This is a genomic window from Massilia sp. TWP1-3-3, assembly GCF_049897805.1.
In the GTDB taxonomy this organism is placed as follows: domain Bacteria; phylum Pseudomonadota; class Gammaproteobacteria; order Burkholderiales; family Burkholderiaceae_D; genus Telluria_A.
Window position 1 is genome coordinate 1 of record NZ_JAFCWX010000021.1, and the last position, 57,413, is coordinate 57,413.

48 protein-coding genes, 1 tRNA gene and 1 pseudogene (1 of these 50 running past the window's edge) are annotated in these 57,413 nt (G+C 62.3%); 25 read left to right on the top strand and 25 right to left on the bottom strand.

Translation table 11 applies throughout. The annotated features are described in order from the left end of the window. Positions 1–245: pseudogene (locus ACP7D4_RS18905) on the top strand (integrase core domain-containing protein); the annotation flags it as partial. 152 nt (positions 246–397) lie between these two features. Here the strand turns inward: ACP7D4_RS18905 and ACP7D4_RS18910 are convergent. The 5 genes from ACP7D4_RS18910 to pepN all read right to left on the bottom strand — a co-directional run bounded on the left by ACP7D4_RS18910 (position 398) and on the right by pepN (position 6,482). Further along, positions 398–1,291 carry a DUF3037 domain-containing protein gene (locus ACP7D4_RS18910; RefSeq protein WP_426210701.1) on the bottom strand — a complete coding sequence of 298 codons (894 nt, stop codon included), beginning with the start codon at positions 1,289–1,291 and terminating at the stop codon, positions 398–400. Then, entirely contained in the window at positions 1,288–2,022 is a 735-nt protein-coding gene (locus ACP7D4_RS18915) for a HipA family kinase (protein ID WP_426210702.1), read from the bottom strand. The genes ACP7D4_RS18910 and ACP7D4_RS18915 overlap by 4 nt, the downstream gene beginning before the upstream one ends. 590 nt (positions 2,023–2,612) lie before the next feature. Next, positions 2,613–2,688: transfer RNA gene (locus ACP7D4_RS18920), tRNA-Thr, on the bottom strand. An 84-nt stretch (positions 2,689–2,772) separates the two neighbouring features. Further along, positions 2,773–3,774: a class 1 fructose-bisphosphatase gene (locus tag ACP7D4_RS18925; protein WP_426102858.1), complete on the bottom strand. Its 1,002-nt coding sequence runs from the start codon at positions 3,772–3,774 to the stop codon at positions 2,773–2,775. Between the two features lie 62 nt (positions 3,775–3,836). Continuing rightward, positions 3,837–6,482, bottom strand: a complete 2,646-nt coding sequence (gene pepN, locus ACP7D4_RS18930; protein ID WP_426210704.1) for an aminopeptidase N — start codon at positions 6,480–6,482, stop codon at positions 3,837–3,839. Positions 6,483–6,663: 181 nt separating this feature from the next. Here pepN and ACP7D4_RS18935 point away from each other — a divergent pair, with 181 nt between their 5' ends. Beyond that, positions 6,664–7,314 (top strand): DUF4136 domain-containing protein, encoded by a 651-nt coding sequence (locus ACP7D4_RS18935; protein ID WP_426210706.1) that lies wholly within the window; start codon positions 6,664–6,666, stop codon positions 7,312–7,314. A 9-nt stretch (positions 7,315–7,323) separates the two neighbouring features. Here ACP7D4_RS18935 and ACP7D4_RS18940 read toward each other — a convergent pair whose 3' ends face one another. From ACP7D4_RS18940 to ACP7D4_RS18950, 3 genes are read right to left on the bottom strand one after another with little or no spacing between them, the layout of a single operon-like run. Further along, complete coding sequence (locus tag ACP7D4_RS18940) at positions 7,324–8,298, bottom strand: quinone oxidoreductase family protein (protein WP_426210707.1); 975 nt, start codon at positions 8,296–8,298, stop codon at positions 7,324–7,326. A gap of 2 nt (positions 8,299–8,300) precedes the next feature. Then, positions 8,301–8,693 carry a methylglyoxal synthase gene (locus tag ACP7D4_RS18945; protein WP_426102866.1) on the bottom strand — a complete coding sequence of 131 codons (393 nt, stop codon included), beginning with the start codon at positions 8,691–8,693 and terminating at the stop codon, positions 8,301–8,303. A 17-nt stretch (positions 8,694–8,710) separates the two neighbouring features. Continuing rightward, a complete protein-coding gene (locus ACP7D4_RS18950; protein WP_426102868.1) occupies positions 8,711–9,631 on the bottom strand; it encodes a DMT family transporter in 921 nt (306 codons plus the stop codon). Between the two features lie 110 nt (positions 9,632–9,741). Between ACP7D4_RS18950 and ACP7D4_RS18955 the strand changes: the two genes are divergently transcribed. The 6 genes from ACP7D4_RS18955 (at position 9,742) to ACP7D4_RS18980 (ending at position 13,566) form a co-directional block, all read left to right on the top strand. Beyond that, positions 9,742–10,467: a YebC/PmpR family DNA-binding transcriptional regulator gene (locus ACP7D4_RS18955; protein ID WP_426102870.1), complete on the top strand. Its 726-nt coding sequence runs from the start codon at positions 9,742–9,744 to the stop codon at positions 10,465–10,467. Between the two features lie 9 nt (positions 10,468–10,476). Next, the gene (gene purD / locus ACP7D4_RS18960; RefSeq protein ID WP_426210709.1) at positions 10,477–11,745 is read left to right on the top strand and encodes a phosphoribosylamine--glycine ligase; all 1,269 of its coding nucleotides are present in this window, start codon (positions 10,477–10,479) and stop codon (positions 11,743–11,745) included. Positions 11,746–11,754: 9 nt separating this feature from the next. Then, positions 11,755–11,937: a cyclic-phosphate processing receiver domain-containing protein gene (locus ACP7D4_RS18965; protein ID WP_426102874.1), complete on the top strand. Its 183-nt coding sequence runs from the start codon at positions 11,755–11,757 to the stop codon at positions 11,935–11,937. 325 nt (positions 11,938–12,262) lie between these two features. Next, complete coding sequence (locus ACP7D4_RS18970; protein ID WP_426210711.1) at positions 12,263–12,649, top strand: VOC family protein; 387 nt, start codon at positions 12,263–12,265, stop codon at positions 12,647–12,649. A 48-nt stretch (positions 12,650–12,697) separates the two neighbouring features. Beyond that, positions 12,698–13,204: a DUF2199 domain-containing protein gene (locus ACP7D4_RS18975; protein WP_426210713.1), complete on the top strand. Its 507-nt coding sequence runs from the start codon at positions 12,698–12,700 to the stop codon at positions 13,202–13,204. Then, positions 13,201–13,566 (top strand): hypothetical protein, encoded by a 366-nt coding sequence (locus ACP7D4_RS18980; RefSeq protein ID WP_426210714.1) that lies wholly within the window; start codon positions 13,201–13,203, stop codon positions 13,564–13,566. The genes ACP7D4_RS18975 and ACP7D4_RS18980 overlap by 4 nt, the downstream gene beginning before the upstream one ends. Before the next feature lie 76 nt (positions 13,567–13,642). On the opposite strand, the gene ACP7D4_RS18985 is transcribed toward ACP7D4_RS18980, so the two are convergent. After that, a complete protein-coding gene (locus ACP7D4_RS18985) occupies positions 13,643–15,826 on the bottom strand; it encodes a hypothetical protein (RefSeq protein WP_426210716.1) in 2,184 nt (727 codons plus the stop codon). A gap of 351 nt (positions 15,827–16,177) precedes the next feature. On the opposite strand from ACP7D4_RS18985, the gene ACP7D4_RS18990 reads away from it, so the two are divergent. The 9 genes from ACP7D4_RS18990 to ACP7D4_RS19030 all read left to right on the top strand — a co-directional run bounded on the left by ACP7D4_RS18990 (position 16,178) and on the right by ACP7D4_RS19030 (position 23,356). Then, entirely contained in the window at positions 16,178–16,456 is a 279-nt protein-coding gene (locus ACP7D4_RS18990) for a hypothetical protein (RefSeq protein ID WP_426102886.1), read from the top strand. Positions 16,457–16,621: 165 nt separating this feature from the next. After that, positions 16,622–17,533, top strand: a complete 912-nt coding sequence (gene hemF, locus ACP7D4_RS18995; RefSeq protein WP_426102888.1) for an oxygen-dependent coproporphyrinogen oxidase — start codon at positions 16,622–16,624, stop codon at positions 17,531–17,533. Beyond that, positions 17,530–18,180, top strand: coding sequence for a nicotinate-nucleotide adenylyltransferase (locus tag ACP7D4_RS19000; protein WP_426102890.1), 651 nt, complete (start codon positions 17,530–17,532; stop codon positions 18,178–18,180). The genes hemF and ACP7D4_RS19000 overlap by 4 nt, the downstream gene beginning before the upstream one ends. Beyond that, complete coding sequence (gene rsfS, locus ACP7D4_RS19005) at positions 18,180–18,884, top strand: ribosome silencing factor (protein WP_426102892.1); 705 nt, start codon at positions 18,180–18,182, stop codon at positions 18,882–18,884. The genes ACP7D4_RS19000 and rsfS overlap by 1 nt, the downstream gene beginning before the upstream one ends. Positions 18,885–18,890: 6 nt before the next feature. After that, complete coding sequence (rlmH, locus tag ACP7D4_RS19010; RefSeq protein WP_426102894.1) at positions 18,891–19,361, top strand: 23S rRNA (pseudouridine(1915)-N(3))-methyltransferase RlmH; 471 nt, start codon at positions 18,891–18,893, stop codon at positions 19,359–19,361. Positions 19,362–19,373: 12 nt separating this feature from the next. Next, positions 19,374–19,994, top strand: a complete 621-nt coding sequence (locus tag ACP7D4_RS19015; RefSeq protein WP_426210718.1) for a Maf family protein — start codon at positions 19,374–19,376, stop codon at positions 19,992–19,994. A 65-nt stretch (positions 19,995–20,059) separates the two neighbouring features. Next, positions 20,060–21,523 (top strand): ribonuclease G, encoded by a 1,464-nt coding sequence (gene rng, locus ACP7D4_RS19020; protein WP_426102898.1) that lies wholly within the window; start codon positions 20,060–20,062, stop codon positions 21,521–21,523. Positions 21,524–21,617: 94 nt separating this feature from the next. Then, positions 21,618–22,625: a tetratricopeptide repeat protein gene (locus ACP7D4_RS19025; RefSeq protein WP_426210720.1), complete on the top strand. Its 1,008-nt coding sequence runs from the start codon at positions 21,618–21,620 to the stop codon at positions 22,623–22,625. A 77-nt stretch (positions 22,626–22,702) separates the two neighbouring features. Continuing rightward, complete coding sequence (locus ACP7D4_RS19030; RefSeq protein ID WP_426210722.1) at positions 22,703–23,356, top strand: ribonuclease T2 family protein; 654 nt, start codon at positions 22,703–22,705, stop codon at positions 23,354–23,356. A 100-nt stretch (positions 23,357–23,456) separates the two neighbouring features. Here the strand turns inward: ACP7D4_RS19030 and ACP7D4_RS19035 are convergent, their stop codons facing one another. Next, the gene (locus ACP7D4_RS19035; RefSeq protein WP_426210724.1) at positions 23,457–23,858 is read right to left on the bottom strand and encodes a hypothetical protein; all 402 of its coding nucleotides are present in this window, start codon (positions 23,856–23,858) and stop codon (positions 23,457–23,459) included. 202 nt (positions 23,859–24,060) lie between these two features. Here ACP7D4_RS19035 and ACP7D4_RS19040 point away from each other — a divergent pair, with 202 nt between their 5' ends. Next, positions 24,061–25,824, top strand: coding sequence for a rhamnogalacturonan lyase B N-terminal domain-containing protein (locus ACP7D4_RS19040; RefSeq protein ID WP_426210725.1), 1,764 nt, complete (start codon positions 24,061–24,063; stop codon positions 25,822–25,824). Positions 25,825–25,840: 16 nt separating this feature from the next. Here the strand turns inward: ACP7D4_RS19040 and ACP7D4_RS19045 are convergent, their stop codons facing one another. Both ACP7D4_RS19045 and ACP7D4_RS19050 read right to left on the bottom strand, forming a co-directional pair. Continuing rightward, positions 25,841–26,167, bottom strand: coding sequence for a hypothetical protein (locus ACP7D4_RS19045; protein ID WP_426102906.1), 327 nt, complete (start codon positions 26,165–26,167; stop codon positions 25,841–25,843). Positions 26,168–26,171: 4 nt separating this feature from the next. Next, complete coding sequence (locus ACP7D4_RS19050; RefSeq protein ID WP_426102908.1) at positions 26,172–26,840, bottom strand: NAD-dependent epimerase/dehydratase family protein; 669 nt, start codon at positions 26,838–26,840, stop codon at positions 26,172–26,174. Positions 26,841–26,978: 138 nt separating this feature from the next. Here ACP7D4_RS19050 and ACP7D4_RS19055 point away from each other — a divergent pair, with 138 nt between their 5' ends. Both ACP7D4_RS19055 and ACP7D4_RS19060 read left to right on the top strand, forming a co-directional pair. After that, the gene (locus tag ACP7D4_RS19055; RefSeq protein WP_426102910.1) at positions 26,979–27,284 is read left to right on the top strand and encodes a DUF485 domain-containing protein; all 306 of its coding nucleotides are present in this window, start codon (positions 26,979–26,981) and stop codon (positions 27,282–27,284) included. Next, complete coding sequence (locus ACP7D4_RS19060) at positions 27,284–28,951, top strand: cation acetate symporter (RefSeq protein ID WP_426102912.1); 1,668 nt, start codon at positions 27,284–27,286, stop codon at positions 28,949–28,951. The genes ACP7D4_RS19055 and ACP7D4_RS19060 overlap by 1 nt, the downstream gene beginning before the upstream one ends. Here ACP7D4_RS19060 and ACP7D4_RS19065 read toward each other — a convergent pair. The 7 genes from ACP7D4_RS19065 to ACP7D4_RS19095 form a co-directional block, all read right to left on the bottom strand. Then, on the bottom strand, positions 28,940–29,728 hold the full coding sequence (locus ACP7D4_RS19065; RefSeq protein ID WP_426210727.1) for a substrate-binding domain-containing protein: 789 nt from the start codon (positions 29,726–29,728) through the stop codon (positions 28,940–28,942). The genes ACP7D4_RS19060 and ACP7D4_RS19065 overlap by 12 nt on opposite strands. Positions 29,729–29,847: 119 nt before the next feature. Beyond that, the gene (locus ACP7D4_RS19070; protein WP_426210728.1) at positions 29,848–30,504 is read right to left on the bottom strand and encodes an energy-coupling factor ABC transporter ATP-binding protein; all 657 of its coding nucleotides are present in this window, start codon (positions 30,502–30,504) and stop codon (positions 29,848–29,850) included. Further along, positions 30,501–31,202: an ABC transporter permease gene (locus tag ACP7D4_RS19075; RefSeq protein ID WP_426102918.1), complete on the bottom strand. Its 702-nt coding sequence runs from the start codon at positions 31,200–31,202 to the stop codon at positions 30,501–30,503. Before ACP7D4_RS19075 ends, ACP7D4_RS19070 begins: the two co-directional genes overlap by 4 nt. After that, positions 31,202–32,062 carry a formate dehydrogenase accessory sulfurtransferase FdhD gene (locus ACP7D4_RS19080; protein ID WP_426102920.1) on the bottom strand — a complete coding sequence of 287 codons (861 nt, stop codon included), beginning with the start codon at positions 32,060–32,062 and terminating at the stop codon, positions 31,202–31,204. Before ACP7D4_RS19080 ends, ACP7D4_RS19075 begins: the two co-directional genes overlap by 1 nt. A 2-nt stretch (positions 32,063–32,064) precedes the next feature. Beyond that, positions 32,065–34,884: a formate dehydrogenase subunit alpha gene (fdhF, locus tag ACP7D4_RS19085; protein WP_426102922.1), complete on the bottom strand. Its 2,820-nt coding sequence runs from the start codon at positions 34,882–34,884 to the stop codon at positions 32,065–32,067. Then, positions 34,881–36,584, bottom strand: coding sequence for an NAD(P)H-dependent oxidoreductase subunit E (locus ACP7D4_RS19090; RefSeq protein WP_426102924.1), 1,704 nt, complete (start codon positions 36,582–36,584; stop codon positions 34,881–34,883). Before ACP7D4_RS19090 ends, fdhF begins: the two co-directional genes overlap by 4 nt. Before the next feature lie 66 nt (positions 36,585–36,650). Beyond that, entirely contained in the window at positions 36,651–38,288 is a 1,638-nt protein-coding gene (locus ACP7D4_RS19095; protein ID WP_426210730.1) for an OFA family MFS transporter, read from the bottom strand. Between the two features lie 125 nt (positions 38,289–38,413). Here ACP7D4_RS19095 and ACP7D4_RS19100 point away from each other — a divergent pair, with 125 nt between their 5' ends. Continuing rightward, positions 38,414–39,490: a substrate-binding domain-containing protein gene (locus ACP7D4_RS19100; RefSeq protein ID WP_426102928.1), complete on the top strand. Its 1,077-nt coding sequence runs from the start codon at positions 38,414–38,416 to the stop codon at positions 39,488–39,490. A 378-nt stretch (positions 39,491–39,868) separates the two neighbouring features. Here the strand turns inward: ACP7D4_RS19100 and waaF are convergent, their stop codons facing one another. Next, positions 39,869–40,894 carry a lipopolysaccharide heptosyltransferase II gene (waaF, locus tag ACP7D4_RS19105; protein WP_426210731.1) on the bottom strand — a complete coding sequence of 342 codons (1,026 nt, stop codon included), beginning with the start codon at positions 40,892–40,894 and terminating at the stop codon, positions 39,869–39,871. Beyond that, entirely contained in the window at positions 40,891–42,615 is a 1,725-nt protein-coding gene (gene msbA / locus ACP7D4_RS19110; RefSeq protein WP_426210732.1) for a lipid A export permease/ATP-binding protein MsbA, read from the bottom strand. Before msbA ends, waaF begins: the two co-directional genes overlap by 4 nt. Positions 42,616–42,950: 335 nt before the next feature. Between msbA and ACP7D4_RS19115 the strand changes: the two genes are divergently transcribed. Both ACP7D4_RS19115 and ACP7D4_RS19120 read left to right on the top strand, forming a co-directional pair. Further along, the gene (locus ACP7D4_RS19115; RefSeq protein WP_426210733.1) at positions 42,951–44,036 is read left to right on the top strand and encodes a glycosyltransferase family 2 protein; all 1,086 of its coding nucleotides are present in this window, start codon (positions 42,951–42,953) and stop codon (positions 44,034–44,036) included. A gap of 78 nt (positions 44,037–44,114) precedes the next feature. Next, positions 44,115–45,038, top strand: coding sequence for a glycosyltransferase family 2 protein (locus ACP7D4_RS19120; protein ID WP_426210735.1), 924 nt, complete (start codon positions 44,115–44,117; stop codon positions 45,036–45,038). Here ACP7D4_RS19120 and ACP7D4_RS19125 read toward each other — a convergent pair. The 3 genes from ACP7D4_RS19125 to ACP7D4_RS19135 form a co-directional block, all read right to left on the bottom strand. Then, entirely contained in the window at positions 45,025–46,074 is a 1,050-nt protein-coding gene (locus tag ACP7D4_RS19125) for a glycosyltransferase family 9 protein (protein WP_426210737.1), read from the bottom strand. The two genes, ACP7D4_RS19120 and ACP7D4_RS19125, sit on opposite strands and share 14 nt — an antisense overlap. Next, the gene (gene dnaE / locus ACP7D4_RS19130) at positions 46,074–49,622 is read right to left on the bottom strand and encodes a DNA polymerase III subunit alpha (protein ID WP_426103223.1); all 3,549 of its coding nucleotides are present in this window, start codon (positions 49,620–49,622) and stop codon (positions 46,074–46,076) included. The genes ACP7D4_RS19125 and dnaE overlap by 1 nt, the downstream gene beginning before the upstream one ends. 413 nt (positions 49,623–50,035) lie before the next feature. Continuing rightward, a complete protein-coding gene (locus ACP7D4_RS19135; RefSeq protein ID WP_426210738.1) occupies positions 50,036–52,471 on the bottom strand; it encodes a DUF1631 family protein in 2,436 nt (811 codons plus the stop codon). A gap of 192 nt (positions 52,472–52,663) precedes the next feature. Here ACP7D4_RS19135 and ACP7D4_RS19140 point away from each other — a divergent pair, with 192 nt between their 5' ends. Then, positions 52,664–53,521: a sulfurtransferase gene (locus tag ACP7D4_RS19140; RefSeq protein WP_426210740.1), complete on the top strand. Its 858-nt coding sequence runs from the start codon at positions 52,664–52,666 to the stop codon at positions 53,519–53,521. 87 nt (positions 53,522–53,608) lie between these two features. Here the strand turns inward: ACP7D4_RS19140 and ACP7D4_RS19145 are convergent, their stop codons facing one another. Continuing rightward, entirely contained in the window at positions 53,609–55,108 is a 1,500-nt protein-coding gene (locus tag ACP7D4_RS19145; protein WP_426210742.1) for a DEAD/DEAH box helicase, read from the bottom strand. Between the two features lie 493 nt (positions 55,109–55,601). Between ACP7D4_RS19145 and ACP7D4_RS19150 the strand changes: the two genes are divergently transcribed. Beyond that, a protein-coding gene (locus ACP7D4_RS19150; protein WP_426210791.1) for a diguanylate cyclase domain-containing protein crosses the window boundary here: on the top strand, positions 55,602–57,413 show its 5' portion. 1,263 nt of this gene lie beyond the right edge of the window; only the first 1,812 of its 3,075 coding nucleotides appear in the window; its start codon is at positions 55,602–55,604; the stop codon falls past the right edge of the window.

Consider the following 57,413-nt stretch of genomic DNA (forward strand, 5'->3'; position numbering starts at 1 on the left):
CCATCAGCATGGACGGGCGTGGACGCGCCTTCGACAACATCTTTGTGGAACGACTGTGGCGCACCGTCAAGTACGAGGACGTCTACCTGAACGGCTACGCAAACATGGGCGAGCTGATGGTTGGCCTGACGGCGTACATGATGTTCTACAACGAAGAGCGCTTCCACCAGGCGCTGGGTAACGATACGCCGAGCAAGGTGTATCAGTCCGGGATCGGCGGCGGTGCCATGATTCTGGAGAAATACGGTGACGATGATGAGCCAGAAGCGCCAACGGAGGACACATCATCGACGGTAGAAAACGCGGGGCAGCGCCGGGCAGCTGCATGTGAAATAAGCGCAGCCTAAACTAAATACATTCTTGTCTTGACTCGTGGGTCCACTTTAAGATTCGAATTTCACGGATTATTCCCTGTGGGTGAAAACACTGGGTTGCGGTTCTTTATTTGACCAGCCAAAACAAAATCCAAGATTTTGGCTTTCTCCGCTATCGGCACGACCTTAACCCCGTCGATTTCTTGCAAGCATGAAACAATCTCTTCATAGGCTTTGAACCGTAGCGCATCATTTTCCGCTGGCCCACCCACGGCAAACAACATTTTTTCCGGTAACAGATTTCTTCGCTTCAGCGATTGAACACGGAATAACCACTGTCCCCCATGATCTAAGATCTTGCTAGGCTGGCTATGCGCAAGATGCAAAGGTTTTATTGCCTTAACTGGTATGTCGCCCGGCGCTTCGACGAACGGCAATGTAACGTGATACTCATCGTTTCCGACTTCTAATCGGGTAAAACGTTCACCTGCTTGTGCCTGGAATAGCCATTTTCGAATACCACGTTCCAGAACTGTCTCTTGATATTCCCGAGTGACAAAATCCCGCTCAACATAGTGGCCATATAGCTCTTCGAGCTTTGCACCTAGGTCCTCAACTAATACTGCTCTTGGTTCGCTAAACTTAATGATGGTTTCTCTCGGGCGGACAATTTCGAAGAACATTCGCTTAGCAAAATCAACGTCATTTTTCTTCAATCGGCGGTCAAACCCATGCTGCCGAAGCATGCCCCCGACACGGTCTAATTCTTCCCGTAAGGCGCCCAAGAGCGTGCGGAACACCTTTGGGTCAAGTTGTTCGAAAAAATGGGTAACGCGAGAGTGGCGGCGCCCCATCAACTTAAAGCCAAAATACCGTTGATCTGGCGCCATCATTACAATTCCCACGTTCGCAAACTCGCCTGTTTCAACAAACGGTGCAAAGTGAACTATTGTATAAAGGCATGCGAACTTATTCATTTCATTTTCCAAAAATCGTCGCGACGGCACTCCAGCAGCCGCTGCTTGATGTCAGCTCGATCGAAGTTCACTGGCAATGTACACTCGGGGTCAATGAACCACCACTCCGAAGGTACAGTATTGCAGATACTGTCCCAACCTGCTACGACCGCTTCGAAGCGTGCACAGTACTGTGCCTGGACAAAACAATCCTCAGAGATCGTGGAAAATTGCTCGTTAAACGCATGTGAATCAACGAAGTTTGGACCTGAAAAATGAAGATCGAATGCTTGGTTGTGATCAAGTACCACTAATTTGTTTTCATTGACAGCCCAAAACAGATTAGGGTTCCCCCCTTCAATACTCAAGGTACGATCTGCGTTCTGCACCCACCAGTCGAACGCTAGAACATCCTGTTTGAGACTGTCGGATACATGCTCCATGTGCGACACCGAGAGCTCAACTAATAAAATTTTTTGGGAGCCAAAAGCCGGGCCGGCGCCTAATTCGCTTAGATCACTTCTTGATCCAAGTTGAATCAACGCCTGCGGCACATCGACAATTTCAAAATGAGCAATCGGTAAGCCGAGATCTCTTGCAAGAGTGCCAGCGACCCATTCGCAGATCAAGCTTCGTCGTCCCGCGCCGCGGCCTTTAACAAAATATATCTGGTCATCTTCGCCCCGGCAGATAAACGGTTTCGTTACCCCCTGGGTTGCGCGGCCGATAATTTCGACAATCTCAATTGTCATACCAACAACACGAACTTGCCATTACAGCTAGCGCTTTTCCCGACAACGTTCCAAGCAAGATATCTGGGTGTACAGTCGATAAATTTCAATGAAGTCCCCATGGCAATACCATTTCTTTTCTTCATTGTATAGCCTTCCGTGCTGACGTGGTTGCCTGCGAACCTTTACTAGGGACATTGTAGACAGTAACGTGCCGCGCTACTCGCCCCGCAGGGCAAGCAGTTTGAGTAAAGCGAAAACATGGCTTGCTGCTAACCGGATGAGCACACACCAACACTGTATGCAGACGGCCTACGGCGCTTCTGTGTCGTCTCCAGAATCAGACGGCACCTGACCAGCTGAGCCCGCCGCTTACAGCCGGCGCCGACGCTGAGGGGAAAAGCACGTGCTGTCATCTTAGCCAAATGTCTCGGTGGGCGGCATTGGACGTTACCTCAAAAGGGGGGGAGTGCAAGATACCGCCAAAGATACCGCCAAAAAATACGGAATGGCTTGATAACGGACGCTATTGCGTGGGTCAAGAAAAAACCCGCAACGCCTATGACGGTGCGGGTTTTTAATGCTGCGTGGCATCGCTTGATACCGTGTACTGGTGCCGATTGCCGGAATCGAACTGGCGACCTTTTCATTACGAATGAACTGCTCTACCAACTGAGCTAAATCGGCGAAGACGCGTATTCTAGCAAAGAATCCGGCAAACTTGCTAGTCCGAACAGCATTCTTTGCCAATTTCGCGTCAAAACGGCGCTTTTACTGTGCGTGGTAGCTGCTGACGCGCTCAACTTCGCTCTTCGAACCCAGGAACACGGGCACGCGCTGGTGCAGTTTGTGCGGGGCGATATCAAGAATGCGCGTGCGGCCATCGGTGGCGGCGCCGCCGGCCTGCTCCACGATGTACGCCATCGGGTTTGCTTCGTACATCAGGCGCAGCTTGCCCGGCATCGAGGTGTCGCGCGTGTCGGCCGGGTACATGAAGATGCCGCCGCGGTTCAGGATGCGGTGCACGTCGGCCACCATCGACGCCACCCAACGCATATTGAAGTCCTTGCCGCGCACGCCGGTGGCCCCGGCCAGCATCTCGTCCACATAGCGGGTGACGGGCGCATGCCAGTGGCGCGCGTTCGACATATTGATGGCGAACTCGCGCGTCTCGGCCGGAATTTTCATGTCGCGCTGCGTGAGCACCCACGAACCCATTTCGCGGTCCAGCGTAAAGCAGTGCACGCCATTGCCGGTCGAGAGCACCAGCATGGTCTGCGGGCCGTACACCGCGTAACCGGCGGCCACCTGCGCGCTGCCCGGCTGCATAAAGTCCGCCTCGGTCGGCGTGCCCATGCCTTCGGGCGCCTTCAGCACCGAAAAAATGGTGCCAATCGAGACGTTCACGTCAATGTTCGAGGAGCCGTCGAGCGGGTCGAACAGCAGCATGTATTCGCCCATCGGGTAGCGGTTCGGGATCGGGTGGATCGATTCCATTTCTTCGGAAGCCATGGCGGCCAGGTGACCGCCCCACTCGTTCGCTTCAAGCAGGATTTCGTTGGAAATCACGTCCAGCTTTTTTTGCACTTCACCCTGGATGTTTTCCGTGTGGGCGCTGCCCAAAATATCGCCCAGGGCGCCCTTGCCCACCGAGTGGCTGATGGTCTTGCAGGCGCGCGCGACGACTTCGATCAACAGGCGCAGTTCGGCGGGGATGGAATTATGGTTACGTTGTTCTTCAACCAGGTGCTGCGTGAGACTGACGCGTTTCATGAACTTCCTTTTTCTTGTTGGATAGTTTGGTACAGGACGACGCCGGCAAAACCGGCGCCGCCTTAATTGGCCAGCGCCTTGGTGACGATTTCAAGCACGTCCTTCGACAGCTTTTTGGCGCCGGCCACCTGTTGCAAGGATCGCTTCATCTGGATCTGCAAGGCCGGCGCATAACGGCGCCACCGGTCCAGCGCGCGCGCCAGGCGGCTGGCCACCTGCGGGTTGATGGCGTCGAGCGCAATGACCTGCTCGACCCAGAATGCGTAGCCACTGCCGTCCGGTGCGTGGAACTGCGAGGGATTGCCGGTGCAGAACGCAAAAATCAGGCTGCGCGCGCGGTTTGGATTTTTGATGTTGAAAGCCTGGTGGCGCATCAGCGCGCGCACCTCGTCCACGCCCGTAGTGGGCGCTGCGGCCTGCATCGAAAACCACTTGTCGATGACCAGCGCTTCACTTTCAAACTCATCGTAAAAGCGCTGCAGCGACTCCTGCACGCTGTCGGCGCCGGCGTCGATCAGTGCCGACAGGGCCGCCACCCGGTCCGTCATGTTGCCCGCGTTGTCGTACTGCTCCTGCGCCAGCGTGATGGTGGCCGCGTCGGGTTCGGCCGCCATATAGCCCAGCGCCAGGTTTTTCAGGCCGCGCTTGCCGGCCGATACCGCGTCCGGACTGTACTCGCCCGGCGTCTGGTTGGCCTTGTACTGGGCCAGCAGGTCGGCGCGCAGCGCCACGCCGGTGATACGGCGCACGAACTGGCGCGCCAGATGGATCGCCTGCGGATTGACGACATCCATTTGCTCGGCCATCACGCTTTCGGACGGCAGCAGCAAGGCCTGTTCGCGAAAACCCGCGTCCAGCGAAGCGTCGGTCAGGATGGCGCGCATGGCGTCGACAAAGGTGCTGTCCAGTTCAAGCTTGCCGCCCCCGGCCACAGCTGCGGTGAGCTTGAGCAGGCGTGCCAGCGCCAGGCGCTGCCCGGCTTCCCAGCGATTGACGGGGTCGCTGTCATGGCTGAAAAGGTGCAGCAGTTCGGCGTCGGTGTAGTCGTATTCCAGCACCACGGGGGCCGAAAAGTCACGCAGGATCGATGGCGTGGGCGCCTGCTTTACGCCGGTGAAGTGGAAGGTTTGCGACGCCTCGGTCAATTCCAGCACGGCGGTCGTGCCCAGCGCCTTGCCGTCCAGGGTCAGCGGCATATCCAGTCCTTTGGCGTCCAGCAGGCCAAGCGCGACCGGGATGTGGAACGGCAGCTTGCTGTCCTGGCCTGGTGTGGCCGGGCAGCGCTGCGTGAGCGTCAGTTCGTAGGTCTGTGCCTGGGCGTCGTAGCGGGTGGCGGCCCGCACCACGGGCGTGCCCGCCTGGCTGTACCAGCGCTCGAACTGGGCCAGGTCGCGCCCGCTGGCGTCGGCCATGGCGTTGCGGAAGTCGTCACAGGCAACAGCTTGTTCGTCGTGCCGTTCAAAGTACAGGTCCATGCCCTTGCGAAAGCCCGCGCGCCCCAGCAGGGTCTGGTACATGCGCACGACTTCGGCGCCCTTTTCGTAGACGGTGACGGTGTAGAAATTATTGATCTCGACATACGAGTCGGGCCGCACCGGGTGCGCCATCGGGCCTGCGTCCTCGGGGAACTGGGCCTGGCGCAGCGTGCGCACCTGGTCGATGCGGCAAGTGGCGCGCCCGCTTTCGGTGCCGATCATGTCGGCTGAAAACTCCTGGTCGCGAAATACCGTCAAGCCTTCCTTGAGTGAGAGCTGGAACCAGTCGCGGCACGTGACGCGGTTGCCGGTCCAGTTGTGAAAATATTCATGGCCGACTACCGCTTCGATGCCAGCGTAATCGGTGTCGGTCGCCACGCGCGAATTGGCCAGCACGAACTTGGTATTGAAAATGTTCAAGCCCTTGTTTTCCATCGCGCCCATGTTGAAGTCGGAGACGGCAACGATCATGAAGCGGTCCAGGTCCAGCTCCAGGCCAAAGCGTTCTTCATCCCAGCGGATGCTGTTCTTGAGCGACGCCATGGCGTAGTCGGTCTTGTCGAGGTTACCCGCTTCGACCCAGACCTGCAGCAAGGCGTCGCGCCCGTCGGCCAGCTTGAACGACTCTTCCTGGCAGACCAGGCGCGCGGCGACCAGCGCGAACAGGTAGGATGGTTTTTTGAACGGGTCTTCCCACTTGGCATAGTGGCGCCCGTCGCCCAGGTCGCCTTCTTCGATCAGGTTGCCGTTTGACAGCAGGACCGGATACAGGGTCTTGTCGGCGCGCAGCATGACCGTGAAACGGGCCATCACGTCGGGACGGTCGGGAAAGTAGGTAATGGCGCGGAAGCCTTCTGCCTCGCACTGCGTAAAAAAGTTGCCGTTAGAAACGTAAAGCCCGTTCAGCGTGGTGTTCTTGACGGGCGATGTCAGCGTTTCAATTTCCAGCGTGACGTCATCGGGCGCGTTAGCGATGCGCAGCATGTTGCCGTCGATACGGTAATCACGCTTGCCCAGCGGCTTGCCGTTCATGCGCAGCGCCACCAGTTGGAGTTTCTCGCCGTACAGCTCAATCTCGCGCACCGGGCTGTCCGGATTGCGCTTCATGGTCAGGCGACTGGCGACGATGGTGCGTTCCGGGTCGAGATCGAACCCAAGCTCGACCGTCTCGACCAGGTAGCCCGGCGCGGTATAGTCTTTGCGGAAGATGGTACGGGCAGTGTCTGTTCGCATAGTAAAACTCGGCTGGGACGGTGGGCAGGCATCTATTTTACCAATACCGCCACAGCCCGGCGTACGCATGCCGTGTTTCCCGGATGTGCACAGGGTAACAGTCTGTAAAATTACTAAAGAACATCTGTATTTCAGACGTAAATTGATTCTTGGGTAAATGGATTGCTGGATGGAGAAGATTATGAAACGCTTGCTTGTTACGATTACCGCTGCTTGCGCTGTATTGCTGTCGGGGTGCGCCAGCACCATCAATAGCGACGTCACCACCTTTCACCAATGGCCGGCCAGTTTGCCGGACAAGTCGTACGTGTTTGAGGCGCCGCCCGCGCAAGACGACACGCTTGAGATGCGCAGTTATCAAAATGCCGTGCGCGGCGAACTTGGCCGGCTCGGCTTCCGGGAAGCAGGCGCGGGCGCTGCGCCGGCGCTGCGCGTGGCCATGCGTTTCAGCACGATCGACGTGCCGGTGCGGGTGATTGAACCGTTTTATCCGTATTATGGTTCCATGCGCTTTGGCTACGCGTCACCATTTTATCGCTCGCCATGGGGTTACGGGCGGCATCGTAGCGTGTTCTACAGCCCGTTCTACGATCCGTTCTGGTACGGCATGCCCATGTATTCGGAGTCGGTGTCGCACCATTACAAGCGCGAGCTGCAGGTGGCCATCAAGGCCGCAGCCGATGGCAAGCGCCTGTTCGATGTAACGGTGCACAACACCAGCCGCGAACCATCGTCGCCGCTGATCATCCCGGCGATGGTGCAAAGCGCGTTCACCGGGTTTCCCGGCGTGAGCGGCGTGGCGCGCAGGGTAGAACTCCAGCGGGAAGGCTAACGGCGCCGCTCAGGGAAGCAAGACCGACGAGCCAGTCGTCGTGCGTCCTTCAAGTTCGGCATGCGCACGCGCCGCCTCGGCCAGCGGGTAGCGCTGGCGCACATCGATCTTGACCTTGCCGCTGGCAACCATGGCAAACAGATCGGCCGCCATTTCCTCAAGCTCCGCCCGGCTGGCCGCATAGCTGAACAGGGTCGGCCGCGTGATGAACAGCGAGCCGCGCGAGGCCAGTTCACCCAGCGAAAAATCGGGCACCGGCCCGGACGCGTTGCCAAAGCTGACCATCAGCCCGAGCGGGCGCAGGCAGTCGAGCGAACCGATAAAGGTATCCTTGCCGATCGAGTCGTACACCACCGACACCTTCTTCCCGCCCGTAATCTCCTTGACCCGCTCGACAAAATTTTCAGTGTTGTAGTTGATCACATGGGCGCAACCATGCGCCAACGCCAGTTCCGCCTTTGCCTGCGAGCCGACCGTGCCGATCATGTTCACGCCGATCGCGCGCGCCCACTGCGCCGCGATCAAGCCCACCCCGCCGGCAGCCGCATGGAACAGGATGGTGTCGCCGGCCTTGAGGCTGGTGGTGCGTTTGAATAGATACTGCACGGTGAGGCCTTGCATCATCATGGCCGCGCCGGTCTCGAACGAAATCGCGTCGGGCAGGCGCAGCAAAATGTCGGCCGGCATGTTGCGCACGTCGGCGTAGGCGCCGTTCGGGCGCCCCGTATAGGCCACGCGCTCGCCCACCGCCACCTCGGTCACGCCTTCGCCGATCGCTTCGACCACGCCCGCCCCTTCCATGCCCAGCCCCGCCGGCAGCGGCTGCGGGTACAGCCCGCTGCGAAAGTACACGTCGATGAAGTTCACGCCTATGGCTTCGTGGCGCACGCGCGCCTGGCCCGGCCCGGGCGCGCCCACCTCTACATCCACGTATTCCAGTACCTCGGGGCCGCCCGTGCGGCTGATGCGAATTGCCTTGGCCATGCTCATGCTCCCTTGTTTTTTGAAGCCAACTTCAGCTGGGACAACACCAGGTGCGCGGTCGCGACGTTGGTCGCGCATGCCACGTTGTGCACGTCGCAGGCGCGCACCAGCGCGTTGATGTCCGGTTCGTGCGGCTGCGGCGTCATCGGGTCGCGCAGGAAAATGACGGTGTCGATCATGCCCTCCACCAGCAGCGCGCCAATTTGCAGGTCGCCCCCGAACGGGCCGGAATGCTTGCGCTCGATCGTCAGCCCCAGCTCATTGGCCAGGCGACCGCCCGTGGTGCCGGTGGCCACCAGGTGGCAGCCGCGCAGGAAGTCGAGGTACTCGGCCGCGAGGGTGATCATGTCGTCTTTTTTCTTGTCGTGCGCGATCAGGGCGATGCGTGGTTTCATTTCGTGGTTCCTGTTTTTCACTTTTTCCTCGACAGCATATAAATACCACCCAGCACCAGGGCGGTACCGCCCAGCTGAATGGCGGTGATCGGCTCGCCCAAGATCAGCGCGCCAAGAAACAAGGTGGAGACGGGGCCGATCATGCCGGCCTGCGAGGCGGTGGCCGCGCCAATGCGCTGCACCGCCACCATCGTCATAAAGACCGGTAAAAGGGTGCAAAAGATCCCGTTCACCAGCGACAGCCAGTAAATTGGCGCCGGCTGGACCAGCATGGCGGCCGGGCGCAGTACAAAAAACTGCGCGATGCAGGCGGCGCTGGCCACGCACATGGCGTACGACACCAGGCGCGTGGCGCCGATGCGCTGCACCAGTTCGCCCGACAGCAACAGGTAGGCGGCGTAAGCAATGGCCGAACCGAGTACCAGCGTGGCGCCGGTCACCACGGCGGCGCCGCCGTTGTGCAGGTCGTGCGCAAACACCAGCACAATGCCGCAGTAGGATACCGCCAGCGCCAGCCACTGCATGCGGCTGATATGGCGCTTCAGGAAAACCGAAGTAAACAACAGCACGAAGGTGGGCGTGAGAAACAGGATCAGCCGCTCCAGCCCGACCGAGATGAATTGCAGTCCGAGGAAATCGAGCGTGCTCGACAAATAATAACCAACCAGGCCCATGCAAACCAGGCGCCAGCGGTCGGCCACGCTCAGCGCTGGCTTGTTGCGCATTTGCCAAATCGCGACGGCAGCGAACACCGGCACCGAAAAAAACATTCGCAAGGCGATCACGGTGATGGCGTCCACGTGGTAGCGGTACATCAGCTTGGCGACGATGGCCTTGGTCGAAAACAGCACCGCACCGGCGATGGCGATGGCTAGGCCGGCGACCAGCGCGGGCCGGGCCTGGGTGGGGGAAGCAGCAGCACTTGCACTTTTGGTCATGCCACAATTGTAAGTGGAATCGCCCCATCGAGCCTGACGGTGCGGATTTTGCCAGTGTCGCTATGGTAAAATGTTGGCCACTCTTGCATACCGTCTAAGGAAATTTCGACATGGCTGGACACAGCAAATGGGCCAACATCAAGCATAAAAAAGCCGCCACCGACGCCAAGCGCGGCAAAGTCTGGACCCGCCTGATCAAGGAGATTACCGTGGGCGCCCGCATGGGCGGCCCGGATATCGCCACCAACCCGCGCCTGCGCCTGGCGGTGGACAAGGCGGCCGATGCCAACATGCCGAAAGAAAACGTCACACGCGCGATCCAGCGCGGTTCGGGCGGCCTGGAAGGCGTCAACTATGAAGAAGTGCGCTACGAAGGCTACGGCATCGGCGGCGCCGCCATCATCGTCGACTGCATGACCGACAACCGCACCCGCACCGTGGCCGAAGTGCGCCACGCGTTCAACAAGAACGGCGGCAACATGGGCAATGAAGGCTCGGTCGCCTTCATGTTCCAGCACTGCGGCCAGTTCCTGTTTGCGCCGGGCACCGACGAAGACCAGCTGATGGAATGCGCGCTCGAAGCGGGCGCCGACGACGTGCTGACCGACGACGAAGGCGGCTTTGAAGTGCTGTGCGACCCGTTCCAGTTTGCCGTCGTCAAGGACGCGCTCGAGAAAGCCGGCTTCAAGGCCGAAGTGGCAGAAATCATCATGAAGCCTGCCACCGAGACCGTGTTTTCCGGCGAAGACGGGATCAAGATGCAAAAGATTCTCGACGCGCTCGAGAACCTCGACGATGTGCAGGAAGTCTTTACCAACGCCCTGATCGAAGATTAAAGAGTCCCTATGAAAATCCTGGTAGTCGGCGCTGGCGGCCGTGAACACGCCCTGGCCTGGAAACTGGCCCAATCGGAACGCATCCAGATGGTCTACGTCGCCCCCGGCAATGGCGGCACGGCGCGCGACAACCGCCTCGTCAACGTCGAATTGAGCGACCCTGCGCAACTGGCCGACTTTGCCCAGCAAGAGGGTATCGCGCTGACCGTGGTCGGCCCTGAAGTGCCGCTGGCGGCGGGCATCGTGGACCTGTTTCGCGGCCGCGGCCTGAAGATTTTCGGCCCCACGCGCGAAGCGGCGCAACTGGAAAGCTCGAAGGACTTCGCCAAGTCCTTCATGCAGCGCCACGGTATCCCGACTGCCAACTACCAAAGTTTTACCGACGCCGAACTGGCGCACGCCTACATCGACCAGCAGGGGGCGCCGATCGTCATCAAGGCTGACGGCCTGGCCGCCGGCAAGGGCGTCGTGGTCGCCATGACGCAGGATGAAGCGCACCAGGCGGTCGACCATATGCTGGCCGACAACCGCTACGGCGACGCCGGCGCGCGCATTGTGATTGAAGAATTCTTGGCTGGCGAAGAAGCGAGCTTCATCGTCATGTGCGACGGCAAAAACGTGCTGGCGCTGGCCACCAGCCAGGATCACAAGCGCCTGAAAGACCAGGATGAAGGCCCGAACACCGGCGGCATGGGTGCTTATTCGCCGGCGCCGATCGTCACGCCCGAGATGCATGCGCGCGTGATGCGCGAGATCATCAACCCGACCATTCATGGCATGGCCAGGGACGGCATTGTCTTCACCGGCTTTTTGTACGCAGGCCTGATGATCGACGATAAAGGCAACCCGAAGACGCTTGAATTTAACTGCCGCATGGGCGACCCGGAAACGCAGCCGATCATGGCGCGCCTCAAAAGCGACCTGGTGACGGTGATGGAGCACGCCTGCAACGGCACGCTCGACACGGTGGAACTGGAGTGGGACCGGCGCACTGCGGTGGGCGTGGTGATGGCAGCTTTCGGCTATCCGGACACGCCGCGCAAGGGCGACGTCATCGACGGCATCCCGGCCGAAACGCCGGAGTGCGTGACGTTCCATGCGGGCACGCAGCAAGTGGCCGGCAAGTTGCTCACCAACGGCGGGCGCGTGCTGTGCGTGGTGGGCCTGGGCGACAGCGTGAAGATGGCGCAAAAGCAGGCTTACGAGACGGTGGATCAGATCCATATCAATGGCGCGCAGTACCGGCGCGATATTGGGTGGCGCGGGTTAAAGCATTAGGCAAGGCCGATGCGGGTCTACCTCGACGACGAGCGCGGGACTGGCTACGATGTGGTGCTCTGGATCGAGGAAGCTGTCGCCCTCGAAGGCTTCGTCCCGCCCAGGATCTTGGTCCACTCCGCCAACTCCTCCGCCCGCAACAAAATGCTCTCCGGTATCCGTGCAATCGGAAAGCTTGCCATAAAACTATAGGGTGGAAAGGCCGATTGGGCTCCTTCCACCTTGCTGCCGTCCGCGGTGCATGCAAATTCACCTTAACGCACACTTTCGGCGGATTGCATCCGCCCTACGTAAAGCCACCGCAGAACCATCGTAGGGCGGATGCAATCCGCCGAAGGCACGCCCCACGTTGACTTCTGGCCGATGGCAACCTCCGTACACAAGGCCACCACCGGCCCATCGTAGGGCGGATACAATCCGCCGAAGGTCTGCGCCACGTTGACCACAACACCCCCAACCGGCTTATACTCATCCCCTCTCACTGCTCGTCAATCGCTTCCCCAACAACGGAGAAAACGTGATCGATCACACCGGCGTCACCGTCAGCAACTTCGCGAAAAGCAAATCCTTCTACACCGCAGCACTAAAACCCATCGGCTATGCCGTCCTCAAGGAATTTCCCGCCAGCGTTACCGGCGGCGCCGATGTCGCCGGCTTGGGCGTCGCGCCCATGCCGGACTTCTGGATCCTCGGCGGCGAGCTGAACAAGCCACCCATCCACATTGCCTTTCGCGTCACCACGCGCGCGCTGGTTGATGCATTTTACGCGGCAGCGATCGAAGCGGGCGGCATCGACAACGGCCCGCCCGGCATCCGCGCGCACTACCATCCAAACTACTACGGCGCATTCGTGCGGGACCCGGACGGCCATAACATCGAGGCGGTCTGCCACGAAGCGCCGTGAAGCACGCGCCTACACCGAAAACCCCTTGCACACGGAAAGTACAAACTGATGGCAGGCTTCCAGTGCGCCACGTGCGGCCAATACCATGATCAACTGCCAATGTGCCTGGGACCCAACGCCCCGGCGCTGTGGAATTCGATCCCACCTGACGAACGCGACCGGCGCACAGAGCTATCTTCGGACCAGTGCGTCATCGATCGTCAACACTTCTTCATCCTTGGCCGCATCATCATCCCGGTAATAGATGGACCGGATCCGTTTGTTTGGCTCGCTTGGGTGTCTTTGAGCGAGAAAAATTTTAATCGGGTGTGCGAATTGTGGGACAGCGTAGGCCGGGAGAATGAGCCACCGTACTTTGCATGGCTGCAAAGCGCGCTGGCGTATCCCTTCCCCACATTGAGTTTGAAAGCGTCGCTGCAAACCATGCCGTTCGGCGAACGTCCGTGTATCTCTGTCGAACCCGAAACCCATCAACTTGCTACTGAACAGCAACACGGCATTACGATGGCGCGAGTTCGCGATATCGCCGAGGCAGCACTACACGGATCGTGGTGAAAATCACCCGGCCTGACAACCACTACGATTCGCAGAGGAACATGTTTGAACATAAGATCCATCCTATCCTCGACTGCCCGAACCATTACCGTCTTGTGGAGTTCAAATACGTCATCGACTGGGACGAGCCGCGTCAGTCATTTATTCAGATGCGCTTGCGTCACCACGACGACGAAGTTTCGCTTCGATTCTGGCAACCGGTCAATCTGTCAATCGAAGCGGGGTTTCCATTCCCAACCGGGGGAATGGTCTTTTATGACCGGTCTGCAGACTCGCTGCAAGACATTGGTATCGAGGTTGCGGATTTCGAAAGTTCGCATGGAAGTATTTTATTTTCGGCACGCGAGGTTGAGCGCATCTGAGCGATTGCCCGGGTCCGTCGAATTGCTCGCATCAAGCAAAACACTTTGTTCGCTGCAAGCTTGATCGCCCCGCTGCTCAAGCTTCCTCAACATACGGTCGCATGAGCAGCATCCAGCCTCCCGCCCAAACAAACTGCGCCAGTGGCACCAAAAGAAACACCGTCAAATTCTCAGGCTCCAATCCTGGCGCAAGGTTGTTGCCGTAGGCGCCCACGCCAAAACACATCAGCATAACGCCGCCAAACAACATCGCGGCCTTGGGCAAAAAGCGCCGTTCGATTTTAAACAAGCAGGCTGCCAGAAATAAGCTCGGGCCGCTGATCCATACACCGTAAAACAGGCGCTTTACCAACCCCATGGCAGGGGCGGCGCCAGCAAACGACGACAATGCCGCGTACACGCCATAGGCCAGCACCAGCATGTTGAGTACCTGCAGCGACAGTATCACCAAGGAAGCGACCCCATCCAACTGTTGCTCCTCGCGATGCCATTGCTCAGACCACTCGGCATGCCTGGCAGAGCGCACGGCGGGGCTTTCGTCCTGGGCCTGAACACTTTTCTGGACATTCTCAGCAGGAATGGCCTTGCCGCCTGTCACGCCCAACGTGCGTGCATAGTCGTAAGCAGTCGCGCGTGCCGAGCCATCCAGGAGCGCTGCCACATGAATAAACGGAAAGAGCATCTGTTCCGTGCTTTCCAAAATGGCAAGCAGTCCTATTTCGCGCGGTCTCAACCGGGCGAATCCCGGGTCCCGACCAGCCACATGCTCGTAAGTCATCCATCGCCAATGGCCGGCATCTGCGGCGTCAGCGCGGATTGTCTCGCCGAGATAGGCGCCCGCGGCCAGTATCACATCGGTGAAGGCCTGGTCGGACAGCTCCCCCAAGCGGAGCGCCACAGCGGCCAGGTAATCATCAAGGTAGTGCAACGAGGAAACGCTGAAATCGAGCTTGTCGCGCGCGAGCTGGTGCGCAAATGGCAGGTCGTTCCCACCGTCGAACTGGCCTACGCCGCGCAATTGCTCGCACAGCACCGGGATCTGACGCACGAGATCCTCGCCGCGCAGCACGACGATCGTTTCATCACGCTTGAGTGCGCCGACAAAGGGAACGATGCTGTCGCCCGGCCCGTTGATGACGTGGTCAAGCACCAGGTGATGCGGACAGCAAATGCGCCCGTCGTGGGTGCGCAGCACCAGCAGACGCTGTTGCGCCCGCGTGATATACCCCCATTGCGCGCCGACCTGTTGTGCGATGAAGTGCCCCAGATAGCCGCCCGCCTTTTTGGCCCACGCCGTCGCTCCGATGCTAACAAAGGCGGCGCCGGCGCCCTGCCGATCGCGCTCAGCAGCGTACGCCGCGTGCGCCTGGTCGAGCAATCCGGCCAGCGTGGCGATACCCGGCATGCCGGCATCGAACGTGAGCGCGTACTTCGCCAGGGCATACCGAATGAATTCATCGGTTTGCACGGCTTCGCTGTCAAAGACGCCCCGATCGGCCACGAAATCGGCTGGCTTGACCTGGTCACTGGGCGGCGGGCTGACAATCGTCGCCCGGTTTTTAAGCTCGCCTGCCTTGGGCGACTCGAGCACCAGCAATGAGGTTTCATGCTCGCTGTAGCGGTACACGCTGGCGTACGAATCATTGGCGCTGATCGCCGCATCGACCCGCAATTCCACGTTGCGCAGCACCCGCAAGGTGCCAGGATTGCATGCCGGCGCACGCATGCCGATGGCAAGATACAAGTCACGTCCATTGTCTCCTGCATAGTCGAAAGGTTGAAGATCCGGGCCGTTGGGATTGGTATTTGAATAGCGCAATGCCGGACGCGCCGGGCCTTGCTGACCGATCTCGAAGTCCTCTGGCCATAGCTGCTGGGCACTGGTGACCCGGCGCGCGCCCGGTTGGCACGCGCGCAGCAAGCTGGCCGGCAAATCAGCCCTGCCCTGCGGCGTTGTGTAGACGGTGTCGAGCGTGTCGTCGAACACTGCGCAGCCAAATTGCGCCATGCAATCCCACACCAGTTCTCGCAGCGCAGCGTCGAAACGGGGGCGCTCGAAGCCAATGCATGCCACACCATCGTTGACGCTGCCGATGACCGTGCAAGTTGCAGCCATGGTATCGACCGGCAACGCGACTTCCAGATCGCCGCGCCCTCGACCGACTTGGCCAACTTGGGAAAGCCGCGCCATCAATGGACCGTATGGCAGATTGACCGGCACGCCGCCGTCGAATTTTTGCAGAAAAAGGAATGTGGTCATGTCGTGCCTGGTTGTAGACGCCCGCCTGGAATGCGGGCAATACTACAATGAAACTTTCTCCTCGTACACCAGGAACGGCTACCGGCCTGCGACCCTGAGCGCGTCTGACTAGTCCGTCTCGGCGAATGCTTGGCTGTCGTTGAAGCAATTTGTTGGAATAGCGCGCCAACCGGCGTTTCGTGCCGCAGCTGCCACCAAGACTGTTCGACTCGGCCCAGGCAGCTCCCTATGATAGGTCATGTGCGCTCCCGGCGCGCGACGCAAGCAAGCCGACCACCATCCCTTGAGGAGGGTTCCATGCTTAAGCATTCAATCTGCATTCTTTCAATCTTGGCAGTTTCGCTGCCAGCCATGGCAAACGACGATATCATCCCGGAACTGAAAAAAAGCCAGCCGCCCAAGGTAAAGGCGCTGATTAACCGCATTGTCATCTGCAAGCAGCTGGCCGGTGAAGCCGGCGCCGACAAGCAAGCCATGCAGGAGCTTGCCGCCGCCATGCGCAAGTACAAATGCAACGACGTCACCGCCGACGAAGCGAAGATGGCTGCGCTGTACAAGAGCGATCCAGCTGTACTGGCCGCCTTTCGCGCGGCGCGCGCCATGCCGCTGCAAATCGATGCAGATCCCTGACCAGGGCTTGGCAACTCGGGCCTGCGCCACCGACTGGTGGCAGGCGCGCCGCGCGCTTTTCCACCCTGCCGGGCGGCCAATGTCCCCCGCTGCTCGCCCTATATCATAAAAGCCCCGGGCGGTGTACAATTCGTCCTCGCTTTTTTATTCCCCGATCCCGCCCGCATGTCAATTCCCACACCCGCAGCCGTCAAGGCCTGGCTCCTCGATCTTCAGTCGCGCATTGTGTTCGCGCTCGAAACTGTCGACGGCAAGAGCTTCCTGCGCGATGCATGGGAGCGCCCCGAAGGCGGGGGCGGCGTCTCGCGCGTGATCGAGGAAGGCAATGTCTTCGAGCGCGGCGGCTGTAATTTTTCGCACGTGATGGGCGCGAACCTGCCGCCTTCAGCCGCCGCCGGGCGCCCGGAACTGGCGGGCCGCTCGTGGGAAGCGATGGGTGTGTCGCTGGTGCTCCATCCGCGCAACCCGTACGCGCCCACGGTCCACATGAACGTGCGCTTTTTCACCACCACCGCCGAGGGCCAGGAGCCGGTCTGGTGGTTTGGCGGCGGCATGGACCTGACGCCCTACTACGGTTTTGAAGACGACACGCGCCACTTTCACCAGAGCTGCCGCGATGCGCTCGCCCCGTTCGGCGACGACCTGCACGCGCGCTTTAAAAAGTGGTGCGACGAGTATTTCTACCTGAAGCACCGCAAGGAGCCGCGCGGCGTGGGCGGCATTTTCTTTGACGACTTCAACGCGCCTGGTTTTGACGCCAGTTATGCCATGCTGCAAAGCGTGGGCAATAGCTTCTTGACGGCCTACCTGCCGATCCTGGAAAAGCGCATGCACCAGCCGTACGGCGAGCGCGAACGCGATTTCCAGGCTTACCGGCGCGGCCGCTACGTTGAATTCAACCTGGTGTTCGACCGCGGCACCTTGTTCGGCCTGCAGTCGGGCGGCCGCACCGAAGCGATCCTGATGTCGATGCCGCCCGTCGTCAAATGGCGCTACGACTGGCAGCCGGAAGCAGGCAGCGCCGAGCACGCGCTGTACACCGACTTCCTGGTCCATCGCGACTGGCTGCAGACGTGACGTTTTGCGTCGCGCTGCTGGGAGGCAGTTTCGACCCGGTTCATAACGGCCATGTGGCGCTCGGCGCCCTGTTTGCAAACCTGCTCCAGAGCGACCAGCTGCGCATCATCCCGGCCGGGAACCCGTGGCAGAAGAGCGCCCTGCGCGCCCCTGCCCAAGACCGCGTCCGGATGGTCGAACTGGCGTTCGCGCAAGCGACGCCGGCCATCACCGTCGACCGGCAAGAGATTGAACGCAGCAGCGCGACCTACACCATCGACACCTTGCGCAATGTGCGCGCAGAGCTGGGACCCGACGCCTCGCTCGTGTTCCTGATGGGCGCGGACCAGCTGCAGCATCTTGATACCTGGCGCGACTGGCGCGCCCTGTTTGATTTGGCCCATATCGGCGTGGCTGCGCGCCCGGGCTATTCGCTGGCCGAGGCGGCGCTTCCCGAAGCGGTGGCCGAAGAAATTGATCAGCGCCAGGGCAGCCTGGCGCAGCTTCGCAATACCCCGTCTGGCCACGCGCTGCTGGCGGAAAACCTGGCCGTGGACATCTCATCTACCCAGGTCCGTGCGGCGTTACAACGCGGAGAACAGGCAAACTCGCTTATCTCCCCGGTAGTGCTAGACTATATTCAACAACATAATTTATACAAAATCTAATGGATATTAAAAAACTGCAAACCCTCGTCGTCGACGCGCTCGAGGACATCAAAGGCCAGGACATCCAGGTATTCGATACCGTGCACCTGACCAGCCTGTTCGACCGCATCGCGGTGGTCTCGGGCACGTCGAATCGCCAGACCAAGGCGCTGGCAGCTTCAGTGCGCGACAAGGTCAAGGATGCCGGCGGCGACGTCATCGGCGTCGAGGGCGAAGACACGGGCGAATGGGTGCTGGTCGACCTGGGCGACATGATCGTCCACATCATGCAGCCGGCCATTCGCCAGTACTACCGTCTCGAGGAAATCTGGGGCGACAAGCCGGTCAAGCTGGGCGCCGCCAAGCGCAAGGGCACCGCGGAGGCGACCGAAATCGCCATCGCCAAGCCGAAGTCCAAGCACCTCGCCTCGACCCAGGAAGCACCTGAAGTCAAGCCTGTGCGCGAACGCAAGACGCCGGTCAAAAAGGCCGACGTCACGGCCCTGGCCAAGCCAAAGCGGGCAGCCGCCAAAAAAGCGGCCACGCCGGTTGGCAAGGTCGTCAAGATCGCGCCGACCAAGTCGGAAGCTGCCGCCGTCAAGGCGCTCAAGGACCTGCCGCCAAAACGCGTGCCTACACCGCGCGTAAAAGCTGCCAAGGCCCCGGCTGACGCTGTGCCTGAAAAAAAGGTTATCAAGCGCGTGGCTAAAAAAGTCGCGGAGTAAGCGCCGGTGCAGCTGATCATTGCTGCGGTCGGCCACAAGATGCCGGCCTGGATCGAAACCGGCTTTGTCGAGTACACGAAGCGCATGCCGCCCGAGCTGCGCATCGTGCTCAAGGAAATCAAGCCGGTCGAGCGTTCCGGCAGCAAGACGGCGGCCACCGCGATGGCGCTCGAACGCGAGCGCATCGAGGCCGCGCTGCCCAAGAACGTGCGCATCATCGCCCTCGATGAGCGCGGAAAAGACCTCACCAGTGTGGGGCTGTCCCAGCAATTACTTAATTGGCAACAAGAAGGACGCGACACCGCGTTCCTGATCGGCGGGGCCGACGGCCTCGATCCCGAACTGAAGGCGCGCGCCGAGGGGCTTATTCGCATCAGTTCTATGACGCTCCCCCACGGCATGGTGCGTGTTATGCTTGCAGAGCAGTTGTACAGGGCGTGGTCAATCACGCAAAATCACCCCTACCATCGGGTCTGAAAAGCGAAATCGATGAAACCGATCGAGAAGAAAATTTACCTTGCCTCCAAGAGCCCGCGGCGGCGCGAACTGCTGCGCCAGATCGGCGTCGAATTCGAGCTGCTCATGCTGCGCAACGACACCCCGCGCGGACCGGATGTCACCGAACTGGTGTTGCCAGGCGAAGAACCGATCGACTATGTGGCGCGCGTTTCGCGCGAAAAGGCGGCCTTTGCCTGGACCATGGTGCAGACCCGGCGCCTGACGATCCGGCCCGTGCTGGCGGCCGACACCACCGTCACGCTGGACGGCGAAATCCTCGGCAAACCGGCCGGCAAGGCCGAAGCCGAAGCCATGCTCGCGCGCCTCTCCGGGCGCACCCACCAGGTACTGACCTCGATCGCGGTGCATCACCAAAGCCTGGTCGAACAGCTCACGCAGGTGTCGCAGGTGCGCTTTGCCACGCTCTCGGCCGCGTCCATCAGGGCCTATTGCGCCACCCAGGAACCGTATGACAAGGCGGGCGGCTACGGCATCCAGGGCCTGGCCGCGCTGTTCGTCGAGCATATCGACGGCAGCCACTCCGGCATCATGGGTTTGCCCCTGTATGAAACGGCGACCTTGCTGCGCAAGGCCGGCATTCCCCTGGCATAAGCCCTGCCCCGGCTACGCCCGTGGCCGTGTATGATCATGGCTTGCACATTTGGCTGCGGCGGACCATGAACGAAGACATCCTCATCAACATCACCCCGCAAGAGACGCGCGTGGCGCTCATCTTGCAAGGGGCCGTGCAAGAACTCCACATCGAGCGCACGCTGACGCGCGGCCTGGCCGGCAATGTCTATTCCGGCAAGGTGGTGCGGGTGCTGCCGGGGATGCAGTCGGCCTTCATCGACATTGGCCTGGAACGCGCCGCGTTCCTGCACGTGGCCGACATCTGGGAAGCGCGCAGCCACGAGACGCCCAACCTGCCGCCCACGCCAATCGAAAAGGTGCTGTTCGACGGCCAGGTGCTCACCGTCCAGGTGATCAAGGACCCGATCGGAACCAAGGGCGCGCGCCTGTCGACGCAAATCTCGATCGCGGGGCGCATGCTGGTGTATTTGCCGCAGGACCGGCACATCGGCATCTCGCAAAAAATCGAAAAGGAGTCGGAACGCGAACTGCTGCGCAACCGGCTCCAGGGCTTGCTGCCGCCCGAAGAAAAAGGCGGCTACATCGTGCGCACGATGGCCGAGGAAGCCTCCGACACCGACCTGGCGGCCGACGTCGACTACCTGCGCAAGACCTGGAGCGCGATCGTCAACGGTGCGCGCACGCGCCCTGCCACCAGCCTGCTGTACCAGGACCTGAACCTGGCCCAGCGCGTGCTGCGCGACTTTGTGCATGACGAGACGGCCAGCATCCAGGTCGACTCGCGTGAGAACCACCAGAAGCTGGTCGAGTTCGCGCAGGCCTACACGCCGAGCGAACTGACGCGGCTGCAGCACTACACCGGCGAGCGGCCGCTGTTCGACCTGTATGGCGTGGAGGAAGAAATCCTGCGCGCGCTCGGGCGTCGCGTGGACCTGAAATCCGGCGGCTACCTGATCGTCGACCAGACCGAGGCAATGACGACGATCGACGTCAACACGGGCGGCTTTGTCGGCGGGCGCAATTTTGCCGACACCATTTTCAAGACCAACCTGGAAGCGGCGCATGCGATCGCGCGCCAGCTGCGCCTGCGTAACCTGGGCGGCATCATCATCCTCGACTTCATCGACATGGACAATAACGAGCATCGCCATGCGGTGCTGCAGGAATTGAAAAAAACCTTGTCGCGCGACCGCACCAAGGTGTCGGTGTCGGGCTTTTCGGCGCTGGGACTGGTGGAAATGACGCGCAAGCGCACGCGCGAGTCGCTCGCGCATATCTTGTGCGAGCCTTGTCCTGCGTGCGCGGGCAAGGGCCAGGTCAAGACCAGCCGCACCATCTGCTACGAGATCTTGCGCGAGCTGATGCGCGAAGCGAAGCAGTTCAACCCGCGCGAGTTCAGGATTCTGGCGTCGCAGGAAGTGGTGGACTTGTTTTTGGAAGAGGAGTCGCAGCACCTGGCGATGCTGGGGGACTTCATCGGCAAGCGCATTTCGCTGCAGGTGGAGTCGACTTATCACCAGGAGCAGTACGACGTGATTTTGATGTAGAAAAACCCGGAAGTGTTGAATGCATTTTTGGCGTCACTCCCATGTCGCGCTGGGAAATTCGTCGTCGCCGCCCACAATCCACGCTTAGCCACCTATGCCATTACAGTTCGAAACCTTCGATGCCGAGTCTGGCGCCTTCACTTACCCGGACGACTGTTACGACGGCCTTCTGGCCGAATTTGACGGGCTGCTCGACGCGCACGATTCGGGTGAACTCAACGATGCGCGATATCTTGCCTCTCTCAGTCGGCTGCTTGCCGAGGCGCCGGATTTGGTCGACGTGCACGCCCACATCGCCTCCCACTGGCACCGCCAAGGCAAGCCCAAGAAAGCGCTCGACGCTGCCTTGCTGGGTCTGAGCGTAGCGAATCGTCATATTCCCGAAGGCTTCACAGGTCGCATCGAATGGGGGCACCTCGACAACCGGCCTTACCTGCGCGCCATGCACATCGCGCTGCTATCGTACATGCGCCTGCGCCGGCACAAGGACGCCGTAATCATCATCGAACTCATGTTGGCTCGCAATCCGGGCGACAACCAGGGCGTGCGCTTTTTGCTCGGTTCCGAGGCTTTGCGAGCCGGTGATCTCGACCACGCCCGATTTGTATTGGAGGCAGAGGCACCGAGTTACCCACCGTACTACTATGAATTGGCCCTGTGCCAAATGCAGCGCAATGACTGGATAGCTGCCGCCACAGCCTTGCGGCGCGGCTTTGCCGCAAACCCCTACATCGCTGAAATCCTTGCCGGGAATCCAAATCCGGCGCCGCTCGCGATCTGGCACGGGACCAGCATGGCTGAACCCGAGACCGCAACCGACTACGTTCGGATGTATGGCATGTACTGGCATAACCAGCCCGACAGCATTGCGTTTACCCGCTGGCTGTTCAATCATCCAAGGGTGTTGGCGGAGCGCGCGGCGCTTATGGAGTGCAAGGAAGCTGTCCTGTGGGAACCCGACGCGGCGATGCGCAAAAAATTCGTAGAGCGGGAACAGCTTCTGATCGACGGCATCGACGGCGTACTTTCAAGCGCCATCGTTACGATGCGCACTGACAGGCACGGGCAAGTTAGGTGGCCTTGGTTACACATTCACATGTAGACGTAGTAACAGGCAACTTGCTCTCATGATTGCACCGCAACTTTGACGATCACATTACTAACAATGAAAAAAACAATATGACTACTTCCCGCCAGCTGCTGTTGATTACCGCCTTGTGCACTGCCGCCGCCTTCGCCCAGGCCAAACCGCAGCGCGCCGCCGCGCCAGGCCAGTTCGATTACTACGCGGTGGCCCTGAGTTGGTCGCCCTCATTTTGCGCCACGCACAAGGATCCCGGCCAGTGCGGGCGCGGCCTGGGCTTTGTGCTGCATGGCTTGTGGCCCCAGTTCGAAAAAGGCTATCCGCAAAAGTGTTCGATTGAAAAGCTGCCGACTGCGGTGCGCGAAAGCTACGCGGCCATTTATCCTTCGCCCAAGCTGATCGGCCACGAGTGGGACGAACATGGAACATGCTCGGGACTTGACCCGGCCGCGTATTTCAAGCTGTCGTCCAGTCTGAAAGACAAGCTGGCCATTCCCAAGCCGTACCAGCAGCCGGCTGCGCCCGTGCGCGCGACCCCGGACGAATTCGTGCAGCTGTTCCGCGCTGCCAATCCCGGCATGCCGGTCGACAGCGTGCTGCCGTTTTGCGGCGACGGCGGGCGCTTTTTGCGCGAAGTGCACGCCTGCTTTACCCGCGAAGGTGCTGCGCGTACCTGCAGCAACGGCGAGATCAAGCGCTCGTACAATAGCTGCAGACAGGAGAGTTTCTTGTTGCAGAGTACGCGCTGATTGCCCTTCACTCGCCGCTGCGCCATCGCTGCCGTTGAAGCCTTTCACGCTGCCCTGCTACAGCATGACCGTCATGAGTGATGGTCATGCCTGCTATATTTTAGCCTCCCATATCGGCCCGGCGGCATGACGTTTTTAGCATCATCCATGAAATTTTTAATTTTGCCCCTATTCGTTTATTTTTACCACAACCTGGGTTGACCCAGGCGCAGTCCTTCTGAATACTCCCCGGTTTGACAGTCATTCGGTGCACAGCCGACCGGGAAAAACACGTGGATATCCGCACAATCAACAAGCGCGTTATGGGATCACTGGCGCTAGCAATCCTGACCGCCTGTGGCGGCGGTTCGTCAGCGAGCAAGTCCTCCTTGGCGGCGCCCGCGCCGGTTTTGCCGCCGGCCCTTGTAACGGAATCTGCGCCTGTACCGGCCTCGGTATCGGCACCGGCGCCAGCTCCCGAGCCCATGCCCGCGCCCGCGCCGGAACCTTCGCCAATGGCCACGCCAGCGCCAGTGCCAACATCTGTGCCAACACCTGTTCCGGCCACGGCGCCTGCACCGATGCCATTGCCAACGCCGCCACTGCCCCCTGCGCCAGTACCGCTGCCTGTGATCCTGCCCGCGCCGGTACCTACACCGGCGCCTGCGCCTGCTTCTGCGCCTGTGCCGACACCTGCACCTGCACCTGCACCTGCACCTGTCATTGTGCTCAAGCCAGCACCCGCGCCGGTGCCGGCGCCTGTGATTCTGCCTGCGCCGGCGCCTGCGCCGGCCCCTGCGCCGGTTCCCGCACCTTCGCCAGCGCCAGCCCCAGCACCGGCACCGGCACCGGTACCGGTACCGGTCCCAGCGCCAGCGCCAGCGGCCCCCACCGCATCAAGCTCATTCGGCCTGTCGCAAGACATCAATTTCTACACCATCGATACCGGCGCCGGACTCGTATTCAAGATCCGGCGCAACGATACGGGCGCCAGCACCCAGTCGGCGGGCGACATCGCCTCGATGGTCTACAAGGGTGTGCAATACCAGGACGCTTCGCGCGGAAGCCAGCTCAATTCCGGTTTCGACTTTTTGTACAAGGGCATCAGCGCGGTCAGCGTGAGCGCCGCCAACGTGGATGCCGACCATATCAAGGTGACCGTCAAAAGCGCCGGCCTGACCCACTACTACCTGGCCAGGCGCGGCGACGCGGACATCTACATGGCCACCATCTTCGACGTGGAGCCAGATACGCTGAACCTGGCGCGCTTCATCGTGCGCATTCCGGTTGCGGTGCTGCCGAACGGGAACACCGCAGGCGACTTGCGCGCAACGGTCAAGACCATCGAATCGGGCGACATCTTCGCCCAGGCCAACGGCGAAACCCGTTCCAAACACTACGCCAACATGCGCCTGAAGGATTGGCGCTACTTCGGCGCCACCGGCACTGGCGTGGGCATGTGGATGGTACGCGATAACAACGAAGGCAATTCCGGCGGACCGTTCTACCGCAGCCTGCTCAATCAAGTGACCAGCACCAACCAGGAACTGACCTACATCATCAACTACGGCGAAGCGCAAACCGAGGCCTACCGCACCAATATCCTGAACGCCTATACGCTGGTATTTAACGGCGGCGGCGCGCCGGCGGCGCTCGACACCAGCTGGTTCGCCGACATGGGACTGACCGGCTACACGGCGCCATCGGCGCGCGGCCGGGTGACCGGATCGGTGGCCAGCGGTCGCGTGAGCGGCGTCGACTATACGATCGGCTTTTCCAACACCACCGCCCAGTACTGGAGCACGGTGCGCGCCGACGGCGAGTTCGACAGCAGCGGCATGCTGCCCGGTACCTACACGGCCAAGCTGTACAAGAATGAACTGGCGGTTGACACGCGCAGCGTGGTCGTTACCGCCGGCAAGACCAGCGCCATGGCGGCAATTGCCGTCAGTGGCGACCCGGCAAGCACGGCGCCGGTGTGGCGCATCGGCGCGTGGGATGGCTCGCCTGCCGAATTACTCAACGGCAGCAAGGTCACCAGCATGCACCCGTCGGACGTTCGCATCAGTGCATGGACCACGGCGCCCTTTGTCATCGGTACGTCCAGCCCGGCTACCGGCTTTCCCGCCTATCAATGGAAAGACGTCAACGGCAGTCTGGTCGTCAAATTCCGGCTGACGCAGGCGGACATTGCGCCGTCCACCATTCGGATCGGCATCACAACCGCATTCGGCGGCGGGCGGCCCAAAGTGCAGGTGAACAACTGGTACGCGGCAAACCAGAGCGCATCCACCCAGCCCACCAGCCGCACGCTCACGGTGGGCACTTACCGGGGCAACAATACGCGCTACAGCTTCAGCGTGCCAGCCAGCGCGCTCGTGGTCGGCGACAATACCCTGTACCTGTCAGTCATCAGCGGTTCCGGCGGCACCGGCTACCTCAGTCCAGGTTACGCGTTCGACGCGCTGGACATGGTGAAAAACCCTTGATCGAGAGTGTGGCCTGTCACGCCTGCCACACCCCGTAGCCGGCCTCGCGCAGCGCGATGGCCAGCTCCACCTCCATCTCGGCCGCGCCGCGGTAGGGCATCGGGTTATAGATGGCGTACAGTTCCGGCATCAGCCGCAAGCCATACTCCTGAACAAACTTGTTTGCCTGAATCCCCGCCTTGTGCTTGTCAAAGCGCAGGTCGGGACTCAGGCCCGTCATTCCCACGTACACGCAAGGCTTGCCGCGCTCATAATCGGGATTCGATTTTTTAAAGCGCGCCTCGTAAATCACGTCATACGCCAGCTCGATCACATACACATTGTGGTGATAGCGGCGCGCCATGCCTTCACGCTTTGCCGAGCACGCTGATGTCGGCGCTTTCAAGCACGCGCTTTTGCGCGCCGCTGCGCACCACGGCCAGCATCGCCTGCCCCACTTGCCGCGTGCTCAGCACGTAGCGGGGCATTGCCGAGCGCAGCAGCGGCAGCAAGGGCTTGGTCAGCGTGTAGAAAATCCGGTACGCGGCCGTCTTGGACTTGATGCCGTCGAGCGGCTGGATCATGCCGGGCCGGAAAATATAGACCGCCCGGAACGGCAGCTTGAGCAAGGCGTTCTCGGTCTTGCCGCGCACCCGCTCCCACATGATCTTGCTGGTCTCGCTACTGTCGGCCCCTGCGCCCGACACATACACGAACGCCATGCGCGGATTGACCCTGGCCAGTACCTCGGCGGCGGCCAGCGTCATGTCATATGTCAGGTGCGCGTAGGTCTTTTCAGCCATGCCCGACGAGGTGACGCCGATGCAAAAGAAGCAGGCGTCAAAGTCGCCCAGCTCCGCCTCGATGCCCTCGTAATGCCACATGTCGGCATGCACCACCTCGCGCAGTTTCGGGTGCTGTTGCGCGGTCGGCGCGCGCCCGATCGTCTGCACTAGTTCAACGTCCGGCGCGGCGAGCGCCTCGCGCAGCACGCCCTGACCCACCATGCCGGTAGCGCCAAAAATTAATACCTTCATGCCGCCTCCATTCGTTGAGATTTCTTAAACCACGCTGGCGATAGTATGGCACCAGACGCCGGGATACGGAACTGACCGCGCGCGTGGACGGTCGAATTGGCAAGGTGTGCGACGCGCGCCGTGACTTCGGGAGCTGCCATGGACCAGGACATTGTGCACAGGATTGAAACGAACCCGCATTACATTCAGCTGGTTAAGGATAGAACCAGGCTCGGCTGGCTGCTGGCGTTCGCGATGCTGGTGGTGTATTACGGCTTCATCCTGCTGATCGCCTTTGACAAGGAAGCGCTCAGCATCCGTCTCGGCGACGGCGTCACCACGACCGGCATCCCGGTCGGCCTGTTTGTCATTTTGTTCACCGTCCTCATCACCGGCATTTATGTGCGCCATGCCAACAAGCGCTATGACGATTTGACCGCGGCCATCCATCGGGAGGTCCTCTGATGCGCCGCCCACTGTTGGCAGCAGCCGCTGTCGGCGCCGCATTGCTCGCCGTCGCCAGCGCGGCGTTCGGCGCCGACGTCATCGGCGAGACCGAAAAGCAGGCGCGCAACTGGGTTGCCATCGGCATGTTCGGCGCGTTCGTGCTCGCCACGCTGTTTATCACCAAGTGGGCGGCCAAGCGCACTAATTCGGCATCGGACTTTTACACGGCGGGCGGGGGCATTACCGGCTTCCAGAATGGCCTGGCCATTGCCGGCGACTATATGTCGGCCGCCTCCTTTCTGGGCATATCGGCGGCGGTCTTCCTGAACGGTTACGACGGCCTGATCTACTCCATCGGTTTTTTGGTCGGCTGGCCCGTGATCACTTTCCTCATGGCCGAACGCTTGCGCAACCTGGGCCGCTTCACCTTTGCCGACGTTGCCGCCTACCGTTTCGGGCAAGCGCCCATCCGCACGTTTGCCGCCTCGGGCACGCTGGTGGTGGTGGCGTTTTACCTGATCGCGCAAATGGTGGGCGCCGGCCAGCTCATCAAGCTGCTGTTCGGGCTTGACTACTGGATCGCGGTCGTCATCGTCGGTAGCTTGATGATGGTGTACGTGCTCTTTGGCGGCATGACCGCCACCACCTGGGTCCAGATCATCAAGGCCGGCATGCTGCTGTCGGGCGCCAGCTTCATGGCCTTTGTGGTGCTGATGCAATTTAACTTCAGCCCGGAGGCGCTCTTTGCCCAGGCCGTGGCCGTGCATCCGAAAAAGCAAGCCATCATGGGGCCGGGCACGTTCATCACCGATCCCATTTCGGCCATTTCGTTCGGCATGGCGCTCATGTTCGGCACCGCTGGCTTGCCCCACATCCTGATGCGATTTTTCACCGTGCCCAACGCCAAGGAAGCGCGCAAGTCGGTATTTTGGGCAACGACCTGGATCGCGTATTTCTACGTGCTCACGTTCATTATTGGCTTCGGCGCGATCGTGCTGGTCAGCACCAACCCCGCCTTTGTCGACGCGACCGGGAAAATGTTAGGTGGCAATAACATGGCGGCGATTCACCTTGCCAATGCCGTCGGCGGCAATGTCTTCCTCGGGTTCATGTCCGCGGTCGCCTTTGCCACCATTCTGGCCGTGGTGGCGGGGCTGACGCTGTCGGGCGCGTCGGCCGTCTCGCACGATTTGTACGCAACGGTTTTCAAGCATGGCAAGGCCACCAGCGAGAACGAGCTGAAGGTGTCGCGCATCACCACCGTCGGGCTCGGCATCGTGGCCGTGGTGCTGGGCATTGTGTTTGAGAAGCAGAACATTGCCTTCATGGTGTCGCTGGCCTTTGCCATCGCCGCCTCGGCCAACTTCCCGGTGCTGTTCATGGCGGTACTGTGGCGCAACTGCACCACGCGCGGCGCCTGCATCGGCGGCTTTCTGGGGCTGATCAGCGCCTTCGTGCTGACGGTGCTGTCCAAGTCAGTGTGGGTCGACGTACTTGGCCACCCGGCCGCGATATTCCCCTACACCTCACCGGCGCTGTTTTCCATGACGGCGGGCTTCTTGGGCATCTGGTTGTTTTCAGTCACCGACACCAGCGAGCGCGCGCGGCTGGACCGGGCCGGCTACCCGGCCCAGAAAGTGCGCTCGGAAACGGGCATCGGGGCCTCCGGTGCGTCAGGGCACTGAGGCGCTGGGGACGAACAACTGCTGGCCGCCGACCCGGAATGACGCGATTTTGCCCTGCCCTTCCGGCGACGTGATCCAGTCGATCAGCGCGCGTGCGCCTTTGTCGTTGATGCCGGGGTGGCGTGCGGGATTGACGGCAATGATGCCGTAGGGGTTGAACATCCGCGGGTCGCCCTGCACCATTACGGCCAGGCCGGTCCTGGCCTGGTAGGTGGCGTAGGTAGCGCGGTCGGCCAGGGTGCAGGCTTGCAGTTCGGCGGCCATGTTCAGCACCTCGCCCATGCCAAGGCCGGCTGACAGGTAGCGCGACGCCGGCGGCATGGCGCCGGCCAGCTTCCAGTAGCTTTTTTCCATGACGTCGGTACCGGAATTGTCGCCGCGCGAAATGAACTTGACGTTGGCGGCAGCGATTCTTCGAAAGGCCGCGATCACATCCTTGCCACCCTTGATGCGGGCCGGGTCGCTCGCCTGGCAGGCGACGATAAAGTCGTTGTACATCACGTCGCGCCGGCCCACGCCATAGCCTGCCGCGACGAAGGCATCTTCGGCTGCGCGGGCGTGCACCAGGGTGACGTCGACGTCGCCATTCTTGGCCAGTTCCAGCGCCTTGCCGCTGCCCACGGCGATCACATGGACCTTGGCGCCGGTTTTGACCTCGAAAGCGGGCAGCAGGTAGGCGAGCAGGCCCGAGTTCTCGGTGCTGGTGGTGGTCGAGAGGCGGATGATTTGCTCGGCATGCGCAGTTGCGCCCAAACCCAGCGCGGCAACCGTCGCCAACCGTAGGGAGGAAAAGCGCAGCGCATTCCGCCATGCTGAGCATGCGACGCGGAATGCGATCCGCTTTTCCGCCCTACGGTCCACTTTTCGATCTCGCACGATGGCACTCCCGATGGCACTCATTGTTTATACTCCAGTTTTCCGTCGCGCAGCTTCAAGCGCTGCACGCCCGGCAACCCAATCAAATCCCGGTCATGGCACGCCATCACCACCGTACTGCCCTGCGCAATCAGCGCCGGAATGAGCGCAATCACCTGCTCGCGCGCCGCGCCGTCCAGATTGGCCGTCGGTTCATCAAGCAGCAGCAACTTCGCCTCCAGCACCCTGGCGCGCGCCAGCGCCACGCGCTGCACCTCGCCACCGGACAACGTCGCCGGATCGCTGCCGCGCAAATGCCCAACTCCCGCCCAATCCATCGCCTCGCTCACCTTGCGTGCCACTTCCGCCTTTGCCACTCCGCGCGCTATGAGCCCGTAGCCGACGTTATGCGCCACGCTCGTTGAAAACATGATCGGATGCTGATGCACGTACACGACAGCGGCGCGCAGCGCGCGCGGATACGGCGCCAGCACCACGCTCTTTCCACACCACGCCACACCCTGCGCCTGGGCATCTTCCAGCCCCGCCAGCACGCGCAGCAAGGTACTCTTGCCGGCGCCATTGACGCCGGTGAGCACATACGCGCTACCTTCCTCCAGCGCCAGCGCATCGATATCAAACAGCAGCCGCGCCCCATGCAACTTGCGCAAGCGCTCCACCGTCAGCAAGGCGCTCATGCGCGCCCCCGCACCGCATGCGCGTCACCCTGCAGGACCATGAGCGCGCCGTTCATCAACAGCGCCAGCGCGATCAACACCATCCCGAGCGCGATCCCCTGCGCAAACTCGCCCTTGCTCGTTTCCAGGGCAATGGCCGTCGTGATCGTGCGCGTCTCGCCCGCGATATTGCCGCCGACCATCAGCGCGCATCCCACCTCTGAAATCACACGCCCAAATCCGCTGATCACCGCCGCCATCACGCCAAAGCGAACCTCGTGCAGCACGGTCAGCATGGTGCGCCAGCGCGACGCACCATGCGCAATGGCCGTCTGCGCATAGCGCGGGTCGGCCGCCTGCACCGCCGCCAGCGTGAACGCCACCAGCACCGGCAGGGCAATAGCCACCTGACCCAGCACCACGCCGCCCTGCGTAAACAGCAGCTGCAGTGAACCGAGCGGCCCATGGCGCGAGAGCAGCAGATACAGCAGCAGCCCGACCAGCACCGTTGGCAGCGACAGCGCCGCCTGCACCAGCCAGATCACCAGGCGCCGGCCGGGAAAGCGAAAGCTCGCAATCGCATAACCGATGCCGACCGCCAGCGGCGCCGCGAGCAGCAGCGCAGTAAAGCTGGTCTTGACAGAGATCCAGATGATACGCCACAGCTGCGCGTCGCCCGACAGCAGCAGATCAAAAGCGCTGCCGGTTGCGGCCAACATCAGAGCGGCTTTAACTGAGGGTCGAGCAGGCCCGGTTCGAATTCCAGCCGCTCGCGCCCGTTCAGCAGCAAAAAGTGCTTGCCGGTGCAGCGCGCCAGCAGCGACATGCCGACCTTGCCCGCCACCATATGCCCCATCTGCGTAGTCCCGGAGCGCGACAGCAAAAATGGAATGCCCATCTGCGCGCCTTTGATGACCATCTCGGACGTGAGCCTGCCGGTGGTGTAGAACACCTTGTCGCCGCCGTCCACATCATCGAGCCACATTTTGCCGGCGATTGCATCGACTGCATTGTGGCGGCCCACATCTTCGACAAAATACAGCAGCTCGCCGCTGCTGGAAAACAGCGCGCAGCCATGCACTGAACCGGCCTGCTTGTAGATCGACTGCTGGGTGCGGATCGTCTCCACGATCCGGTACACCACCGACTGGCGCAGCCGTGCGTCCAGCGGCAGCGCGATCAGGTCGACTTCATCCATCAGGCCGCCGAACACCGAACCCTGCCCGCAGCCGGTCGTCACGACTTTTTTGGAAGTGCGCTCCTCGACGTTGGCAATGCCGCTGCGCGTGACGACCGCCACCGCATCGACCGACCAGTCGACCTGTACCGAGACGATGTCTTGCATCGACTTGACCAGCCGCTGGTTGCGCAGATAGCCAAGCGTGAGCGCCTCGGGCGCGCCACCCAGCGTCATCAAGGTCACCAGTTCGCGCTTGTCCACGTACACCGTCAGCGCCCGCTCCGCCGGAATGGCGATCGTCGAAACGCGGCCGCGTTCATCCACAACCTCGACTTCATGCGTCAGGTCGGCCCTAGCGTCGGACAGGAGCGGCTGGTAGCGGCCGGGGTGCGCTGCCATGTTCACCGCAGGCGCAAGCCGTCGAGGACTTGCCCGCCGCCGTAGCTGCCCTGCTGCTCCACCTCGCCCCCGAGCGCCACCCGCACCGCGCAGTACTTGAATTCGGGGATTTTCCCGAACGGATCGAGCGCCGCATTGGTCAGCCGGTTGATCGCCGCTTCGTAATAGCAGAACGGGACAAACAGTGCACCGCGCGGCGAGCTGTCGTCGGCCCGCGCATACAGCACAACTTGCCCGCGGCGCGAGGTGATCGTGATCACGTCGCCCGGCTTGCCGTTCATGGCCGCCAGGTCGAGCGGGTGCACCAGCGCGACGGGATCCGGTTCGATCGCGTCCAGCACCGCCGTGCGGCGCGTCATGCTGCCGGTATGCCAGTGCTCGAGCTGGCGCCCGGTGATCAACACCATCGGGTACTCGGCGTCCGGCCGTTCGTCGGCCGGGATGATATCGGCCGGAACAAAGCGCGCACGGCCGCCTTCGCGCGGAAACACGTCGGTGAACACGACCGGCTCACCCGGATCGCCCTCTGCGGCGCATGGATAGGTGACCGAATTCTCGCGCTCAAGCCGCTCCCACGTGATGCCGCCAATGCTCGGCATCGTGCGCCGCATCTCGTCGAACACTTGCGAGACGTGGGTGTAGTTCCAGTCCAGGCCAAGCTTGCCGGCCAATTGCTGGATGATCCACAAGTCCTGCTTCGCCTGTCCCGGCGGGTCGATTGCCTGGCGGCCAATCTGTACCAGGCGGTCGGTATTGGTGAAGCTGCCCGTCTTTTCCGGGAACGCGCTGGCCGGCAAAATCACGTCGGCAAGATACGCCGTTTCGGTCAAAAAGATATCCTGCACCACCAGATGGTCCAGCGCCGCGAGCGACTCGCGCGCATGGTTGGCGTCGGGGTCGGACATGGCGGGGTTTTCGCCCATGATGTACATGCCGCGGATCTCGCCGCGCTTGATCGCATGCATGATCTCAACCACCGTCAAGCCAGGCTGCGGATCGAGCGCCACGCCCCAGGCCTTTTCAAACTTGGCTTGCGCGGCGGGATTGTCGACCCGCTGGTAGTCCGGGAACATCATCGGGATCAAGCCCGCGTCCGACGCGCCCTGCACGTTGTTTTGCCCGCGCAGCGGATGCAGACCCGTGCCGGGGCGGCCGATCTGACCGGTCATCAAGGCCAGCGCAATCAGGCAGCGCGCATTGTCGGTGCCGTGGATGTGCTGCGAAACGCCCATCCCCCACAGGATCATCGACCCTTTGGAGGTGGCGTACAGGCGCGCGACGTAGCGTATGGTCTCGGCATCGATGCCGCAGATCGGCGCCATCAGTTCCGGGCTGTAGCCTGCGACGTTCTTTTCAAGCTCTTCGTAGCCAATCGTGCGGCTGGCGATAAAGTCCTTGTCGACCAGGTCTTCAGTGACGATCACATGCATCATCGCATTGAGCAGCGCCACGTCGGTATCGGGCTTGAACTGCAAGAAGCGGTGCGCGCTGCGCGCCAGGTCCGAGCGACGCGGATCGCACACCACCAGCTTGGTCCCGTTCTTGATGGCGTTCTTGATCCAGGTGGCGGCCACCGGATGGTTGACCGTCGGATTGGCGCCGATGACGATGACCACTTCCGCCTTTGTCACATCCATCACCGGATTGGAGACCGCACCCGAGCCAATTCCTTCGAGCAGCGCGGCCACCGACGACGCATGGCACAAGCGCGTGCAATGGTCGACATTGTTGCTGCCAAAGCCGGTGCGCACCAGCTTCTGGAACAGGTAGGCTTCTTCATTGCTACCCTTGGCCGAACCAAAGCCGGCCAGCGCGCGCTTGCCGTAGGTGTCGCGAATCGACGCCAGCTTGCCGCCGGCCAGCGCCAGCGCTTCTTCCCACGTCGCCTCGCGAAACACGTCAAGCACACGGTCCGGGTCCATCGTGAAGTCGCCGCGCTTGGGCGCATCGGCGCGCCGGATCAAGGGCACCGTCAGACGGTGCGGATGGTGGGCGTAGTCAAAACCGTAGCGCCCTTTCACGCACAGGCGTTCATGGTTGGCGGGGCCGTCGCGCCCTTCCACGAACAAAATCTTGTTGTCCTTGATGTTGTAGGTCAGCTGGCAACCAACACCGCAATACGGACACACCGAGTCGACTTTTTTGTCAGGCACGCTCAAGGCCACTTCGCGCGCCGGCATCAAGGCGCCGGTCGGGCAGGCCTGCACGCATTCGCCGCAGCCAACGCATGTGGAGTTGCCCATCGGGTCGTCCATATCGAACACGATTTGCGCATGGTCGCCCCGGAACGCCAGGCCGATCACGTCATTGACCTGCTCGTCGCGGCAGGCGCGCACGCAGCGCGTACACTGGATGCAAGCGTCCAGGTTAACCGTGATCGCCGCATGCGACGCATCCTGGCGCGGCTGGCTGCGCGCAGCGAAACGCGGTTTGCCCAGCGCCAGCTTGCGCGCCCAGAAATCCACTTCATTGTGGCGCGTGTATTCGGTTTCCGGCATGTCCGACAACAGCAGTTCAAGCACCATTTTTTGGGCGGCGACGGCGCGTGCACTGTCGGTCGTGACCTTCATGCCCGTGGCCGGGTAGCGGCAGCACGATGGCGCCAGCACGCGTTCGCCGTCGATCTCCACCATGCACGAACGGCAGTTGCCGACCGCTTCCATGCCTTCCTTGTAGCACAGGCGCGGAATGTCGATTCCTTCGCGCGCGGCCACTTCGATTAGGGTTTCACCGGCAAAGGCCTCGACATGGTGGCCGTTCATTTCAAAACTGACGGCCGCGCCCTGCAGCGCAGTGCGGCCCAATCTGGTTATCGCGTTCATGATGTCACCAGCTCATGTGGAAAGTATTTGATTACGCAGTCGAACGGGTTTGGCGCCGCCTGCCCGAGGCCGCAGATCGACGCGTCGCGCATCACCTGCGACAGTTCGCCCAGCAGCACCGTGTCCCATTGTGGCTGCTCCATCAGCGTGAGCGCCTTGGCGGTACCCACGCGGCAAGGCGTGCACTGTCCGCACGATTCATGCTTGAAGAACCTGAGCGTATTGCGCGCCGCCGCCGTCGCCGTATCCTGGTCCGACAGCACCACCACCGCCGCCGAGCCGATAAAGCAGCCGTGCGGCTGCAAGGTGTCGAAGTCGAGCGGAATGGCGTTCATCGCCGCCGGCAAAATACCGCCCGACGCCCCGCCTGGCAGATAGGCATAAAACTGGTGGCCGTCGGCCATGCCGCCGCAGTATTCCTCGATCAGCTCCGTGATCGTGATGCCGGCCGGCGCCAGCTTGACGCCGGGCTCGCGCACCCGGCCCGAGACCGAAAACGAGCGCAAGCCCTTGCGGCCGTGGCGTCCATGGGTGCCGAACCAGTGCGGGCCATGCTCGAGAATTTCGCGTACCCAGTGCAGCGTTTCAAAGTTGTGCTGCAGCGTAGGCCGGCCGAACAGGCCTACCTGCGCCACATACGGCGGGCGCAGGCGCGGCATGCCACGCTTGCCCTCGATCGATTCGATCATCGCCGACTCTTCGCCGCAGATGTAGGCGCCGGCCCCGCGCCGCAGGATAATTTGCGGCATGGTCGGAATCGGAGGATCGGCCCGCAGCTTGTCCAGTTCAGCTTCGAGCAGCGCCCGGCAGCCGTGGTATTCGTCGCGCAGGTAGACGTAGATGGTATCGATGCCGGTGACCCAGGCGGCGATCAGCGCGCCTTCCAGGAAGCGGTGCGGGTCGCGCTCAAGATAGTAGCGGTCCTTGAAGGTACCGGGCTCGCCCTCGTCGATATTAATCGCCATCAGGCGCGGCGAGGGTTCGGCGCGCACGATGCGCCATTTGCGCCCGGCCGGAAAACCGGCGCCGCCCAGGCCGCGCAGGCCTGAACCCTCCATGGTCGAAATCACGCTCTCGACGTGGCGCGCGCCGCTCAGGCAATCGCGCAGCACCGCGTAGCCGCCGCCGGCGCGGTAGGCGGCGTAGTCGAGGTAGTCTTCCGGCATGTGTTGCGTACGCCCGGCCTGCACTACCTCCTGCACCGTCTCGCAGGTGGCGCGCGGCACCGGGTTTTGCCCCACCACGCAGGCGGGCGCCTGCTCGCAGCGTCCGATGCAGGGCGCACCGATCACGCGCACCTCGCGCCCCAGGATGGCGGGCAGCTTGGCAAGCAGTTCGCGCGCGCCGGCCAGTTCGCACGACAAGCCGTCGCACACGCGTACCGTCAGCGCGGCGGGCGCCGCCTCGCCTTCCTTGACCACGTCGAAGTGATGGTAAAAGGTCGCCACTTCATATACTTCGGCCTGGGCCAGCTTCATTTCCTGGGCCAGCGCCGCCAGGTGCGCGGCCGACAGGGAGCCGAAAGCATCCTGTATCTTGTGCAGGTGCTCGATCAGCAGGTCGGCCTGGCGCGAGTGCGCGCCGAGCAGGTCTTGCACTTCGCGCAGCGCTTCGGGATCGACGCGCCGGCCTTTGGGCGCCTGGCGCTTGCGCTCGCGCGTGCTGCCTTGCACGGCGATGGGAATGATGGGGTGGTTCATGGTGAAGTCCTGGTCATGACAATTTCAAACAGCGGCGCGCACCCGAAGGCGGCGCCGCTTCTGTCTTTATTTGAAGAACACTGCCGCTTTTTGCAACGTCAGCCAGATGCCGATCGCCAGTGGAATGCCAACTGCCGCCCACGCAGACGCGGTCACCAGCAGGTTGCGGTTGACGGCAACGCCTGACGCGGCGCCAGCGGCCCCCGCCACGCTCGAAATATCGCGGTCGTGCGCCAGCTTTTTCTCGGCTGCCAGCTCGGCATCGGTCATGAAGTACTTGCTGGCAACGGGGCGAACCATCAGGTTGCACAGCAGGCCAAGCACGATCATCCCCGTCAGTACGTACATCGTCACATCATACGCCTGTGCTTTGGGCACACCGCTGGCGATCTGGCTTTCGCGGATATAGTTCACCAGCAACGGGCCGAACACGCCGGCCACCGACCAGGCGGTCAGCAGGCGGCCGTGAATGGCGCCCACCATCTGCGTGCCGAACAGGTCGGACAGGTAGGCCGGCACGGTCGAAAAGCCACCGCCGTACATCGACAGGATGATGCACAGCGAAGCGACAAACAGGAACAGGTTGTTGGCGTGTGCAAAGCTTGGGATCGACGCATACAGGATCGCGCCCAGGATCAGGAATACCATGTAGGTCCGCTTGCGACCGATGTAGTCGGAGCACGATGCCCACACGAAGCGCCCGCCGATATTAAACAGCGACAGCAGCCCGACCAGGCCGGCGCCGACCGCCGCGATCTGGCCTTTTTGCGCCACGCTCAAGTCATTGAAGGCGACATCGATGCCGATCAGCCGGCCCGCGAAAATCTCTTGCACCAGCGGCGAGGCCATCCCCAGGATACCAATGCCCGCCGTGACGTTCAGGCACAGCACCGCCCATAATAGCCAGAATTGCGGAATGCCCCATACCCGCTTGACGTGCACATGGCGAGTGGCGATCATGGCCTTGGCCGCAGCCGGCGGCGGTACCCAGCCAGCCGGCTTCCAGCCCGACGCCGGCACCCGGTAGCCGAGCGCGCCCGACATCATAAAGACAAAATACACGGCCGCCATGACCAGGAAGGTCTGCCAGACGCCGACCGACATGTCGCTGGCGAAGTGCTTCATCAGCTTGTCGGCCATCGGCGCGCCGATCACGGCGCCCCCGCCAAAGCCCATGATGGCCATGCCGGTCGCCATGCCGCGCTTGTCCGGAAACCACTTGATGAGCGTGGACACCGGCGAGATGTAGCCCAGGCCCAGACCGATGCCGCCGATGACGCCGGAACCGAGCCACATCATCCACAACTGGTGGTGGTAGACGCCGATGGCCGAGATCACCAGGCCGCCGCACCAGCACAGGGCCGATACCACACCCGCCTTGCGCGGACCGGCGCGTTCCAGCCAGCCGCCGAACAGCGCGGCCGAGGAACCGAGGAACAAAAAGAACAGCGTGTACATGATCGTCAGCGACGAGATGCGCCAGTCGCAGGTGCTGCTGAACAGTTCAGCCATCAGGCCGATGTCCTTGCAGGCCAGCGGCTCCTTGATGCCCAGCGCGCGCGAGAGCGGCAGCCAGAATACCGAAAAGCCGTACGCCATGCCGATGCACAGGTGAATTGCCAGCGCCGCCGGGGGCACCAGCCACCGATTGAACGTCGGACCGGCAATCGTATGCTCTTTGTCCAATATGTCGAGAAATGCCATTGTCTCACTCCGTTTTTTATTTTACCGTCACAATATGCTTTTTTAAGCATATCTCTCTAACAACTTTTATTATTTCTGGAGAATATCACTATGCAAGATGAATCGAAATAGGCTATTTTTAACCTATGTTCAAAGTTCACATTCGCCCGCACTGGGAAATCAGCTTCGATGGCGCAGCCCCGCTCGACACGGCGGCACTGCTATCGCTACTTATCGCTGTCCAGGACACCGGTTCAATCGCGCAAGCCGCCAAGACTGTCAAATTGTCCTACCGCTACGCCTGGGGCTTGCTGCGCGAGGCTGAAACGCTGTTCGGCGACAACCTGCTGCAAACCGGACGCGGACGCGGCACCACCCTCACCCCGCTGGCACAGAAACTGGTCTGGGCCGACCGGCGCATCAGCGCGCGCCTGTCGCCCACGCTTGAAAGCCTGGCCTCGGAACTGGAAGCGGAACTGGGCAAGATGGCGGCCGAGCGCCTGCGCATGGTGCGCATGGATGCGAGCCACGGTTTTGCGGTGGCGGCGCTGATGGTCCACCTGAACAAGGTCGAGATGCCGGTCGAACTACGCTACCGCAACAGCACCGACGCGGTGGCGGCGTTGTCGCGCCGCGAGTGCGACCTGGCCGGCTTTCATGTGCCGACCGGGCAGTTCGAGCAGGCGGCTGTGGCGTGGTACACGCGCTGGCTGGACCCCAAGGAGCATTGTCTGATTCACCTGGCGGTGCGCCACCAAGGGCTGTTTGTCGCGCCCGGCAACCCGCTGCTGATCGATGGCCTGGCCAGCCTGGCGCGGCGCGACGTGCGCTTCGTGAACCGCCAGGTAGGGTCGGGCACGCGCATGCTGCTCGAGGTGATGCTCGCTGACGCTGGCGTGTCGCCGCACGATATCGGCGGCTTTAACAGCGCCGAGTTTACCCATTCGGCAGTTGCCGCCTACATCGCCAGCGGCATGGCCGACGTGGGCTTCGGCGTGCGCACCGCCGCGCAGCGCTTCAAGCTCGACTTTTTGCCGCTGGTGAGAGAACGCTATTTTTTCGCGATCCGGATCGACGCCCTGACCGACCCGCTGATACGCCAGTTGGTCACGGTGCTGCAGACGGGCGATTATCACGCAAAGGTAAATGAGCTGACAGGTTACGACGCCACCGATACAGGGACCATCATGTCGCTGGAACAGGCCTTCGGCGAGAGCGTCTAGGCGCGCAAGTTATTTCGGGTTCGGACGGTAGATCGGATAAGCGTTAGGCCTGGGCGGCCCCCTTATCCGACGTGCGTCAACGCGACGCATGTCGGATAAGGGGGCCGCCCAGGCCTAACGCTTATCCGACCTACGCTCCTCATTGACTCACACGTTTACCCCTGGGGCGCAGGATGTTCTGCGACAGCCCGGTTCGCGAAGTCGCAGTAACCCGGCATCGTTGCCCCGCTCCGGGAACGGAACAGGCCTTTGGCGAGAGCGTCTAGGCGCGCAAGTTATTTCGGGTTCGGACGGTAGGTCGGATAAGCGCCAGCGCAATCCGACGTGCGTCAACGCGACGCTTGTCGGATTGCGCTGTGCTTATCCGACCTACGCTGCTCATCGACTCACGTTCATCATCGGCTTGAGCTCCCGCCACACCCCCCCCGCATCCATCTTCTCCATGCAATCGTGATGCCCCAGCGGACACTCGCGCTGTTTGCAGGGCGAGCAATCGAGCCGTAGCGACATCGCCTTTGCCATATCCGAAAACGGCGGCGCATGGTCCGGGTCCGTCGGACCGTACAGGCCAATCACCGGCCGGTTCAGCGCCGACGCAATATGCAGTAATCCCGAATCATTGGCCACCACCGCCGCCGCGCCGGCAATGAGCGCGATCGCCTCGTCGAGTTGAGTCACCCCGGCCAAATTGAACACGCCGGCCGCGCCCGTGATCGCCACGATCTCGTCGCACGCCGCCTTGTCCTTGGGCGAGCCCAGCAACGCTACCTGCGTCCCCGGCTGCTGCGCCACGAGCGCCTGCGCCAGCGCCGCAAAATGACGCGCAGGCCAGCGCTTGGCGGCGCCAAATTCGGCGCCCGGCGCAAACACCACCAGCGCGCGCGCACGATCGATCCCCAGGCGCGCGCACAAGGCATCGATCGCGCCGCGCTCGACCTGCATCGCGGGCCTGGGCACATCGAGGCGCAGCGGTGCGTCCGGGGCGCCGGCCAGCGCCGCATAGAACGGCACCATCGGCCGCGCCGGCACGTCGTCGCGGTGCATGCGGTTGATCAGGCCATAGCGCATTTCGCCCTTGTAGCCCACCCGGGTTGCGATCCCGGCAAACAGGGGAATGAGCGCGTACTTGAGCGTATTGGGCAGCACGTAGGCCGCCGCATATCCCTGTTGTTTAAGCAGGCGCGCGTACTGCCAGCGCTCGCCCAGCTGCAGCGGACCATGCCGGAACGGCGTTTCCAGCACGCTGTCAACCTCCTTCATGGCGCGCCAGACTGGCGCCACTGACGGCGGCGCCAGCACGTCGATGGCCGCGCCCGGGTTCTGCTGCTTGAGCAGTTGCAGCAACGGCTGCGCCATCACGGCGTCGCCAATCCAGTTCGGCGAAATGACCAGCGTGCGGCTCATGCACCGCCTTTGGTCAGGTCCAGCTGGTACAGCTTGGCGTACATGCCGTTTAGCGCCAGCAGTTCATGGTGCCGGCCCGATTCCACGATCCGTCCATGGTCGATCACGACAATGCGGTCGGCCCGCTCCACGGTGGTGAGGCGGTGCGCGATGACCAGCGTGGTGCGTCCGGCCATCAGCGTGTCGAGCGCGGCCTGCACCGCGCGTTCGGATTCATTGTCCAGCGCGGAGGTGGCTTCGTCCAGAATCAGCACCGGCGCGTCCTTGTAGATGGCGCGCGCAATCGCCACGCGCTGGCGCTGTCCGCCCGACAGGCGGCTGCCGTTCTCGCCGATCAGCGTCTGCACGCCGTCCGGCAGCGCCGCAACCACCGAGTCCAGGTGCGCCGCCGTGATGGCCGCGTCCAGGCGCGCGCGGTCGACCGTTTCGACGCCGTAGGCAATGTTGGCGGCCAGCGTGTCGTCAAACAGCACCACGTTCTGGCTGACCATCGCCAGCTGCGCGCGCAGGCTGGCTAGCGTGAGCTCGTCGTAGGGCACGCCGTCAATCGTTATGCGCCCGCTCGCGGGCGCATAAAACCGCGTAACCAGGTTCACCAGGGTCGACTTGCCCCCACCCGAGGTGCCGACCAGCGCCACGGTCTGCCCTGGCAGTACTTCAAGCGAGATGTCGTCCAGCGTGGGCACGCCACCGTCTTGATAGCGAAAGCTCACCTGCTCGAAGCGCACATGTCCCTGCGCGCGACCGAGCTCCCGGGTGCCGGTATCGGGCTCGATGGGCGCATCGATCATCGCAAACACGATTTCGGCTGACGCCATGCCGCGCTGCAGCGGCCCATTCACGCCGACCAGCGATTTGAGCGGGTTAAGCAGCATCAGCATGGCGGTAATAAAAGCGACGAAGTCGCCCTGGCTCATGCCGGTGCTAATCGCAATCACGATCACCAGCGCCACTGCCATGGCGGTGGTGGTCTGGGTAATGGGCATTACGGCGGCGCTGGCAACCGTCATGCGCTGCGAGAAACCGCGCAGTGCTTCGCTGCGCTGTTCGAAGCGCATGCGCTCGTAGCGCTCGCCCGCAAACACGCGGATCACCTGGTGCCCGCGCGCCGCTTCCTCCACTACCTGTGTCATTTCGCCCGTGACGCGCTGGTTGTCGCGCGACAGGCGGCGCATGCGCTTGGCGGTGGTGCTGACGATCAGCGCCGTCACCGGCATGATGACCATGGCGATCAGCGTCAGGCGCCAGTTCAGCCACAGCAGCGTTGCCAGCAGGCCGACGATGATCAGCGAGTCGCGTACATAGGCGATGAACACGGAATTGACCATGTCGACCACCTGGCGCACTTCGGCGATGACGGTATTGATGATGCGGCCCGGCGACTCGTCGTGGAAACGCGCCACGGGCAGGCGCAGCAGACGCTCGAAGACCATGCGCCGCAGGTCGTTGAGCACGCGGCTCATGATCCAGTTGTTCAGGTAGGCGGTGGCAAAGCTGAAGACGCCGCGGCCCACGAAAATGGACAGCAGGATCAGCGGCACCAGCCACAGGCTAAATGGCACCTTGTGTTCAAACCCCTTGTCGATCAGCAGCTTGAACGACAAAGTGAGCGCCGGCTCGGTGACCGCGGTGCCCACCATGGCCACGAACGACAGCGCCGCGCGGGCGCGGTATGGTTTCATGATCGCCAGCAGTCGCCGGACGATGTCCTTGTTTTCCATCGATTTCCCTGGCATTGCCTCGAACAATTCAAGGCAGCATTCTCGCACAGTGCGCGCAGTTGCGGCCAGATCGGGCATTCGGGCTGAAGGCGTAAGGCGGCCATTACAACGACCATCAAGGCATGAAACAGGCTCGCCTTGAACGCGAATTCGCCAGCTTGTTGTTCATTTGGCTTCAGTGCGAATAATTTTGATACCATATGTGCCTACAGGTCTAACTCACTACCCATGCCGCAAGCGTCCTTCATCTCAGCTGTCGCGACACCTTACAACCGGCCGGACGCCCCGGCCGCCGTTGTGGAGGCGTGCATTGCCCCACACCGGGGGAGACGCCCATGAAGGTATCGATCAGCGTCGTTGTCCCCGCCTACAATGTGCAGCGTTTTATCGAGCAGTGCCTGCGCTCGATCCTCGGCCAGCTGGGCGCGGCGCACGAACTGATCGTCATTGACGACGGCTCGAGCGACAACACCCTGGCGCTGGTGTTCAAGGCGCAGGAAGCCTGGCCGGGCGCGAACTTCCATGTCTTTAGCCAGCCCAACGAAGGCATCCCCAGCGCGCGCAACCATTGCCTGCGCGTGGCCCAGGGCGACTACATCGCCTTTATCGACGGCGACGACGTGCTGCTGCCCGGTTCCCTGGCCGCCATGGACCAGGCCATCGCCGAGCACCGCCCCGACGTCATCGCCTGCGACTTTCGCATGTGGCACCCGGACGAACCGGCCAAGTCGCGTAGCGTCAGGCTTGGCTACCCGGTGGGCAGGCTGCTGCGCGACCCGGAAGCGATCTTGAATACCTTTTTTGCCGACCGCCAGATGTACATCTGGTCGAACGTGTTCCGGCGCGACGTATATGCCCAGTTGCCCGCACCCGTGTTCCCGCCCGAGCGCCTGTTCGAAGACGTGGCCACCGTGCCGCGCCTGCTCGGCCACTGCGCCAGCCTGCTGCACCTGGCCCACCCCGTCATCGACTACCGCCAGCACGCCGCCGAGAACGCAGTGTCGGAACGCTGGTGCCTCGATTTCGCCGCGGCGCTGCCGCTGGCCAGGCGCCATCTGCAAGCGCGCGGCGTGGCCGATTCGGTGCGCCGCCATTTCGACATCGCGGCCGCCTACTTTTTTGTCGGCGCCGTCAAGAATTCCTATCGGCTGCCGCGCGCCGACGGCAAACGCGTGCGCACCCTGATCAAGCCCCTGTTCGTGGGCGGCTTGTTTGGCAACTGCGATACGCTGGTGGCCACGGCCGGGCGCGCCGACATGGTCTCCAACGACCGCACGCTCGACGCGGTAATCATTCGCCAGGTCGAAAGCGCGCTGGCCGGCGGCGTGGTCGTCAACTTCAAGCGCACGGCGAGCCGCAAGCTCAAGCTGTGGCGCCGGCTGCGCATGGCGCGCCGCCATACCGACGCTCCAGGGCCCTGAAAGGGCCTGCAATTGCGCGACCAGCTTCTGTCCAGTACCATGGGCACCCGCTGTCTCATATCACGTTGAATGCACATCATGAGTTCCATCGCTTCACAGCCACTGGTGTCGATCGTCATCGCCACTTACAACGGCGCGCGCTTCCTGCAGGAGCAACTCGACAGCCTGGCCTCGCAAACCTACAAGAATATTGAAATCATCGCCGTCGACGACTGTTCGACCGACGATACGGTGGAGATCCTCACGCGCTACCAAAGCGCGCATGCGCGGGTGAGCGTGGTCAGGAACGAGCGCAATCTCGGCTACCAGAAAAATTTCGAAAAGGGCTTCGCGCTGGCAAACGGGGATTTCATTGCGCCGTGCGACCAGGACGACATCTGGATGCCATCCAAGATAGACACCATGCTGGGGCAAATTGGCGAACATGCCATCGCCTACTGCAATTCGGCGCTGATCGACAGTGAGGGCAAGCTGACGGGCGAATCCACGTGCGACAAATTCAATTTCATCAATTTTGACGACCCGCTGATGTATGTCGTGGGCGCCTGCGCACCGGGTCACGCCATGCTGATCAAGAAGCAGTTGGCCCTGGACGCCATGCCGTTTCCCACAGTCCTGTCACACGACAACTGGCTCGGCTACGTTGCCACGTTCGCCAGTTCCCTGCTGTATGTCGACCAGGCGCTGGTCCATTACCGCCGCCATGACGCAAACGTGTTCAACGCCGTCAAGACCAAGCGCGTGAAGGAAGACGCTCGTCAACGCGTTCTCAAGGCGCAGCAGCGTATGCAACTGCTGTATGAAAAATGCCCGGCTCACCTGACCGAGCAAAAACATGCGTACGCCACGATCGTAAAAAGCTACGCAAGCTATTCGCTGGCGAACAATTTTGCGCGCATGCGTGTTTTTTTCAAGTACAGAAAGCTCATTCTTGCCCACAAACGACGCAACGAAATACGGCGCAGCCTGTATGCCATCAAGACCTTTTTCAAGATGATGTAGGCGGCGTGGCGCCACGTCGCGGCAGTTCCCGCCAGCCTCGCACGATTTCGGCTACCGCCGTCGCTTCAATGGCGCGCATGCAGGTACATGCCAGCACCCCGGTGCAGGTGGCGCAGCGCTCGGCCGCGCACAGGTTGCGCGCCTGCGCGCCCAGCGCGCCCCAGCGCGCCGGATCAATCGGTTTGATCGGGGGGAACAGGCCCAGCACGGGCCGCCCCAGCGCCGCGCCCATGTGCAGCGGTCCGGTACCGCTGGCGACCAGGCCGTCGGCCGCGCCGATCAGCGCCGTCAAGCCGGCCAGATCGAACCGTCCGCACAGGTTGCGCACGTGCGGCATGGCCAGCAGTTCGGGTGCCCCGCGTGCAATCAGTTCACCCTCGGCCGCGCTGCCGGTCACCCACAGGCACACGCCCCTGTCCTGCTCCAGCAAGCGCGCCAGCTCGGTGTAACGCGCGAGCGGCCATTCGCGCCCGTTGCCGTTGGACTTGGGATGCAGGATCACATTAAAAGGCGCCTGGGCGGCGAGTAGATCGACGTCATGCAGGCGCGGGGCCTCCAGGCCGTACAGCGCCGGGATCTCGGCCAACGAAGGAATATGCCCCATGTCCAACGGTTTGAGGAGCATGAAATTTAACTGCGCTTCGTGCAAATTCGACTTGACCCGGCTGAAGTGCGCCAGCCGGTTGCAGCTAAACAGATGGAACAGCCGGTGGCTGGTGCCGACCCGGTTCGCCACGCGCGCGCGCCGCGCCGCCTGCGCCAGGCGCCGGTTGGGAAAAGCAAAGATGACGGTGTCGTATTCGCCTTCGACGAACATGCGGCGATGGTCGCCATGCTCTTCGATCGCCAGCACCTGGTTCACAAAACGACACTGGCGCACTACGGGCGCAGCGTAGGCGCGCACCAAAAAGTCGATCTGCGCTTGCGGGAAGCGCTGCTTCAGGTAGCCGGCCAGCGGCAGCGTGAGCACCACGTCGCCGATGTTGTCGGTGCGGCAGATCAGGATGCGCTCAAGCTTAAGCGGTTCGCGCGCCATTAGTACTCCACCTGGACTTCGCGCGCGCCGAGCACTTGCTCAAGCGCTGCCGTAAGCGCGTCCGACGGCGCCACGTGCCACGCTTCGCCCAGCTGCAGCGTGCAGTCCACGCCCTGCGGCTTGATGCGCAGCGCCACCGGCAGGCCGCTTTCCAGGCGGTGCGGCTTGAGCACTTCGACGATCCGGTGCGAAGCCACCGCGCCGGGCAGCATCAGGCCAAGCTGGCGCCCGTAGTGCACGCGCGCCATCGTCATGTCATACACTTTTTCGGCCGTGATGCGCAGGCCGCCGTTAAAGCGGTCTTCGGACACCTTGCCCACCACCGCCAAAAATTCATCTTCCTTGAACACGTTCTTGTTGGCGTCAAACACCTCGGGGTAGACGGTCACTTCGACGACGCCCGACTTGTCGTCGAGCGAAACGATGAGGATTTTGCCGCGCTGGGTCATCTGCGTGCGCACGCCGGTGATCACGCCGCACATCATGCGCGGGTCGCGCGACGGGTCCAGGTCGGCCAGCTTGGTGCGCGCAAAGCGCCGTGCCTCGAGCGCGAACGAGTCGAACATATGGCCCGACAAATAAAAGCCCAGCGCTACCTTTTCTTCGGCCAGCCTTTGGCGGTCGGTAAACGGCGTGGCCTTGACATAATCGGGCGGCGCCACCAGATCGCTGTCGTCGCCGCCGAACAGGCTGACCTGGTTGATCGAAGCGAGCGCCTGGTCGGCCACTTCGACCGCAAAGGCGACCGACGCCAGCAAAATGGCGCGGTCCACGCCAAAGCAATCCATGGCGCCGGCGCGGATCAGCGACTCGATGGTGCGGCGGTTGATCTGCTTGCGGTCGACCCGCTTGCAAAAATCGAACAGGTCCTTGAACACGCCGCCGTTCTGGCGCGCGGCGATGATCGCCTCGATGGCGCCCTGGCCGGAACCCTTGACGGCGCCCAGGCCATAGCGGATGTTGGTCACGCGCTTGTTGGTCACCGACGGCGGCGGCCCTTCGGGCACGAAGCGATAGTCCGAATAGTTGATGTCGGGCGGCAGCAAGGTGAGTTTGCAGACCTCGAGCGAATCTTCGACCAGGATCTTGATCTTGTCGGTGTCGTCCATTGCCAGCGACAAGTTGGCGGCCATGAAGGCGGCCGTGTGGTGCGCCTTCAGGTAAGCCGTATGGTACGACAGCAGCGCGTAGGCGGCGGCGTGCGACTTGTTAAAGCCGTAGCCCGCGAACTTTTCCATCAAGTCGAAAATTTCGTCAGCCTTGGCAGCCGACAGGCCATCCTTGGCGGCGCCCGCGCGGAAAATCTCGCGGTGCTCGGCCATTTCCTCGGCCTTCTTTTTACCCATCGCGCGGCGCAGCATGTCGGCGCCGCCGAGCGAGTAGCCGCCCACGATCTGCGCCATCTGCATGACCTGCTCCTGGTACACCATGATGCCGTAGGTCTCCGACAAAATGGACTCGGTGCGCGGATCGGGATAGTCGAATTTTTCGCCGTGCTTGCGCTTGCAAAAGTCGGGAATCAAGTCCATCGGGCCCGGGCGGTACAGGGCGACCAGCGCAATGATGTCCTCGAAACGGTCGGGCCGCGCGTCTTTCAGCATGCCTTGCATGCCGCGCGACTCGAGCTGGAAGATGGCGACCGTCTTGGCCTTGGTCAGCAGGTCGTACGAGGCTTTGTCATTGAGCGGCAGCTTTTCCAGCGCGAAGTCGGCATGCGCCGGGTCGAGCTGCTTGATGTAGCGCACCGCGCGGTCGAGAATGGTCAGCGTGGTCAAACCAAGAAAGTCGAACTTGACCAGGCCCACGGCTTCCACGTCGTCCTTGTCGTACTGCGACACCACGCCCGAGTCGCCGCCCTGCGTGTACAGCGGGCAGAAGTCGGTCAGCTTGCCCGGCGCGATCAAGACGCCCCCGGCGTGCATGCCGATGTTGCGGGCGATGCCTTCGACCTGCTGGGCCAGCGCCAGCAGCTGCTTGACTTCGTCCTCGTTCTCGAGCCGCTCCTTGAGCATCGGCTCTTCTTCGATGGCGTCGGCAATCGTCACCGGTTTGCCCGGCTTGAACGGAATCAGCTTGGAAATGCCGTCGCAGAAGTTGTAGCCGAAATCGAGCACGCGGCCGACGTCGCGGATCGCGCCCTTGGCCGCCATGGTGCCAAAGGTGGCGATCTGCGAGACCGCCTCCTTGCCGTACAAATCCTTGACGTGCTGGATGACGCGGTCGCGCCCTTCCTGGCAAAAGTCGATGTCGAAGTCGGGCATCGATACCCGTTCAGGATTGAGAAAACGCTCGAACAGCAGGTTGTATTGCAAGGGATCGAGGTCGGTGATCAGCAGCGAATAGGCCACCAGCGAACCGGCACCGGAACCACGGCCCGGCCCCACCGGCACGCCGTTTTCCTTGGCCCACTTGATGAACTCGGCCACGATCAGGAAGTAGCCGGGGAACTTCATGTTGCAGATGGTATCGGTCTCGAACTTCAGGCGCGACTCGTAGCGCTCGCGCTGCGCCTCGCGCTTTTCCGGGTCCGGGTACAGGTGGATCAGGCGCTGTTCCAGGCCCGCCTTCGATTCGGAGACCAGGAATTCATCGATCGTCATGCCGGGCGGCGTCGGGAAGTTCGGCAGCTGCGGTTTGCCCAGCGTGAGCACCAGGTTGCAGCGCTTGGCGATTTCGACCGAATTGGCCAGCGCGGCGGGCATGTCGGCGAACAGCTCGGCCATTTCGGCCTGCGTCTTGAAGCGCATCTCCTCGTTGAAGCGCTTGACGCGCTTGGCGTTGGCCAGCATTTCGCCTTCGGCGATGCAGGTGCGCGCTTCGTGGGCGATGTATTCGTCGGGCGAGAGGAACTGGATCGGGTGCGTGGCCACCACCGGCAGGCCAAGCTTGGCGCCCAGGGCAACCGCGTGGCGCACCTGCGCCTCCTGGTTGGCCTGGCCGGCGCGCTGGATCTCGATGTAGAAGTGGCCCGGGAAGATGCGCGCCCAGCGCTGCGCGCAGCGCTCGGCCAGCGCCAGGTTGCCGTTTTCGATCGCCGTGCCGACGTCGCCGAAATGCGCGCCCGAAAGCACGATCAGGCCGCAGGCCTGGCTCTGGCCGGGGTGGAGCGTCGATTCGCTGGTGGCCAGCGCGTCCAGCCATTCGGGACGGATTTCAGCGCGGCCCTTGTGCTGGTTTTCGATCCACGCGCGCGAGAGCAGTTCGCACAGCTGCAGGTAGCCCATGTGGTTTTTTGCCAGCAGCAGCAAGCGCGAAGGCTTGTCGCGGTTGTCGTCGTTGGTGATCCAGGCGTCCACGCCGACGACTGGTTTGACGCCCTTGCCGCGCGCGGCCTTGTAGAACTTGACCATGCCGAACAGGTTGGACAGATCGGTGATGGCCAGCGCTGCCTGCTTGTCCTTGGCGGCGGCGGCGATGACGTCGTCAATGCGCACCAGGCCGTCGACGATGGAATACTCGGAATGCAGGCGCAGGTGCACGAATGCGGGGCCGGCGGCCTTGTGGGGGGCCGCGGCGGCAGCTGCGCCGCCAACTTCAATGACATCCATACTCATGTTCCGATTCGCCTGCTGTACAAAGACGCTATTTTACCGCGCCGGAGCGGTCGGAGGCGCAGAGCCCCGACAGTGCGAGGTACATGGCGGGGCGGAGAAGCAAAGCGACTTGGACCATGCGCCGCCTGCGGCAATGGCGTGGCTAACCGGCGCCGCTGTTCCACGGGCCGGTCGGGGGTATGACGGCGGCGGCCAAACTCTTGCCGATAAAATCACGCTTGTCGTGTCCCAGGCGGCTCATGGCGGAATGCGCTTCGCTTTTCCGCCCTACGTGTACCTCGAACCGTAGGGCGGAAAAGCAAAGCGCATTCCGCCATGAGTCGCCCAAAATTAACAAAAGTGATTATGGAGGGCGGAAAAGCTAAGCGCATTCCGCCATGCGCCGCCCGGGACTTGATCAGCGTTGACTATGCCGACAACGATTTGGCGCCCGCCATCAGGGACTCCACTGCCCGGTCGAACAAGGGCGCCGGCTCCAGCGGACGCAAATTGCCCAGTTCCATGGCCTCGAGCAGCGGCGCGCGCAAAAAGATGACCTGCTGCTGCTCGTCGGCCACGCTGAACACAAAGGCGCCCTCGCCCGCCGACACCGCACACAACAGCGCCGTGCGGTACTGCCCGTCGATCTTGAGCTCGAACCCGGTCCCGGGACGCGCCCACGACAGCCAGTCTGCGTCCGACGGACGCGCCATCCTGGCCGCAGCCTTGGCATGCACGCTGGCCTGCACGCCACGCCGCACCAGCGCCGCCTCCAGCTCGAACTTGCCGACCCAGTGCTCGCTGTCGGCCGACGGCACCACCGCATCGATCGCGAAGCCGGCAAAATGCTGGCGGAAGGCGTCGAGCGACATCAACCGCCGCGCACGCTCCTGCTTGTTCCCCAACACGTCCATGTGCACCGCCACCAGCCGGTCGAAGGCGGCCTTGGACGGCGCCTCCGGCAGCGAGATCGAGGCCATGCCCCCACGCACGCGCTTGACCAGATCGGGCAGCATGCGCATCATCGCCGCGCGGTCGTCCGGCGTGGTCTTTTCCTGCGCGCTCCAGAGCAGCTCGGGCAGCAGCGCGATGCCTTCCTCGGCGCTGCGGCCGGGGTGGCTGAGCACCCGGGCCCAGGTGCCGAGGATGAAGTCGGCCAAGCGCGGGTCGACCTGCAGCGGCTGCAGCGCCGCCGACAATGCGCGTCCGGCGCCGGTCAGCCGCGCGCTGTCGGCCTGCGCTTCGGCCACGGCGGCAAAGCAGCGCGCCATGGCTGCGTCGCAGCCGGCCAGCATCTCGGACACGTGGCTGTCAAGTGCGCTTTCGGAGTCGCCAAACAGCAGCAGGTCGTCGTCGAACAGGTCAAGCACGGCGCCCACGATGTTGCTCACTTCCGGTTCCAGCACGGCGAAGCAGGGCGCGGCCGGCGTGACGCCCGCCCCCACCGATCCAAGCCGGTCGAGCAGGCGCCGCACCGGGTGCTGCGCTTCATACAGCAGCTCGGGGTACTGCAGCGCGGCGCGCACGAACGGTAGGTACAGGCGCGCGAGCTGGTGCTGCATCTGGACGCCGACAAGGTCGTCGGCGATGATCGATTCGAACAGCAGGGCGACGATGTCGAGGATGCGGCGCTGCTCGAGATCGATATCGGCCGGGTCGAGCAGCCCGCGCAGTGCGAGCGGCTTGGGCGGCGCTACGCCGGCGGCCACTTCCTGTTGCAGCCCTAACAGCGCCTGGTCCAGCAATGGGCGCTCGCCGTGCGGGCGCGCCGACCGCGGGACTGGCGTACCCTTGGGCTTGTGGAAGGTGTCCCACACGACGTCGAGCAGATCCTGCCTGCGCGTCGCGGCAGCGGGATCGGCCGGTTGCAGGCCTGGTTGCAAGTCCGGTTGCAGGTCCGGTTGCAGGTCCAGCTGCAGGTCCAGCTGCAAGTCCAGCTGCGGCAGGTCCGGGTGCGGCAGGTCCCGCTGCGGCAAATCGCCCGGCTGCGCCCGCGCGTCGGGCAGCGCCAGCTGGTCGGGCCGGGTCGGCACGCTGGCGCGCGGCAGGTCATCGATCTGCTGCAGCTCAAAAAGCCGCTGCAGCTTGTCCATCAGGCGCGCATGGGCAAGCTGCTGTTCGTCGCTAAGCTCGGTGACGCGCACGCCGGCGGGAGCCACGCCGCGCACATCCTGGGCGGCGCGCGACCAGGCTGCGCGCTCGCTGTCGCCGCGCTTCATGGCCGATGGACGCGCGGCCAGGCGCGCGGTGATGCCGCCCGCCTCGAACACGTCCAGAATGCCGGCGTAAAAACCGGGCAGCCGGTGGGCCATCGCCATGCCCAGTGCATCGTAGAGCACCTTGGACTGCGATTCTTCCCACATCAGTTCGCGCAGCGCCTCGTACAGCGCGCGCGCCAGCAGGTAGGGCCTGAAAGGGTTTTCGCGCTCACGCGCCTCGCGGTCGTCGTGCATGATCGCGATGGTCAGGTTGACGCGCCCCAGCTCGACCTGCTCGGCTTCGCGCAGGCGCCCGACCATGCGCTCGATTTCGATCTGGCGCGTGACGACGTCGTCGTCGATCAGGGTCAGGGTCGCGTAGTTGATTTCCTGGGCCGCCGCCTTTTGCTGCTGTGCGTGCATGGTGACCATGGCGCGCTCGAGCAGGCTGGCAAAGTGGCGGTCCATGCGCGCGCGCAGGGTGCGTGCTTCCCCGCGCAAAAAATTGCGCACGGTGACCAGGTCGGCCAGAGCCACGCCGCTGGCCCCGCTCATGGCGCGCGTGGTCATGCTGTCTGCCTCGACCACGGTCTGTTCGGCCAGCGCCGAGAAACTTTCCAGCGCGCGCTCCTTGGCAAGGCGAATAATACGGTTCGGCATATGCATGGATCTTCGGCTATCGAATAGGTAACTGCTACGCAATGTCTGCTTCCATCATAGCGCGTTGCGTCAGATTGTCACGCGCAGTACCGTTCCGCGTTGCAATTTGTTACACGAGAGCAATACCAAAAGTCGATCTACAACGCCAGCGGCGGCCGCTGCCTTATAATACCGGCTGTCCCCTTGCACTGAAACGCCATGTCATCTGCCACTCCCCACGTCAATATCGCCGCCTATAAATTTGTCACGTTCGACAATACCGAAGAATTGCGCCCGCAGTACCAGGCGTTATGCCACGAACTGGGCTTGAAGGGCACCATCCTGCTCACGCCGGAAGGCATCAACTTGTTCTTGTCCGGTCCGCGCGACAAGATCGACCACTTTCTGGCCTGGCTGCGCGGCGACGCGCGCTTTGCCGACATCGAGGTCAAGGAAAGCTATTCCGAAGAGCAGTCGCACAAGCGCATGCTGATCAAGCTGAAGAAGGAAATCATCACCATGCGCATGCCGCTGATCCAGCCCGAGCTGGGGCGCGCGCCCGCAGTGGCGCCGGCCACGCTCAAGCGCTGGCTCGACCAGGGGCATGACGACAATGGCAAGCCGGTCGTGATGGTCGACACGCGCAACGCTTTCGAGGTCGACGTGGGTACCTTCAACAACACGATCGATTACCGGATCGACAAATTCACGCAATTTCCCGAGGTGATCGCCGCCAACAAGGAGGCGCTGGCCGACAAGACCGTCGTCACCTTCTGCACTGGCGGCATCCGCTGTGAAAAAGCGGCCATCCACATGCAGAATATCGGCTACGACAGCGTGTACCAGCTCGAAGGCGGGATTCTGAAATATTTTGAGGACGTGGGCGGGGAGCACTACACGGGCGACTGCTTTGTATTCGACTATCGCACGGCCCTCAATCCCCAGCTTGAAGCGGTCACCACCACCCAATGTTTTGCTTGCCGCGCCGTGGTGACGCCGCGCGAACAGCTGTCGGCGCAGTATGTGTATGGGGTGTCGTGTCCGCATTGCTATCGTGCAGATAGCAATGCGGCCTAGCCTGGCGCCCGGGTGGCACAAAAAAGTGTGGGGAATTTGGCGACGATCGTAGGGCGCAAAAGGACGCAGTCCGCATTGCGCCATGCATCATGGCTTCGGCATTCCACCCAGTAAGGCCGCAATCTTTTGCTTGCCCGGCTTGATTGACGAACTCGATACCGCCGGCGCCAATGGCGCCGAGCTCACGCTCGGCTCGTACGGTTTGAGGAACCATGGATCGACTTTTTCGCGGCGCGGCATCGGTCCACTGGTGCGCGGCGCACGTTCGCTGCGTTCGCCGCCGGTGCTGCTGCTACCGCTGCTACTGCTACTACTGCTACTGCGCACCGGCGCCTCGCCTTCACCGCGGCGCGCGCGGCGCTCCGGTGGACGCTCCGACGTTTCGCGCGGCGCCCGCGATGGCGCGGCAAAGCCGGTCAGCTCGCCACGGGTGATGGTCTGCTTGATCAATTTTTCAATATCGGTCAGCAGGCGCTCGTCCTTCTCCGAATACACGGAAATGGCGTCGCCCGAGGCGCCCGCGCGACCCGTGCGGCCGATCCGGTGCACATAATCTTCCGCGTTGTACGGCAAGTCGAAATTGATCACGCATGGCAAGTCTGAAATGTCGAGCCCGCGCGCGGCCACGTCGGTGGCGACCAGCACATCGGTCTCGCCTTTCTTGAACGCGTCAAGCGCGGCCATGCGTTCCTGCTGGGTCTTGTCGCCATGAATGGCGGTCGACTTGATGCCGGCCTGCTCCAGATGGCGCGACAGGCGCGACGCGCCAATCTTGGTATTCGAAAACACCAGCACTTGCTTGAGGTCGCGTCCGCGGATCAGGTGCTCGACGACGTCGCGCTTGCTCTCTTCAGTCACCTTATAGACCACTTGGGTCACCTTGTCGGCGGTCGCATTGCTGCGCGCCACTTCGATGATCACGGGATCGTTCAAGAAACTGTTCGCCAGCTTCTTGATCTCGCCGGAAAAAGTCGCCGAGAACATGAGGTTCTGGCGTTTTTTCGGCAGCATGTTAATGATGCGTTGCAAGTCCGGCAAAAACCCCATGTCGAGCATGCGGTCCGCTTCGTCCATCACCAGCATCTGCACCTGGCCCAGGTTGACGTTTTTCTGTTCCACATGGTCGAGCAGTCGGCCCGGCGTGGCGATGACGATTTCGACGCCGCCCTTGAGGATGGTGGTCTGGCCCTTCATGTCCATGCCGCCAAACACCACGGTCGAGCGCAGCGGCGTGTGCTGGGCGTAAGCCTTGACGTTTTCCGCCACCTGCACCGCCAGCTCGCGCGTGGGCGTGAGCACCAGCGCGCGCACCGGGTGGCGCGCGGGCGACATGCTGGGGTTGGCGTGCGCCATCAGCAACTGGATGATCGGCAGCGAGAAACCGGCCGTTTTTCCGGTCCCGGTCTGGGCGGCGCCCATGACGTCGCGGCCTTGCAGCACGATGGGAATGGCGGCCGCCTGGATTGGCGTCGGGTGCACATAACCTTGGTCGGTCAGCGCGCGCAGGATTTCGGGAGCAAGGCCGAAGTCGGCAAAACGCACGGTAGGCGCGCTGTCAGCTTCAATGGTGATCGGTGTTTCTGGCATAAATTTTCCGGGCGAATGTTCGATAAGCTCTACGCCCAGATTGAAGGCCGACACAGGGAAAGACCGGCGGCCAGCTCGAAATAGTGTCGCGAAACGCCCCTTTGACAAGCGGACGCGCGGACGTAGATGCAGTAATAGTGCCGTAAACGATACCCTAAAAGCGGGCAACTGTATATGGAATATGTGTTTCCCCCAGAGCGGCAGGATAGATCATTGGTAACAGGCCAAGGGTTCTGACCGCGAACCGGCTTCAAAAAATTAACAATCGCCCCAGCAGAGCGGTATCCCGGGCAGGTCGGCATGACAGGTGGCAGTGTCCGATTGGAAACAGGAAGTTTCGCGCTTGCACAAATTGCATGTCAAAAGGCTTACATCGTGTGCAATTTACATTAGGCAATGTTAAGCTGACGCCAGTTTTAAGCGGCGCTGTCATAAATAGCGCGCGTCCCTTGGGAACCATCCCAGCTATTCGCATAAAGACAAACTTTTGACGATGCCATTCGCCCTCTCCACCGTCCTGCGCCGCGGCTGCGCCCTCCTGTGCCTGCTGGCGCTGTCGCTGTCGGCGCTGGCGACGCCGACCTCGACGCTGCGCTTCAAGCGGCTCGGGTCGATCGACTCGGACGACCTGCTCATCCTGAGCATGATGCAGGACCGCCAGGGCTTCGTGTGGATCGGCACGCTCAGCGGCGGCTTGTACCGCTACAACGGCTACCATGCGGTCAAGTACACCAGCAGCGCCGCCGAGCCGAACAGCCTGCCCCACGACCGCGTCTCGACCCTGTATGAAGACCAGCAGGGCGTGATCTGGGCCGGCACCCAGAACGGGCTGGCACGCTACAACCCGAAGACCAACGATTTCACCCGCTTCGTGCCGCCATACGGCCCGGCCGCGCAGCGCATCGTCAAGTCGATCATCGGCGACGGCAAGGGCGGCATGTGGCTGGCGACCTGGGGCGGCCTGCAGCATTTCGACCCGTCGCGCGCCGCTTTCACGCTATACCTGCATGACGACAAAAGGCCCGGCAGCTTGGCCAGCAACGACGTCAACGCCATTGCCATGGACGAGCGCGGCGGCGTGTGGGCCGCCACCTGGCCCGGCGGCCTGGACTATCTGCCGCAAGGCAAGGTCGACGTGATTCACCACCGCCTCGACAGCGATGCCGCACCCGACCCAAAATTGAATATCGTGCGCGCTCTGCACTATGGCCGCGACCACACTTTGTGGGTCGGCACCCAGAACGGCGTGATCACCTGGAAGGCCGGCACCGACTGGGACGCGCGCACCTTGAATTCGCCGGCCACCCGCATCAACTATTTGTATGGCGACCGCAACGACACGGTGTGGGCCGGGACGCTGGCCGCCGGCCTGCTGCGCTGGGACAAGGGCGCGGCAAAGCCTGTGCAATACGTGCACCGCGCCAACGATTCGAACAGCCTGCCATCAGACTATATCCGGGCCGTCATGCAAGACCGCAGCGGCATGCTGTGGGTCGGTTCGTTTTCGGACGGCATCAGCCTGGCTAACCTGAACAGCCAGGGCTTCCAGCGCTTCATTCCTTTCGATGTCGAAGCGCACAACCTGCGCCCCGACAACTCGCTGAAAGCCATCGAAGGCGCGCCTGACGGGCGCATGTGGTTAAGCGGCAACTCGGGCCTGGCGCTGTTCGATCCGGCCAATGGCGACGTGCTTAAGACATTCCGCGCCGAGGCCGGCAAGCCCGGTTCACTTTCCAACGACGTGGTCTACAGCCTGTACCAGCAGCCGGGCGGGCCGCTGTGGGTGGGCACCTCGGCCGGCCTGAACCGGCTCGACTCGCCGGAGCAGCCGTTCAAGGTCATCAATTTTGGCAGCGTGGGGGCGGACTTCATCAATGCCATCGCCCCCGGCGCGGGCAACACCTTATGGCTCGGCACCGGCAGCCAAGTGATCCGCTACGACACCGTGGCCGGCACCTGGACCAATTACGCCCACAGCACGCTAGAGGCCAACAGCCGCAGCGTCAACAACAGTACTGTCATTCTCGAGGACAAGCTGGGCCGCGTGTGGATGGGTTCGGAATGGAGCGGCGGCGGGCTCGACGTGCTCAATCCGCACACCGGCAAGTTCCGCCACCTGCGCCACGACGCAGCCAATCCGGCCTCGCTGGCCGACGACAACGTCGCCTCGCTGTACCAGGATCCGCAAGGCCGAGTCTGGGCCGGCACCTCGCGCGGGGTCAACCAGGTCTTGACGGCGGCTGACGGCAGCATCAGTTTTCGCAGCTACGGCGCCAAGGACAGCGTGGGCGAAGTCAAGATCCTG

What these genes read in the sequence shown, in the direction of transcription:
- ACP7D4_RS19070 (WP_426210728.1), bottom strand. Translation starts at nt 30,504, where the DNA reads ATGAGCGCCTTGCTGACGGTGGAGCGCTTGCGCAAGTTGCATGGGGCG.
- ACP7D4_RS19135 (WP_426210738.1), bottom strand. Translation starts at nt 52,471, where the DNA reads ATGCATATGCCGAACCGTATTATTCGCCTTGCCAAGGAGCGCGCGCTG.
- ACP7D4_RS18945 (WP_426102866.1), bottom strand. Translation starts at nt 8,693, where the DNA reads ATGAAACCACGCATCGCCCTGATCGCGCACGACAAGAAAAAAGACGAC.
- ACP7D4_RS19045 (WP_426102906.1), bottom strand. Translation starts at nt 26,167, where the DNA reads ATGGCGCGCCGCTATCACCACAATGTGTATGTGATCGAGCTGGCGTAT.
- ACP7D4_RS19140 (WP_426210740.1), top strand. Translation starts at nt 52,664, where the DNA reads ATGTCATCTGCCACTCCCCACGTCAATATCGCCGCCTATAAATTTGTC.
- ACP7D4_RS19095 (WP_426210730.1), bottom strand. Translation starts at nt 38,288, where the DNA reads ATGGCATTTCTCGACATATTGGACAAAGAGCATACGATTGCCGGTCCG.
- ACP7D4_RS19055 (WP_426102910.1), top strand. Translation starts at nt 26,979, where the DNA reads ATGGACCAGGACATTGTGCACAGGATTGAAACGAACCCGCATTACATT.
- ACP7D4_RS18990 (WP_426102886.1), top strand. Translation starts at nt 16,178, where the DNA reads ATGGCAAACGACGATATCATCCCGGAACTGAAAAAAAGCCAGCCGCCC.
- ACP7D4_RS18985 (WP_426210716.1), bottom strand. Translation starts at nt 15,826, where the DNA reads ATGACCACATTCCTTTTTCTGCAAAAATTCGACGGCGGCGTGCCGGTC.
- ACP7D4_RS18975 (WP_426210713.1), top strand. Translation starts at nt 12,698, where the DNA reads ATGGCAGGCTTCCAGTGCGCCACGTGCGGCCAATACCATGATCAACTG.
- ACP7D4_RS18940 (WP_426210707.1), bottom strand. Translation starts at nt 8,298, where the DNA reads ATGGCCAAGGCAATTCGCATCAGCCGCACGGGCGGCCCCGAGGTACTG.
- ACP7D4_RS18915 (WP_426210702.1), bottom strand. Translation starts at nt 2,022, where the DNA reads ATGACAATTGAGATTGTCGAAATTATCGGCCGCGCAACCCAGGGGGTA.
- rsfS (WP_426102892.1), top strand. Translation starts at nt 18,180, where the DNA reads ATGGATATTAAAAAACTGCAAACCCTCGTCGTCGACGCGCTCGAGGAC.
- ACP7D4_RS19015 (WP_426210718.1), top strand. Translation starts at nt 19,374, where the DNA reads ATGAAACCGATCGAGAAGAAAATTTACCTTGCCTCCAAGAGCCCGCGG.
- dnaE (WP_426103223.1), bottom strand. Translation starts at nt 49,622, where the DNA reads ATGGATGTCATTGAAGTTGGCGGCGCAGCTGCCGCCGCGGCCCCCCAC.
- fdhF (WP_426102922.1), bottom strand. Translation starts at nt 34,884, where the DNA reads ATGAACGCGATAACCAGATTGGGCCGCACTGCGCTGCAGGGCGCGGCC.
- rng (WP_426102898.1), top strand. Translation starts at nt 20,060, where the DNA reads ATGAACGAAGACATCCTCATCAACATCACCCCGCAAGAGACGCGCGTG.
- ACP7D4_RS19060 (WP_426102912.1), top strand. Translation starts at nt 27,284, where the DNA reads ATGCGCCGCCCACTGTTGGCAGCAGCCGCTGTCGGCGCCGCATTGCTC.
- ACP7D4_RS19125 (WP_426210737.1), bottom strand. Translation starts at nt 46,074, where the DNA reads ATGGCGCGCGAACCGCTTAAGCTTGAGCGCATCCTGATCTGCCGCACC.
- ACP7D4_RS19080 (WP_426102920.1), bottom strand. Translation starts at nt 32,062, where the DNA reads ATGGCAGCGCACCCCGGCCGCTACCAGCCGCTCCTGTCCGACGCTAGG.
- purD (WP_426210709.1), top strand. Translation starts at nt 10,477, where the DNA reads ATGAAAATCCTGGTAGTCGGCGCTGGCGGCCGTGAACACGCCCTGGCC.
- msbA (WP_426210732.1), bottom strand. Translation starts at nt 42,615, where the DNA reads ATGGAAAACAAGGACATCGTCCGGCGACTGCTGGCGATCATGAAACCA.
- ACP7D4_RS18910 (WP_426210701.1), bottom strand. Translation starts at nt 1,291, where the DNA reads ATGAATAAGTTCGCATGCCTTTATACAATAGTTCACTTTGCACCGTTT.
- ACP7D4_RS19025 (WP_426210720.1), top strand. Translation starts at nt 21,618, where the DNA reads ATGCCATTACAGTTCGAAACCTTCGATGCCGAGTCTGGCGCCTTCACT.
- ACP7D4_RS19145 (WP_426210742.1), bottom strand. Translation starts at nt 55,108, where the DNA reads ATGCCAGAAACACCGATCACCATTGAAGCTGACAGCGCGCCTACCGTG.
- ACP7D4_RS19100 (WP_426102928.1), top strand. Translation starts at nt 38,414, where the DNA reads ATGTTCAAAGTTCACATTCGCCCGCACTGGGAAATCAGCTTCGATGGC.
- ACP7D4_RS19115 (WP_426210733.1), top strand. Translation starts at nt 42,951, where the DNA reads ATGAAGGTATCGATCAGCGTCGTTGTCCCCGCCTACAATGTGCAGCGT.
- ACP7D4_RS19120 (WP_426210735.1), top strand. Translation starts at nt 44,115, where the DNA reads ATGAGTTCCATCGCTTCACAGCCACTGGTGTCGATCGTCATCGCCACT.
- waaF (WP_426210731.1), bottom strand. Translation starts at nt 40,894, where the DNA reads ATGAGCCGCACGCTGGTCATTTCGCCGAACTGGATTGGCGACGCCGTG.
- ACP7D4_RS19030 (WP_426210722.1), top strand. Translation starts at nt 22,703, where the DNA reads ATGACTACTTCCCGCCAGCTGCTGTTGATTACCGCCTTGTGCACTGCC.
- ACP7D4_RS18965 (WP_426102874.1), top strand. Translation starts at nt 11,755, where the DNA reads ATGCGGGTCTACCTCGACGACGAGCGCGGGACTGGCTACGATGTGGTG.
- ACP7D4_RS18950 (WP_426102868.1), bottom strand. Translation starts at nt 9,631, where the DNA reads ATGACCAAAAGTGCAAGTGCTGCTGCTTCCCCCACCCAGGCCCGGCCC.
- hemF (WP_426102888.1), top strand. Translation starts at nt 16,622, where the DNA reads ATGTCAATTCCCACACCCGCAGCCGTCAAGGCCTGGCTCCTCGATCTT.
- ACP7D4_RS19050 (WP_426102908.1), bottom strand. Translation starts at nt 26,840, where the DNA reads ATGAAGGTATTAATTTTTGGCGCTACCGGCATGGTGGGTCAGGGCGTG.
- ACP7D4_RS19090 (WP_426102924.1), bottom strand. Translation starts at nt 36,584, where the DNA reads ATGAACCACCCCATCATTCCCATCGCCGTGCAAGGCAGCACGCGCGAG.
- ACP7D4_RS18925 (WP_426102858.1), bottom strand. Translation starts at nt 3,774, where the DNA reads ATGAAACGCGTCAGTCTCACGCAGCACCTGGTTGAAGAACAACGTAAC.
- ACP7D4_RS19075 (WP_426102918.1), bottom strand. Translation starts at nt 31,202, where the DNA reads ATGTTGGCCGCAACCGGCAGCGCTTTTGATCTGCTGCTGTCGGGCGAC.
- pepN (WP_426210704.1), bottom strand. Translation starts at nt 6,482, where the DNA reads ATGCGAACAGACACTGCCCGTACCATCTTCCGCAAAGACTATACCGCG.
- ACP7D4_RS18935 (WP_426210706.1), top strand. Translation starts at nt 6,664, where the DNA reads ATGAAACGCTTGCTTGTTACGATTACCGCTGCTTGCGCTGTATTGCTG.
- ACP7D4_RS18955 (WP_426102870.1), top strand. Translation starts at nt 9,742, where the DNA reads ATGGCTGGACACAGCAAATGGGCCAACATCAAGCATAAAAAAGCCGCC.